This window comes from Sphingomonas ginsenosidimutans, from assembly GCF_002374835.1.
GTDB lineage: Bacteria > Pseudomonadota > Alphaproteobacteria > Sphingomonadales > Sphingomonadaceae > Sphingomonas > Sphingomonas ginsenosidimutans.
Genome location: NZ_NWVD01000014.1, coordinates 1 through 49,243, shown reverse-complemented (window position 1 = coordinate 49,243; position 49,243 = coordinate 1). Strand labels below are relative to the sequence as shown.

The following is a 49,243-nucleotide window of genomic DNA, read 5'->3' as shown; positions in this document are numbered from 1 at the left end:
TACACTACGAACGCCATCGAGGCCCTGAATTCGAAGGTTCGCCGTGCCGTCCGTACCCGCGGCCATTTCCCCGGTGACGATGCCGCGATGAAGCTGTTATATCTCGTGCTCAATCACGCGGCGGACGAATGGAAGCGCCCACCGCGCGAATGGGGTGAGGCCAAAAGTCAGTTCGCCGTAATCTTCGGTGAGCGCTTCGTCATCTAATGACGGTAACCGGCCTCCCGCACAAAATTCCTGACAGTCCCCGGGCGATCGGCAGTTCGACATCTCCGAGAGGGGTGCCACCACGGTCATTCAGCAGACCCAGTGCTGCCCAACCGGCGAAAGCACCCATCATGGCCGAGGTAAGCCAATAACCGATGCGGCCAATGGTAGACTGACGCCGCATCAGAGGAACATAAAAAGCCGCAGCCCCCAAGCCAGCTATCACGCCTAAGAGGCTACCCCAACCGAGAATACTGGTGAGGCCGGGTGTAACCGGCGCAAACGGACGTGAAAAGTAAACAACGGGCAGCGTGATGGATGCTAGAAGTGAAACCAGCCACAGCCCTTGGCGAAGGATGAAGTCGAAGCGGCGAGCACTACTCGCATCTTGTTGTTCGGTGAGATTCATGCCGCTGCCGCCGCTGTGGCAGCATGCCTGCCGAGCGTTCGATAAACGGTCGGCCGGGAAATCGAGAACAGCTCGGCGAGGTCGCTGATCGAGTAGTCGTCGGTATCGTACATGCGACGAAGCTCCTTCTGCTGCCGATCGGACAGCTTGGGCTTCTTCCCACGCAGCTTCCCCTTAGCGCGGGCGACCGCCATGCCCTCGCGGGTGCGGAGCTTGATGAGGTCCGCCTCGAACTCGGCAAAGGTGGCAAGGATGTTGAAGAACAGCTTACCCATCGGGTCAGCCGGATCGTGGACGCTGGCACCAAGCTGTAGCTTCACCCCACGGGCAGCAAGGCCGTCCCCGATCGCGCGCGCGTCCGGAACTGATCGCGCGAGCCGGTCAAGCTTGGGCACTACCAGCGTGTCGCCGCTTCGTACTGCGGCTAGTGCTTGGTCGAGGCCGGGGCGATCCCGGTTCGTGCCGGTGAGCCCCTTGTCGGTGTAGATGCGATCGGCCGCCACCCCGAGCTTGAGCAGCGCGTCATGCTGGGCGGCAAGGTCCTGTTTGTCGGTCGAGCAGCGGGCATAGCCGATCAGCGTGTGCGTCATAGCCGGAGTGTAACGTATAAGGCCCCATCACCGCAAAACATATGGTACCATCTATGTGAGACTCGGCTTTCGGCCGCTTTCCGTGCTGTTGGAGATCGACCGGCCGAGTCCGCTGAACGATCCTCTATCGGACAGGGGGCGATCACCATGGCGGATGGTCGAAGATCGGAGACAGGAGGCGCGGAGGTGGCGCGGCGAATGGCGGCACTTCGCGCCCATCTGCATGGTGGCGCGTCGCTGGCCAAAGTCGCGGCCGATGCCGGTGTTTCGCTGCGCACCGTCCAGCGATGGCTCGCTCGCTATACCGCCAACGGTCCAATGGGCCTCGCGCGGCCGCTTCGTCCGGAAGCTGGCACACGGACGTTCCCGGACGGTCTGGTCCAACTGATCCAGGGCATGGCGCTGACGAAGCCGCCGGCCTCGATCGCAACCATCCATCGTCGCGTTGTGCATGTCGCTAGCGAATATGGATGGCACACGCCGTCCTACGGCAGCGTTCGCGATATCGTGCGCCGGATCGATCCTGCGATGCTGACGCTCGCGCATGAGGGCGCTGCCGCTTTCCGCGACAAATACGAGATGGTCCATCGTCATCGCGCCGATCGCCCGAACGCGATCTGGCAGGCCGACCACACCGAACTCGACATCCTCATCCTCGATGCTCGTGGCAGGCCGACACGGCCGTGGCTGACGACGGTGGTGGACGATCATTCCCGCGTGATCGCAGGCTACATGGTGTTTCTCGGCGCGCCATCCGCGCTCAATACGTCGCTCGCGCTGCGCCAGGCCATCTGGCGCAAGGCCGATCCGGCATGGCCGGTGTGCGGCATTCCCGATGTGCTGCACGTCGATCACGGATCGGACTTCACCAGCCTCCACCTCGAACAGGCCGCGGCCGATCTGCGTATCAGGCTGATCTACTCAGCCGTCGCCCGTCCGCAGGGGCGTGGCAAGATCGAGCGGCTGTTCCGGACCATCAACACCGAACTGCTGGCCGAACTCCCCGGCAACCTGCGCGCCGGCAAGACGGTATCCCCACCGGCCCTTTCACTGGCCGAACTGGACGCGGCGATCGGCGCCTGGATCATCTCGACCTATAATGCGCGTCCCCACCGTTCGATCGGGGCGGCACCGATAGCCGCATGGCGGGGCGATGGCTGGTTGCCCCGGATGCCGGAGACGCTTGCCGAACTGGACATGCTGCTGGTCATGGTCGCCAAGCCCCGCACCGTTCACCGCGACGGCATCCGCTTCGAGGGATTGCGCTACTTCGATCCGACGCTGGCAGCCTACGTCGGCGAGCCGGTGACGATCCGCTACGACCCCCGCGACATGGGCGAAGTCCGCGTGTTCCATCGCAACGTGTTCCTGTGCCGGGCGATCGATGCGGATCATGCCGCGAACAGTGTCACCCTAAAGGACATCCAGGCGGCGCGGATCGCGCATCGGCGTCGCCTGCGGCAGGAGATCAGGGAGAAGCAATCGAGCGTTATAGACTATCTTCCAGCGATCCTGCGCACTCCGGCTCCGATCGCGAAACCGGCGCGATTGCCTGAATTGGCGCCGGTCTCCGCAGCGACTCCGGCGCCGCCACCAAGCCGGCCGAAGCTACGCACCTATTATGAGGGCGACTGATGACCGCCGGCAGTACGCGCGCGACCAGCTTCATCTCGACCCAAGAGCACCGCCGCTTCATCGAGTTCGCCGACGCCGTTCGGAAGCATCGCTACATCGGCCTGTGTCATGGCCCAGCGGGCGTCGGCAAAACGCTCTCGGCCTGCCGGTATGCCCGATGGCACAAGGCTGCGCCCCTGCTCACCGTTTGGGGACCACGCGATCCATCCGACCTGGAAATCTATGCCCACCTCGCTCAGGCACGTGCGGTTTTCTACACACCTTCGGTCGGCAGCACGTTGCGCGAACTGCGGCAGGATCTGCCCCGGCTGCTCGACCGAGTGGACCATTGCATCGACGAACACGTCCGGCCTCAGAAAGTCGGACAGGTCCGTTATGTCAGTCGTCATACCCGCTACGTCGAAATGGTGATCGTCGATGAAGCCGAGCGCCTGTCGACGACGGCGCTGGAATACATGCGTGACGTGTTCGATCGGCAGGGGATCGGGCTCATCCTGATCGGGATGCCCGGTATCGAAAAGCGCATGGCGCGCTATCCCCAGCTCTTCAGCCGGGTCGGCTTCGCCCACCAATATCGGCCGTTGCAGGATGCGGAGCTGACCTTCGTGCTGACCCGCCGCTGGCGCGACCTCGGCCTTGCCCTCGACGACGCCGATTTCACCGACGCGCAAGCGGTCGCGGCCATCGTTCGGATCACAGGTGGCAATTTCCGGCTACTGCACCGCCTGTTCGTGCAGATCGAGCGCGTGCTGAAGATCAACGGCCTCGCAACCATCAGCGAGGATGTCGTGGAAGCCGCCCGCAGCACCCTCGTCATCGGCGTCACCTAGTGCTGACATTCGTGACATTTACCGCTGAAAGCCACATCACGCCGCAAGAATTCCCACGCACATCGCTTTCCCAAAACCTGTTCCCGATCCCACTTTCCCGAAACCGATCGGTAGAGACGGGGAAACGGGAAGCCGCGTCTGTGCGAAAGCGCGCTTCGTCACGCGGGGTGTGCGCTCCGCTTACCGCACCAAACCCTGTCCTACACCGCCGCGATCCGGCATGATCGGCGGACGTTCCTTCTCACCGTCCAGCCTCGCCGTGAACCGACGCCGTCCGCCCGCGCTCGGTCGCGCCCGTGACGCGACACTCTGGCGACACGCACGCGCCCACATTCGCCGAAAAAACCGCGCGGCGTCTCAACATTCGCAACATTCGCGGGCGATGGTGACGCGGCTAGTCCTGCCGCGCCAGCCATTCCTCCAGCCACTTGATCGTATATTGCCCTTCGCGGAACTCGGGATCGTCCAGCAACGCCTGGTGCAGCGGGATGGTGGTCTTCATCCCCTCGATCACGAATTCCTCCAGCGCGCGGCGCAACCGGCGCAGCGCGCCTTCGCGCGTCGTGCCGTAGACGATCAGCTTGGCGATCATGCTGTCATAGTACGGCGGCACCTTGTACCCGGCGTACAGCCCCGAATCGACGCGCACGTGCATCCCGCCCGGCGCATGGTACTGCTTCACCAGCCCGGGGGAGGGCGCGAAGGTGCGCGGATCCTCGGCATTGATGCGGCATTCGATCGCATGGCCGCGGAAGATCACGTCCTCCTGCCGCAGCGTCAGCGGGTGCCCCTCCGCGACGCGGATCTGCTCGCGCACCAGGTCCAGCCCGGTGATCGCCTCGGTCACCGGATGCTCCACCTGCAAACGGGTGTTCATCTCGATGAAGTAGAATTCGCCGTCCTCCCAGAGAAACTCGATCGTTCCCGCGCCGCGATAGCCCATGTCGGCCATCGCCCTGGCGACGATCCCGCCCATCCGCTCGCGCTCGTCGGCGGAAATGACCGGGGAGGGCGCCTCCTCCAGCACCTTCTGGTGGCGGCGCTGGAGCGAACAGTCGCGCTCGCCCAGGTGGATGGCGTTGCCGTTGCCGTCGCCGAAGATCTGGAATTCGATGTGCCGCGGATTGCCGAGGTACTTTTCCATATAGACGGTGGCATCGCCGAACGCCGCCTTCGCCTCGGTCCCGGCCTGCTGCATCAGCGTTTCGAGCTGGTCGGCGGACTGGCACACCTTCATGCCGCGCCCGCCGCCGCCGCTGGCGGCCTTGATGATGACCGGATAGCCGATCCGTTCGGCCAGCGCCTTTGCCTCGGCCACGTCGCTGATCGCGCCGTCCGAGCCGGGCACCAGCGGCAGGCCCAGCGCGCCGGCGGTGCGCTTGGCCTCCACCTTGTCGCCCATCACCCGGATATGCTCGGGCTTCGGACCGACGAAGATCAGGTTGTGCAGCTCGACGATCTCGGCGAACTTGGCATTCTCGCTGAGGAAGCCGTAGCCGGGATGGATGGCGTCCGCGCCGGAGATTTCCGCCGCGGATATGATGTTCGGGATGTTCAGATAGCTGTCGGTCGCCGCCGGCGGGCCGATGCAGATCGCCTCGTCCGCCAGCCGCACGTGCATCGCATCGGCGTCGGCGGTGGAATGGACCGCGACGGTCTTGATCCCCATTTCGCGGCACGCACGGTGGATGCGCAGGGCGATTTCGCCGCGGTTGGCGATCAGCAGCTTCTTGATCTGCGCCACGCCGCTTACTCGACGACGACCAGCGGCTGGTCGAACTCGACCGGCTGGCCGTTCTCGACCAGCACCGCCTTCACCACGCCCGCGTTCGGCGCGACGATCGGGTTCATCACCTTCATCGCCTCGACGATCAGCAGCGTGTCGCCCGCCGCCACGCTCTGCCCGACGCTGGCGAACGGCTTGGCGCCTGGTTCGGCGGCCAGATAGACCGTGCCGACCATCGGCGAGCGGACAGCATTGGCATCCGACGGCGCCGACGGTCCGGCGACGTCGACCTGCGGCGCGCTGCCGCCGGCGGCCGGTGCGGGCGCGGCGGGTGCCGGCGCGTAATGGACCGGCGCGGTGACCGCGGCGGCCTTGCGCGCGACGCGGATCCTGCGATCTCCGTCCTCTACTTCGATTTCGGTCAGCTGCGTGGCGTCGAGCAGCTGGGCAAGCTGGCGGACCAGATCGACATCGACCTGCATCGCGCCCGGATTGTTGTTGTCGGTCATGCGACCCCATTCCCCTAGATTAGGGCGCGCCTCCTGTCAGAAGCGGGCCGCTGCTTCAAGCGCGAGCATATACGACAAAGCGCCGAACCCGGCGATACTGCCCTTTGCCGCGCGTCCCACGAACGAGGTGTGGCGGAATTCCTCCCGCGTGTGCGGGTTGGACAGATGCACCTCGATCACCGGGGTGCGGATCGATTTGATCGCGTCGTGCACCGCGATCGACGTGTGCGTGAAAGCGCCGGCGTTCAGGATCACGGCGCGTGCGTCATATGCCTGCGCCTCGTGCAGCCAGTCGACCAGATGCCCTTCGTGGTTGGACTGGCGCATGTCGATCGCCAGCCCCAGTTCGCGCGCCCGGTCCTCCAGCGCGCCGGCGATATCGTCCAGCGTGTCGTGGCCGTAGATCTCCGGCTCGCGCGTGCCGAGCAGGTTCAGGTTCGGGCCGTTGAGGACGAAGACGGTATCGCTCATGTGCGCAGCCATCGCACCGTCCGCGGCGCAGCGCAACGTTGCCCCGCCCGCCCGGCGACCCTAGATGACGCGCATGACCCACAGCGACGGCACCATCACCATCACCGTGAACGGCGAGCACAAGCGCGTGCACGCCGGCCTTTCCATCGCGGACCTGGCGCAGTCGCTGGGGCTGGTGCCCGAAAAGGTCGCGGTGGAACGCAATCTGGAGGTCGTGCCGCGCTCCACGCTAGCGCAGGTGATCGTCGAGGACGGCGACGAGCTGGAGATCGTCCACTTTGTCGGCGGCGGCGATCACGATGCGGACACCTGGACCGTCGCCGGGCGCACCTTCCGGTCGCGGCTGATCGTCGGCACCGGCAAGTACAGGGATTTCGCGCAGAACGCCGCCGCGCTGGAGGCGTCGGGCGCGGAGATCGTCACCGTCGCCGTGCGGCGCGTCAACGTCAGCGATCCGAACGCGCCGATGCTGACGGATTATATCGATCCGAAGAAGGTCACCTATCTGCCGAACACCGCCGGCTGCTTCACCGCCGACGACGCGATCCGTACCTTGCGGCTGGCGCGCGAGGCGGGGGGCTGGGACCTCGTCAAGCTGGAGGTGCTGGGCGAGGCGCGCACGCTCTATCCCGACATGCGCGAGACGCTGAAGGCGACCGAGGTGCTGGTGCGCGAAGGCTTCAAGCCGATGGTCTATTGCGTCGACGATCCGATCGCGGCGAAGCAGCTGGAGGAAGCCGGCGCGGTCGCGATCATGCCGCTGGGCGCGCCGATCGGTTCGGGGCTGGGCATCCAGAATCGCGTGACGATCCGCCTGATCGTGGAGGGCGCGAACGTGCCGGTGCTGGTCGACGCCGGCGTCGGCTGCGCCTCGGATGCGGCGGTGGCGATGGAGCTGGGCTGCGACGGGGTGCTGATGAACACCGCCATCGCCGAGGCGAAGGACCCGGTGCTGATGGCCGCGGCTATGAAGTCGGCGGTGGAGGCGGGGCGAATGAGCTATCGCGCGGGGCGCATGGGGCAGCGTCGCTATGCCGACCCGTCCAGCCCCTTGGCCGGTTTGATCTAGGTCATTTTGGCGGAACAACCCGCGTCGCCCGCCGTTCTGGCTGTATAGGTTCAACAGCCAGTAACGGAGTAAGGCGATGGGCGAGCTGGTCGACAAGATCAAGGGCAATGTCAACGAGATGGTCGGCAAGGCGAAGGAAGCCCTTGGCGATCACAACCATGACGAAAGCCTGAAGGCCGAGGGCCAGGCGCAGCAGGCGCAGGGCAAGGGCGAACAGTTCAAGGGCAAGGTCAAGGGCGCGCTCGGCGACGATATCTGACTTGTCGTTTTCCTTCGGGTCGCACCGGAAGGATGGGGCCGCTCCGTACCACGGGGCGGCCCTTTTGCTGTCGGTTGGTCAGCGGTTGAGGATCGCGGTCAGCGTGGTCCCGGCCGTGATCTGCTCGACATCGGTCTTGCAATGGAGCAGTCGCAGTCCGGCCTGCTCCATCGCGCGGTCCAGCGCGGGAGCGAAGGCGGCAGTCGTCTCAACCGTCTCCCCCCATCCGCCATAGGCGCGGGCGAGCGCGGCAAAGTCCGGATTGGCGAGCTGCGTGGCGCACGGGCGACCCGGAAACTCGCGCTCCTGATGCATGCGGATCGTGCCATAGGCGCCGTTGTCGACGACGATCACCAGCATGTCGGCGCGATGCTGGACCGCGGTGGCCAGTTCCTGTCCGTTCATCAGGAAATCGCCATCACCCGCGACCGCCACGACCATCCGCCCCGGCCGGCGCAGCGCCGCCGCGACCGCGGCGGGCACGCCATAGCCCATCGCCCCGGCGGTCGGCGCCAACTGGGTCCCAGGCCCGGCATAGCGCCAGTAACGATGCCACCAGCCGGAAAAATTGCCCGCGCCGTTGCAGATGATCGTGTCCGCCGGCAACCGCGCGCGCATCGCCGCGACGCACGGGCCAAGGTCGAGGGTCACGCCTTCGCGGGGGCGGGCGGTGGTCCATTCGCGATAGGCATCGTGCGCCGCGGCGGTATGCGACACCACCGGTCCGTCGATCGGCAGCAGCGCCTCGGCGAATTCCGCCATCCCGGCGCAGATTGCCAGATCGGTGGCATAGGTGCGGTAAAGCTCGTCCGGGTCGGGATGGACATGGACCAGCCGCTGGCCTGGGTGATCGGGCGTTACCAGCGTGTAGCCGTCGGTCGTCGCCTCCCCCAGTCGCGCGCCGACCACCAGCAACAGGTCCGCCTCCCGCACGTGCGCCAGCACCGCGGGGTTGGGGCCGTAGCCCAGGTTGCCGGCATAGGCGGGGCAGTCGTTGGGAACGGCGTCCTGCCTGCGGAATGCAGCGACCACGGGGACGCCGGCATGGGTGGCCCATACGGCAAAGGCGCCTGCGGCGGTCGCGTCCCAGCCGGCCCCGCCGACGATCGCGACGGGACGTTCGGCGGTGACCATCAGGTCGCGCAGGTGATCCAGCGCATCGGCGTCCACCGCCTGCGCGATGCGCTCGACGCGGGCGCGGTCGACCGCGGCCACCTCGTCCAGCAACATATCCTCGGGCAGCGCGAGCACCACCGGGCCGGGGCGGCCGTTCATTGCGGTGGCATAGGCGCGGGCGACATATTCCGGGATGCGCCGCGCATCGTCGATCCGCGCCGCCCATTTGGCGATCGGTGCGAACATCGCGGTAAAGTCGATCTCCTGAAACGCCTCGCGGTCGCGGGTGGCGCGGTCGACGTCGCCGATGAACAGGATCATCGGCTGCGAATCCTGCATCGCGACATGCACGCCGATCGCGGCGTTGGTCGCCCCCGGTCCGCGCGTGACGAAGGCGATGCCGGGACGGTGCGTCAACGTCCCGTCGGCGCAGGCCATGAAGGTGACGCCGCCTTCCTGGCGGCACGTCACCACGTCGATCGCGGGCGTATCGTGCAGGGCATCGAGCACCGCGAGGAAGCTTTCCCCCGGCACGGTGAAGATCCGGTCGCACCCTTGCGCGACGAGATTGTCGACCAGAACATGGCCGCCGGTGCGTTTGCTCTCCATGCGGCATGGTGTAGCCGCATCGACAAGCCTTGCGAAGGGGCGGCGGTTGGTCGATCGTGGTGCAAAGACAATAAGGTGAGGAGAGGGTGATGGCCGACTTCGAGCTGGTGGCGGACGGGTTGCGCTTCCCGGAAGGGCCGGTGGTGATGCCGGACGGCAGCATTATCCTGGTGGAGATCGCGTCTGGGAAACTCACCCGGATCCGCCCCGATGGCAGCAAACAGACCGTTGCGGAGCCGGGTGGCGGCCCCAATGGCCTCGCACTGGGGCCGGACGGAATGCTGTATTGCTGCAACAACGGCGGGTTCGACTGGGTCGAGAGCGGCGACATGCTGGCCCCGCACGGCATCGCGAAAGACTATTCGGGCGGACGGATCGAGCGGATCGACCCCGCAACCGGCGCGGTCGAGGTGCTGTACAGGAGCGGCGACCATGGCGTCACGCTGCGCGGCCCGAACGATATCGTGTTCGATGCGCATGGCGGGTTCTGGTTCACCGATCACGGCAAGGTCGATTACGCCGCGCGCTGCCACGACATCGTCGGCATCTTCTACGCGCACGCGGACGGCAGCTTCATCGAGGAAGTGGTGTTCCCGTCGAATAACCCCAATGGCGTCGGTCTGTCGCCGGACGGCAGCGTTCTGTACGCCGCGGAAACCTACACCTGCCGGCTGATGAAGTTCAACGTCACGGCGCCGGGCAAGGTCGCGCCCGATGCCGGTCCGGGCGGACCGGGCATCCCGCTGTACCGCCCCGCGGGCTACAAGTTCTTCGATTCGCTGGGGATGGAGGCGGGCGGCAACATCTGCGTCGCGACGATCGGGGAAAGCGGGATCAGCGTCATCTCGCCCGACGGAGAGCTGGTCGAGTTCGTCGCCACACCCGACATCTTCACCACCAATATCTGTTTCGGCGGGGACGACATGCGCGATGCCTACATTACGCTGTCCGGCAGCGGGAAACTGGTGAAGACGCGCTGGGCGCGGCCGGGCCTCACCCTGCGATACTGACCCTGCCGGGCAAACCGATCCTCAAGGAGTTTCAATGCGCGATACCGTGATCTTTGATTTCGGCGGCGTCATCACGTCGTCCCCGTTCGAGGCGTTCAACCGCATGGAGCGCGAACGCGGGCTGCCGCACGATCTGGTGCGGCGGATCAACGCGACCAATCCGGACGACAATGCCTGGGCCAGGTTCGAGCGGGCGGAGATCGACGCGGCTGGCTTCGACAGCGCCTTTGCCGAGGAGGCGCGCGCGCTGGGGCACGAATTGCGTGGGGAGGATGTGCTGGCGCTGCTGGCGGGGGATATCCGCCCGGGCATGGTCCATGCGCTCGACTGGCTGAAGCGCGAGGGATACCGGATCGGCTGCATCACCAACAACGTTCCTGCGGGCGAGGGGGCCGGAATGGCGCGGACGATCGAGAAGGCCGCGGCAGTGGCGGCGGTGCTGGAGCGGTTCGACCATGTGATCGAATCGAGCAAGGTCGGCATCCGCAAGCCGGACCCGCGCATCTACACGATGATGTGCCAGACGCTGGGCGTTGCGCCGGAGCGATGCGTGTACCTGGATGACCTGGGCATCAACTGCAAACCCGCCGCCGGACTGGGGATGATCGCGATTAAGGTGACGGGAGAAAGGCAGGCGCTGGACGCACTGTGCGCCGCGCTGGAGATCGCGCCGGGGCATTTCTGACGAAGTTGAAAGTCGGTTCAGCTTCGCTTGCGGCGGGCGCGGCGCGCGGCTAGTCGTGCCCCGCAGTTAGGGAGGGTGAGGCGCGTGAAGAAGCTCTATCCGGATGCCGCGGCGGCGCTCGACGGCCTGCTGTTCGACGGGATGACGATCTGCGCCGGCGGGTTTGGGCTGTGCGGCATCCCCGAACGGCTGATCGACGCGATCCAGGCGGCGGGCACCACGGGCCTGACGATTGCCAGCAACAACGCCGGGATCGACGGCGAGGGGCTGGGCAAGCTGCTGCGCACGCGGCAGGTGAAGAAGATGATCTCCAGCTACGTCGGCGAGAACAAGGAGTTCGAACGCCAGTATCTGTCGGGCGAGCTGGAGGTGGAATTCTGCCCGCAGGGCACGCTGGCGGAGCGGTGCCGCGCGGGCGGCGCGGGCATCCCGGGCTTCTACACCAAGACCGGCGTCGGCACGCTGGTGGCCGAGGGTAAGGAAGTGAAGACCTTCGACGGGGAGGAATATATCCTGGAGCGCGGCATCCGCGCCGATCTGTCGATCATCAAGGGCTGGAAGGCGGACGAGAGCGGGAACCTGATCTTCCGCAAGACCGCACGCAACTTCAACCAGCCGATGGCGACCGCGGGCAAGGTGTGCGTCGCGGAGGTGGAGGAGGTGGTGCCGGTCGGTAGCCTGGACCCCGATCACATCCATCTGCCCGGCATCTATGTGAAGCGGATGATCGTCGGCGCGCCGTACGACAAGAAGATCGAATTCCGCATGACGCGCCCGCGGCCCGAGGCGGCGTGATGCGGGCGGCCGCTGGTCTGATCGGTGTCGCGGCGCTGCTGGCAGGATGCGCGACGCGCGCGCTGCCGCCCGCCGATCCGCAGCCGCCATCGGTGACCATGCTGACACAGGCGCAGAAGCCGGGCGATCTGGTGCCGCCGGGCATGGCGTATCTGTACGGATCGGCCGAGGCGGCGGCGCTGTCGGAGCAGGCGTATAACGGCATGGTCGCTTACGTGCGCGGCGTGCTGGACAAGGCGCGAGATGCGCGCGGCCGCCTGCCCAGCCAGCGCGCGGCGGGAACGATGCCGCGCTGGCCGCGATCGGCGGTGCTGGCGCCGGGCGCGACCGCCGGGATGGTGGACATGCTGCCCTGCGGGACCCTGCCGCCCGCGGTGGTGCTGGACATGGACGAGACCGTCGTCCTGAACCTGGGCTACGAATATAACGACGCGCGCACCGGGCAGGGATACGACCCGAAGCGGTGGGATCGCTGGGAGCAAGGCGGCGCGGACAAGGTGTCGCCGCTGCCCGGTGCGGTCGCCGCGTTCCGGGCGCTGCGTGCGCTGGGCGTGACGATGGTCATCAACACCAACCGCTCCGCCGCCCACGCCGCCGATACCGCCCGCGCGCTGAAGAACGCCGGACTGGGCGACTTCACGCACGGCGAGACGCTGTTCCTGAAGGGCGATGTCGACGGCGCATCGGGCAAGGACGGGCGGCGGCAGGCGATCGCGGCGCGTTACTGCGTGCTGGCGATGGCTGGGGACCAACTGGGCGATTTCGCCGACCTGTTCAACCCGCCCGGCCCGGCGCCCGCGCTGGGACGCCGCGCGCTGGCCAGTGTCGATGCGATCAGGGCGAAATGGGGGGCGGGCTGGTTCGTGCTGCCCAATCCCGTCTACGGCACCGGGCTGGGCACCGGGTGGGACGAGACATTTCCGAAGGACAGGCGCTGGGACGATGGCGTTCCCGCCGGAGGAGCGAAGTGATGGGTTGGGATCGCAACGGCATGGCGGCACGCGCGGCGAAGGAACTGCGCGACGGCTATTACGTCAACCTGGGCATCGGTATCCCGACGCTGGTGGCGAACAACATTCCCGAGGGGATGACGGTCACGCTGCAGTCGGAGAACGGGATGCTGGGCATCGGCCCGTTCCCCTATGACGACGAGGTGGATGCCGACCTGATCAATGCGGGCAAGCAGACGATCAGCGAACTACCGCAAAGCGCCTATTTCGGATCGGAGCAGAGCTTCGCGATGATCCGCGGCGGCCACATCGACCTGACCGTGCTGGGCGCGATGGAAGTGGCGCAGAACGGCGACATCGCCAACTGGATGATCCCCGGCAAGATGATCAAGGGCATGGGCGGCGCGATGGACTTGGTCGCGGGGGTCAAGAAGATCATCGTCGTCATGGAACATAACGCCAAGGACGGCAGCCCGAAGTTCATCCCCGAATGCACGCTGCCGCTGACCGGGCGCAACGTGGTGGACATGATCGTCACCGACCTGGCGGTGTTCCAGCGGCCGGATCACCAGTCGCCGTTCCGCCTGATCGAACTGGCGCCGGGGGTCACCGCGGACGAAGTGCGCGCCAAGACGACGGCCGATTATCTGGCGTGATGGCGGGTCGGTCGATCGCCTTCGACCGTTCGTGAGAGGGGCGAACGGTCTGGCGTTCGGGTAAGTACCTCTCATCCGGCGTGATGCGACGCCTCTGGCCGTCATCTTCCCGTCATTCTACATGCGCGTCGCTGCCGGCGATTGCGGGCGCGTTTTTCGGGAAACTACAGATGCCGCAGGTTCTCGATCGTCGCCAGCTGCTGCGCCGGGGCGGTATGGCCGGGGGCGGGGCGGCACTGCTGGCAGGGTGGCCGGGCTGGGCGCAGAGCGTGTCGGAGGGGGTCGGTACCATCGCCACGTTACCGACGGTATCGGGCGAGGATATCCGGCTGCGTATCGCGCATCAGATGATGACCATAGACGGCCGCACCGGCCATGCGATCGGCATCAACGGCAGCGCCCCCGCGCCGCTGATCCGCCTGCGCGAAGGGCAGACGGTGCGGCTGCATGTCGAAAACGCGCTCGACGAGGAGACGTCGCTGCACTGGCACGGGCTGCTGGTGCCCTCGCACATGGATGGCGTGCCGGGCGTCTCCTTCCCTGGGATCGCGAAGCGGCGCACCTTCACCTACGAATTCCCGGTCGTTCAGGCCGGCACCTATTGGTATCACAGCCATTCCGGGCTTCAGGAGCAATCGGGCCTGTATGGGCCGCTCATCATCGACCCCAAGGGCGACGATCCGGTGCGCGCCGATCGCGAGCATGTCGTCATGCTGTCCGATCACACGCCGCTTCACCCGCACCGCCTGTTCGCGAAGCTGAAGCAGCAGGCCGGTTACTTCAACCGCCAGCAGCAGACGCTGGCCGGTTTGCTGGCGGGCCGCGACCAGAAGCTGGCGGACCGGCTGGCGTGGGGCGCGATGCGGATGGACCCGACCGACATCGCGGACGTGACCGGTTCCACCTACACCTATCTGGTCAATGGCCATGGCCCGCGCGACAATTGGACCGGGCTGTTTCGCGCCGGCGAGCGGGTGCGGCTGCGCGTCATCAACGCATCGGCGATGACGACCTTCAACGTGCGGATCCCGGGCCTTGCGCTGACGGTGGTGCAGGCGGACGGGATGAACGTGCGCCCGGTGGACGTCGACGAGCTGCAGATCGGCGTCGCCGAAACCTACGACCTGATCGTCACCCCCGACGCGGATCACGCCTATACGCTGGTGGGGGAAAGCGTCGACCGGTCGGGCATGGCGCGTGCCACGCTGGCGCCGCGCGTGGGGATGGTGGCCCCGGTGCCGGCGCTGAGGCGGCGACCGGTGGCGACGATGCGCGACATGGGAATGGACATGTCGGCGCACGGCGCGATGGCGGGGATGGGCCATGGCGCGATGTCGGGCATGCTTCATCGCGCGCCCCCGGCGGCGGGCGCGATGAAGCATGACATGCGCGAATTCGCGAACGCCCCGGGGGTGCGCAAGGGGCCGGGGGTACAGACCATCTCCCCCATGCCGGTCGACCGTACCGGCGATCCGGGACAGGGCCTGGAGGATGCGGGGCACCGCGTCCTCACTTATCGCGACCTGATCGCGCTGGAGCGCAACCCCGACGTGCGTGCGCCGTCGCGGTCGCTGGAAATCCACCTGACCGGCAACATGGAACGCTACATGTGGTCGTTCGACGGCCGCAAGCTGTCGGAAGTGACGGCGCCGATCCCCTTCCTGGCGGGCGAGCGGGTGCGCGTGACATTGGTCAACGACACAATGATGGGGCACCCGATCCACCTGCACGGTCATTTCTTCGAACTGGTCACCGGGCATGGCGCTTATGCGCCGCGCAAGCATACGGTGATCGTCCAGCCGGGCGGCACGGTGAGCTGGGACGTGACCGCCAACGAAGGTGACTGGGCGTTCCACTGCCACATGCTGTACCACATGCACGCGGGGATGATGCAGGTGGTGCAGGTTCGCGCGCCGGCGGGGGTGGGGGCGTGACGGCGCGCCGGGCGATCGGGGTCGTTCCCCTCGCGCTGGTGCTGGCGCTTCCAGCCGGCGCGCAGACGATGGACCATCGCATGATGCCGGGGATGACTATGCCCGGCATGACGATGCCGGCGCCGAAGGCGAAACCGGCAGCGAAGGCGAAGCCGCGCCGGCCGGCGCCGCAGCCCCGCCGCGCGTTGCCGACCCGCCCGGCCGCTGCGCCCGATCCGCATGTGGGGCACGATATGTCCGCGATGCCGGAAATCGCCCCTGCCGCCGACCCGCACCATGGGCATGACATGTCCGCGATGCCCGGCATGGCGATGGGGCGCGCTCCGCAGGGCGGTGATGCACCGGCGGCGGGAACCGACCTGCCGCCCGGCGATGCCGCCGCGCCGCCCGCGCAACCGGGGCTGCTGGCCGAGCGCGTCTATGGCGCCGCGGCGATGCGGGAGGCCGACCAGGCGATGCGCCGCGAACATGGCGGGATGACCTTCGCGCAGGTGATCGTGAACCTGGCCGAATATCAGGCGCGCCGCGGCCGGGACGGCTATCGCTGGGATGGCGAGGCATGGATCGGCGGCGATATCGACCGGCTGACGATCAAGACCGAGGGGGAGGGGGAGGCCGGCGGCGCGCTCGACACGGCTGAGGTGCAGGCGCTCTACAGCCGCGCGCTCGATCCCTATTGGAACCTGCAGGCGGGCATCCGCCACGATATCCGCCCCGGCCCGTCGCGCAGCTACGCCACCATCGGCGTCGAGGGGCTGGCGCCATATTGGTTCGACGTCGAGGCGGCGGTGTTCCTGTCCGACAAGGCGACGCGCTGGCCCGCGTCGCCGCCTGGTATGATCAGCGGATCACGCAATATTGGGTGCTACAGCCCCGGCTGGAAGCCAATGTCGCCGCGCAGGACATGCCCGCGCAAGGCATCGGATCTGGGTTGAGCGACATGGAGCTTGGGTTGCGGCTGCGCTACGAGCGGGTACGCGAATTCGCGCCCTATGTCGGCCTATCGTGGGACCGGCGGTTCGGCCAAACCGCCGATCTGGCGCGGGATCGGGAGGGCGGGATCGGCGGGATCAGCGTGGTGGCCGGGGTACGGACCTGGTTCTGAAGCGGCACATTGAGGCCCGCTATCCCGCCTCATCATCGTATGATGGACGGCCTTGGGGGCCGCGCGCGGGCGTCAGGTGACGGGGTAGGGAACCGGGGCGGCGGTGTTCTCGTCGATGGTCAGCGGCCGCCCGATCGGCGGAAACGCGCGTTGCGGGCAGGCGGGACGCTCGCATACCTTGCACCCGGCGCCGATCGGCGTCGCGAAGGAAGGATCGGTGAGATCGAGGCCGCGCGAATATACGAGTTGCCCCGCATGGCGCAGGTCGCAGCCTAGCCCGATCGCGAACACTTTCTCGGCCTCACCGAAGCCCGCCGAACCGCTCGTCACCGTTCGCGCGATCCATAGATAGCTGCGCCCGTCTGGCATCTGCGCAACCTGCCGCAGCACCCGCCTAGGCTGGGCAAACGCCTCATAGACATTCCACAGCGGGCAGGTTCCGCCGACGCGCGAGAAGTGAAAGTCGGTGGCCGATTGCCGCTTGGAGATGTTGCCCGCCCGATCCACGCGGACGAAGAAGAAGGGCACGCCGCGCGCACCCGGCCGCTGGAGCGTCGACAGGCGGTGGCACACCGTCTCGAACCCGACCCCGAAGCGCCGCCCCAGCCGTTCGATATCGTACCGTTCGGCTTCGGCCGCCGCGAGGAAGTCGGCATAGGGCAGGACCAGCGCCCCGGCGAAATAGTTGGCGAGGCCGATCCGACCGAGGCGGCGCGCCTCCGCATCGGCGAGGATCGGATCGTCGGCAAGGTCGTCGATCGCCTGGCTCAGTTCGAGGAAGGCGAGCTGGGTCGCCATCTGGAACACGCGCTGGCCCGGTGTCAGCGAGGCCGACAAGGTGAGCGCCCGTTCAACCGGGTCGAAGCGGCGCGGCGCGGTGGTGACGTCGGTCAGCACGGCGATCCCGTGCCGCGCCTTCAGCCATGCGCTCAGGCCGTCGTGAATCGTGCGCGGGCTGAGGCCCGCGTCGCGGTATAGGCGTTCGGCTGCTTCATCCAGCAACGCGACATGGTTGTGGCGCGCGTAGAAGAAGTCCCGCACCTGCTCGAAGGGCTGGCGGGCGCGGTCCCCGATGCTCCATTCGTCGCCCAGTTCGGCGGCCATCGCATCACCGCGTTCGATCGCATCGCGATACCGCCGATGCAGCGCGACCAGCGTGCGGCCCACCGCGGGCATGTTCGTCGCCAGCTCGCGCAGTTCGGCCACCGACACCGCGTCTTCCACATCGGCGATCGCGTCGCGGATGTCGGTCATCAGGCGCGCTTCCTCGTCCTCGGAGAACATCTGCACGTCGATCCCGAAGGCCGCGTTGAGCTTCAGCAGGATCGGGACGGTCAGCGGACGCTGGTTCTGTTCGAGCTGGTTGAGATAGCTGGGCGAGATGCCGAGCGCCTGCGCAAGCTCGATCTGTTTCAGCCGGCGCTCCTCGCGCAGCCGGCGCAGCCGGACGCCGATGAATGCCTTGCGCGCCGCCATATCTTCGCATCCTTCGCAGATTTGCTGAGCGTTCTTCACAGAATTTTACGCTTTCAACCCTGTGAAGCCGCGCCCATTTGCGGATTATGCGAATATGCTTGCTACCGCTCAGCCGCAAGGTGTCGACCTTCTCCAGCGCGTCGTTGCGGCGGCGACGGCACGCGCGCGGGAGATATTGGGAGCCAGCGTTTCCCTTTCGCGCTGCCACCACATCGAACTGCGCGCCGAGCTGGCCGAGATGGTGTTCGAGGCATCGTGCGTCAGCCGGAGCGACGACGATCTCGTCGTCGTCGTCTTCGCCAGCGGGTGCGACGCGGCGGGATGCGACTGCATGGTCGCCGCCGGCCGCTTCACCTTCTCGACCTTCACCCGTCCGAGCGCGTCGATCGCCACGCGGCTCGCCCAATGGAACCCGGCAACCCGATGAACACTGCCTATCAGAAGCCGCTCGACGGTACGGCGCTCACCTTTTTCGATGCGCGGGCCGCGATCGAGGCGATCCGCCCCGGCGCCTATGACACGCTGCCCTATGTGTCGCGCGTACTGGCCGAGCAACTGGTGCGCCGCTGCGACCCCGCGCTGTTGAGCGACGCACTGATCCAGATCGCCGATCGCCGGCGCGATCTGGACTTCCCCTGGTATCCGGCGCGCGTCGTCTGCCACGATATCCTTGGGCAGACGGCGCTGGTCGATCTGGCGGGCCTGCGCGACGCGATCGCGGATCAGGGCGGCGACCCCGCCAAGGTCAATCCCGTCGTGCCGACCCAGCTGATCGTCGACCACAGCCTGGCCGTGGAGCACGGCGGCTTCGATCCTGACGCCTTTACCAAGAACCGCGCGATCGAGGACCGGCGCAACGAGGACCGTTTCGACTTCATCGAATGGACCAGGCGCGCGTTCGACAATGTCGACGTGGTGCCCGCAGGCAACGGCATCATGCACCAGATCAATCTGGAGAAGATGTCGCCGGTGATCCAGGTGCGGGACGGCGTCGCCTTTCCCGATACGTGCGTGGGCACGGACAGTCATACGCCGCATGTCGACGCGCTGGGCGTGATCGCGGTGGGTGTCGGCGGGCTTGAGGCGGAAACGGTCATGCTCGGCCGCCCGTCGATGATGCGCCTCCCCGATATCGTCGGCGTGAAGCTGACCGGGCGACGGCCGCAGGGCATCACCGCAACCGACGTCGTCCTCGCGCTGACCGAGTTCCTGCGCAAGGAGCGCGTCGTGGGAGCGTGGCTGGAGTTCTTCGGTCCCGGTGCCGATAGCCTGCCGATCGGCGACCGCGCGACCATCTCTAATATGTGCCCCGAATATGGGGCGACCGCGGCGATGTTCTACATCGATCGCCAGACGCTCGACTATCTGCTGCTGACCAACCGTGCGCCCGAACAGGTCGCGCTGGTCGAAACCTATGCGCAGGCGACGGGGCTGTGGGGCGATGCGCTGGCGACCGCGAAGTATGAGCGGGTGCTGACGTTCGACCTGGACAGCGTCGAGCGCACCCTTGCCGGCCCGTCGAACCCGCATCGGCGCCTGCCGACCGCCGCGCTTCACGACCGTGGCGTGGCGAAGGATCTCGAAGGTGCCATCGCGCAGGAGCGCGAGGGGCTGATGCCGGACGGCGCGGTCATCATCGCGGCGATCACCAGCTGCACCAACACCTCGAACCCGCGCAACGTCGTCGCGGCCGGGCTGGTGGCGCAAAAGGCCAATGCGCTCGGCCTGACGCGCAAGCCGTGGGTCAAGACCAGCTTCGCGCCCGGCTCGCGCGTGCCCGCGCTGTATCTGGAAGAGGCCGGCCTGCTGCACGAGCTGGAACAGCTCGGCTTCGGCATCGTCGGCTTTGCTTGCACGACCTGCAACGGGATGTCGGGCGCGCTCGACCCGGTCATTCAGCGCGAGATCGTCGCGCGTGACCTGTACACGACCGCCGTCCTGTCGGGGAATCGCAACTTCGACGGGCGCATCCATCCCTATGCCAAACAGGCGTTCCTCGCCTCGCCGCCGCTGGTCGTCGCCTATGCGATCGCGGGCACGATCCGGCTGGATATCGAGAAGGACGTGCTGGGGATCGCTCCCGATGGCCGCGATGTCCGGCTGGCCGATCTGTGGCCGAGCGATGCCGAGATCGATGCGATCGTGCGCGATCATGTGACGGCGGAGCAGTTCCGCGACGTGTACGAGCCGATGTTCGCGCGCTCGGACCACGACAGCGCGCCGGTCAGCCCGCTGTATGATTGGCGCCCGCGATCGACCTATATCCGCCGGCCGCCCTATTGGGACACCGACGGCCTGGGCGCGCTGGCGGCCAGTCCGCGGACGCTGCAAGGGATGCGCCCGCTCGCGATCCTGCCCGACAACATCACCACCGACCATCTGTCGCCGTCGAACGCGATCCTGCCGACCAGCGCCGCAGGCGAGTATCTGACCGCGATGGGCGTGCCAGAGGAGGATTATAACTCCTATGCGACGCACCGCGGCGATCACCTGACCGCGATGCGCGCGACCTTCGCCAACCCCCAGCTGGTCAATGAGATGGCGGTGGTCGACGGTGCGGTGAGAAAGGGCAGCCTCGCCCGGATCGAGCCGGACGGCACCGTCGTCCGCATGTGGGAGGCGATCGAAACCTATCTCGGTCGCCGGCAACCGCTCATCATCGTCGCGGGTGCCGATTACGGGCAGGGATCGTCGCGCGACTGGGCCGCGAAGGGCGTCAGGCTCGCGGGGGTCGAGGCGATCGTCGCCGAGGGGTTCGAGCGTATCCACCGCACCAACCTGATCGGCATGGGCGTGCTGCCGCTGGAGTTCCTGCCCGGCACGACCCGGCTCAACCTGAAGCTGGATGGAACCGAGACCTTCGATGTGGAGGGCACGCCGGATGCGCGCGCCGAGCTGACGCTCACCATCCACCGCGCCAACGGGCTGAGCGCGGGGGTGCCGGTGCTGTGCCGCCTCGACACCGCCGACGAAGTGTCGATCTACGAGGCGGGCGGTGTCCTGCAACGCTTCGCGCAGGACTTCCTCGCCTCGAGTGCGGCGGCATGACGCCGCAGATCCGCATCCGGGCCACCTATATGCGTGGCGGCACCAGCAAGGGCGTGTTCTTCCGCCTGGAGGACCTGCCCGAGCGCGCGCGGACACCCGGCGAGGCGCGCGACCGGCTGTTCCGCCGCGTCATCGGCAGCCCCGATCCCTATGGCGCGCACATCGACGGCATGGGTGGTGCGACGTCCAGCACCTCCAAATGCGTGATCGTGTCACCGGCGACGCGCACGGGCCATGACGTCGATTACCTTTACGGGCAGATCGCGATCGACAGCGGCGCGCTCGACTGGTCGAGCAATTGCGGAAACCTGTCGACCGCGGTCGGGGCCTTTGCGATCGCGGCCGGTTATGTCGACGCCGCCCGCGCGGTCGACGGCGTCTGCACCGTGCGCATCTGGCAGGCGAACATCGGCAAGACGATCGTCGCATATGTGCCCGTCGCCGATGGGCGGGTCGTCGAGGCGGGCGATTTCGCGCTCGACGGCGTGGCCTTTCCGGCTGCCGAGATCGTGCTGGAGTTCGTCGATCCTGCCGATGCGTCGGACGCGCTGTTCCCGACCGGCAATCCGGTCGACATGCTGACCGTGGACGACGCGGTCGTGCCGGGCGGCATGATACCGGCGACCCTCATCAAGGCCGGCGTGCCGACCGTCTTCGTCGCGGCGGAGGATCTGGGATACACCGGCGCCGAGCTTCGCGACGCCATCAACGGTGACGCGGGGGCGCTCGCCCGGTTCGAGGCGCTGCGCACCGCCGGTGCGGCGGCGATGGGGATCGCCAGAACGACACGCGCACCGGCGATCGCCTTCGTCGCCTCGCCCGTCGATCACCGCACGTCGAGCGGACGGGAGGTGCTGGCCGGCGAGATCGACCTGCTGGTCCGCGCGCTGTCGATGGGCAAGCTTCACCACGCGATGATGGGCACCGCCTCTGTCGCGATCGCCGCCGCAGCGGCGGTCCCGGGCACTCTCGTCAACGAGGCCGCCGGGGGCGGCGAGCGGACATCGATCCGCTTCGGCCATCCCTCCGGCACGCTGCGGGTCGGTGCCGAGGCTCAGCGACGGGGCGGCCGGTGGATCATCACCAAGGCGGTCATGAGCCGCAGCGCGCGGGTGCTGATGGACGGTCACGTCCACGTCCCCGCCGACAGTTTCTGAGAGGAAAGCCAAGCCGATGAACGACGTTCCCACCTTCAAGCCGAAGAAATCCGTCGCGCTCTCGGGCGTGACCGCCGGCAACACCGCGCTGTGCACCGTCGGCCGCACCGGCAACGACCTCCATTATCGCGGCTATGACATCCTCGACTTCGCCGAGACGAGCGAGTTCGAGGAAATCGCCCATCTGCTTGTTCACGGAACGCTGCCGACCGACGCGCAGCTTGCGTCCTACAAGAAGAAGCTGCGGACGCTGCGCGGCCTGCCGCGTTCGGTGAAGGAGGCGCTGGAGGCGATCCCGGCCGCGGCACATCCGATGGACGTCATGCGCTCGGGCGTATCGGCGCTCGGCTGCGTCCTGCCCGAAACGCACGATCACAACGTCGCCGACGCGCGCGATATCGCCGACCGGCTGATGGCCTCGCTCGGATCGATCCTGCTCTACTGGTATCATTTCGCGCATCATGGTCGCCGGATCGAGGTGGAGACCGACGACGACAGTATCGGCGGCCATTTCCTCCATCTGCTGCACGGCGAGGCGCCGTCCGACAGCTTCGTGCGCGCGATGCACACCTCGCTCATCCTCTATGCCGAGCATGAGTTCAACGCCTCGACCTTCACCGCCCGGGTGATCGCGGGGACCGGATCGGACATGTATTCGGCCGTCGCGGGCGCGATCGGCGCGTTGCGGGGGCCCAAACATGGCGGCGCGAACGAGGTCGCCTATGAAATCCAGAAACGGTACGCGACCCCGGACGAGGCGGAAGCCGACATCCGTCGCCGCGTCGCGGCCAAGGAAGTCGTGATCGGCTTCGGCCACCCGGTCTATACCGTCGGCGATCCGCGCAACGTCGTCATCAAGCGCGTCGCAAAGGCGCTCGCCGACGAAGCCGGCGCCCGGCGCCAGTTCGCCGTCGCCGCCCGCATCGAGGAGGTGATGTGGGACGCCAAGGCGATGTTCCCGAACCTCGACTGGTTCTCGGCCGTTTCCTACAATCTGATGGGCGTGCCGACCGCGATGTTCACGCCGCTGTTCGTCATCGCGCGCACCAGCGGATGGGCGGCGCATGTCATCGAGCAGCGCCAGGACAACAAGATCATTCGTCCGTCCGCCAACTACACCGGCCCTGAAGACCTCGCCTGGGTGCCGCTCGCCGCCCGCGGCGACCACCTCGCTGCCTGAAGGAGTATCCCGCCTTGCCATATCTCGTTGCCGCCGGCCTTCCGACCGAATCCGCGGGCAGGCGCTTCCGTGCGGCGCTATCGCGCCCCGGCATCTACCGCCTGCCGGGCGCCCATAACGGCCAGTCCGCGATCCAGGCCCGCCACGCCGGGTTCGACGGACTTTACTTGTCGGGGGCGGCGATGACCGCCTCGATGGGGCTCCCCGACCTTGGCATCATCACCGTCGACGAGGTCGCTTTCTTCATCCGCCAGATTGCGCGCTCGGCCGGGCTGCCGCTGCTGGTTGATGGCGACACCGGCTATGGCGAGGCGCTGAACGTGATGCACATGGTCCGCACATTCGAGGATGCCGGAGCCGGTGCGGTCCATCTGGAAGATCAGATCCTTCCCAAGAAATGCGGGCACCTGAACGGCAAGAGCCTGGTCCCGACCATCGACATGGCCGCCAAGGTCGCCGCCGCCAAAAGGGCCGCGCGCGATCTGGTGATCGTCGCGCGCACCGATGCGGTCGGGGTCGATGGCTTCGATGCCGCGGTCGAGCGCGCGCGCGCCTATGTCGAGGCGGGGGCGGACGCGATATTCCCGGAAGGGCTGACCAGTCGACAGATGTTCGAGGCATTCGCCGCCGCAATGCCGGGCGTGCCGCTGCTCGCCAACATGACCGAGTTCGGCAAGACCCCGTTCTTCACCGCCGCGGAGTTCGAGGCGATGGGCTACAAGATGGTGATCTGGCCGGTGTCGTCCTTACGCGTCGCCAACAAGGCGCAGGCCGAGCTGTACGCCGCGATCCAGCGCGATGGCGGCACGCACAACATGGTCGAGCGGATGCAGACGCGGGCCGAACTCTACGACGTGATCGGGCTGCACGATTACGAGGCGCTCGATGCCTCGATCGTGAAGACGATCGTTCCCGAAGCGATGCCACAGGCGTGATCGATCGGGGATCGTGGACGTCGAAAGGCTGGCACGCGCGAAGCGAAAGCGTTGGGCGCCCGGATCATCGGGAACCGCCGTGTTAAAGACGACATGATCGCAGCCCGGTGGTCCTGATCGATGTCCAGACGCTATTGGAAGAATGCGGCCCGGATCGGCAGCATCGCGGCACCGATCGCGGCGGCATCGCTGCCGATGGTCGAGGCGACCAGACGCGGTTCGGGTCGGTGATGGCCGCGGCGCGCCGGATTGGTGAACCGGATCCGGTCGATCATCCGTTCGGCGAGCGGCGGGGGCAGGCGGCCGCCCAGCACGATCATCTCCGGATCGAGCGCGCCGAACACGGCCGACACCACGAGGTTGAGCGAGGGGGCACACAGGTCGAGCCATTCCTCCACCGCCGGCTCGATCGGATCGAGGTCGCGCAGCATGACGCGAAGACTGTCATACACAAGCCCCCGGGTCGCCAGATGGCGGCGCAGATTTTCGAGGTTGGGCTGGTGCCAGCCTTCGGGCAGGACCGAGCCGAACTCACCCGCATTGCCGCTGGCCCCGCGCAGCGGCGCCCCGCGAGCGACGACACCGCCGCCGAAGCCGGCCGCGAAGTAGAGATAGGCGAAATCGGGGCAGGTGCGTCCCGCGCCCAGTATCGCTTCGCCGACCGCCGCGACATTGCCGTCATTGTCGACCCACACCGGACCGCCCAGCGCCTCGGCCAGCAGCGTGTCGAGGGGGAGCAGCGCCCAGGAATCGAGCGGGGTGGGCGGATTGAGCCGCGCGCCGTCGCCGATGAAATAGCCGGTGACGCCGCAACCGATGCCCAGCCGGCGCGCCGGATCCAGACCGGCTTCGGTAATCGCGTCGGCGATCATCGCAGCGATCTGTCGCGCGCCCGCCGCGAAATCGGACTGCTCCAATGGTGCTGAAGCGCGTGCGCGGATCGCACCGGCGAAATCGACCAGCACCAGGGTCACGGCATCGGTCATCACCGATATCCCGACCGAGAAGGTGGCATCGGGGTTGAGACGCAGCGGTGCGCCGGGCTTGCCGCGACCGGCGATTTCCGGCGTGCCTTCCATCACCAGCCCGCGGTCGAGCAGCGGCTCGATCAGCCGCCCCACCGAATGGGGGGCCAGCATGGTGACACGGGCGAGTTCGGCGCGCGAGGCGGCGCCGCGCCGCGACAGCAGCGACAGGACGACGCGCTCATTGGCGGTTGCGGTTCGCAGACCGTCGGCGCGCAGGAAACAGGAAGGGAAGGTGCCGGCGAAGCGATCGGTCATCGGCCTGTTGCGCCGTGCGTCAGCCGACTTGTCAAGGCGGCTACCAGCAGCAGCAGTGCGGCGAAGAGGCACCCGGCGGCCGTCCCGCCAGAGAGGATCATAAGCCCCGTGACCGTGAAACTGCTCTGCCCGGCAAGGGCCGCGGTCATCGCCAGTCCGGCAGCGCCCAGTGCCAGTTTGCTGACCATGGTGTAGCGGGCATAACCGCCGGCGCCCCGCGCCAGTCGCGGCAGGAGCGCCCAGCCGACGAGGTTGGTCACGCCCAGCATCGTGCCTAGCAGGAACGGCAGTGCCATTCCGCCGACCGCCAGCAGCGCCGGCCCGGCCAGCGCCGCGCCCGCATAGAGACCGGCGAGCAGCCGCAGTCCCTGTCGGGGGTCCGGCATCGCGAGCGGCACCAATGCGGTCACCGTGCGTCCGGCGGTGAGCAGGACCAGCATCGTCCCCGCGTCGGGGCTGACGGTCGTTGGCGGGAGATGCATGACGCCCTTGCCCAGTGCGGCCAGCGCAACGATCCCGGCGACGCTTCCGGCCAGGAACCGCCACGGCAATCCCGGCGCATCCTCCGCGTCGCCTCGCCCCGGGGGCGCCGGCATCCGGATCAGCAGCGGCAGCACCGCCGCGCCGCCGATTAGCGCCGCGACCGCGAGGCCACCCAGTAGCCAAGGGATCGACGCCCGATCGCCCAGCAGGTGCAACCCCGTCCCGACCAGTGCCGCCGCCGCGCCGCTGCCCAGCGTCCGCCCGCGCGACAGGCGCGTGGCCGCCGGCAGATCGGCGGCCAGCCGTGACAGGAGCGCATTGTGCGGCACGTCATAGGCGGCATAGCCGAGCCGAAACGCCAGCGTCGCGGTCAGCAGCGCGCTCCACCCGAACGGCGCGGCCAGCACGGTCAACGGAAAGGCGAGCGCCGCCACCAGCATGCCGCCGGCGGCAAGGCGCGGCGTGCCGCCGGGACGCCGGTCCAGCCACGCACCGACCGCGAAGTCCGCGCCGGCATTGGCGGCCAGCCCGATCAGGAACAGCCAGCCTGCCAGCGCCGGATCGACGCCATACAGGCTGACCAGTGCGTAGATGGTGACCAGATCGCTGGCCGTCCACAACAGGCTCTTGGCGACATGCGCGGCATAATAGGCGCCGTGCGCCCGCGCCGGTCTCATCGGACCCAGCGCACCTTGTAGAGATGGATGCCGTCCAGCGCGATCCGCCGCTGGTCGCTGCCATCGGCCGCCATCACGGTGAAGCCGCTCGCCCACCATTTCTCCTCGGCCTGAACCCAGGCGACGCGTCCGCCGGTCATGCTCACCGCCTTGACCCGCAGGGCCGGGTTGAGCGGCGCATAGGGGATGAAGCTGCCGTCATCAGGATCGAACCGCCATGCGCCGTCGTCGGTGGTCACATAATAGCGACCACCGCCCGCCGATGACAGGTCGTGTCCGTCGCGTCGCCCCGGCAGCGTCCAGCGCGCGGTTTCGATCAGCCGGGCGGCACGCCCTTTGCCGGTCAGGCGAAATGCCTGCACCAGGTCGTGCGACAGCGCGAACAACTGGTGCCGCTGCGCATCCCACACCACCCCATGTCCCGATGGCAGCGGCAGGGTCTGCACCACCTGCTCGCTGCGTTGCCGGTCGAATAGCTGCAGTCGGTCGCCCCGCGGCGCGATCGACAGCGCGACGGCGATTCGTCCGCCCGGCAACAAATCCGCCGAATGCGCCATTGGCACGCGCGCCCGGAACGTGACGCGCCCGCTCGCGCGATCGATCAGCACCGCGCCGCCGGTCGAGGCGGTGACGAGGATCGCGCGACCATCGTCGACGGGCTTGCACTCGTCGATATGGGCCATAAGCCGCGTGCGATAGTCGGCGGGCAAATCCTGCGCATCGCGGGCGGTCCATCGCCAGACCTCCACTGGCCCGTCGGGCGCGAGTCGCAGTTCGCGGACTTGATCGTCACCGCAGGCATAGGCCGCCGGATCGGAAACAGCGGCCAGAAAAAGTATCACCGATATCAACATCTTATCGCTCCCCGCACAGTCCTGCGCCCCGAAGCGGGCCGCCGCGTCACCTTTATGTCACTTATAGTCAATAAATGGCTTGTGCGTTTCAGGTCATCGGGGGTTCGACAATGAGGTGTTTTCGCAAGACATGGCGCATTACGCTGCTGGCCGGCGCGGTGCTGCCGGTTTCCGCCGTGGCGCAGCAGGCGCCGGCCGGCGGCGGCGACGGGGACGACATCGTCGTCACCGGCTATGCGCGGCAGAACGCGCAGGCCATCGCCGCCAAGCGCGACAACGACCGGATCGGCGAGTTCCTCGCCAGCGACGAGATCGGGCAGCAGCCCGACTACAACATCTCCGACAGCTTCCGCCGGCTGCCCGGCGTCACCACGGTCTTTGATGAGGACGAGGGCCGCTATGTCGGCATCCGCGGCATGAACCCCAACTTCACCGTCGGCACGCTCGATGGCGCGGTTCTGGCGACCGCCGAGCGGCAGAACCGGCAGCTCAACATGGAGGCGATCCCGACCACCGCGGTGGCGGGACTCGAAGTCATCAAGTCGCGCACTCCGGACGTGGAGGGCAATGCGATCGGCGGCATCGTCAACCTGCGCAGCCGCTCGGCGTTCGATCGCGGTATCCGCACCTTCGTCGGCAATGCCTTCATCGGCATGTCGGACAGCCGTGCGGTGCCCGGCAAGGGCTTCAACCGGCCGACCGACGACGGCCTCAACTATCGCGCCGACGCGACGCTCGCGACGCGGTTCGGAGTGGATGACAGCTGGGGTTTCGTGCTGACCGGCGCCTATAGCCGCAAGCGCCGCGACCAGGAGCGGCTGAACCCGACCGGCTACAGCCAAGTCAACGGCGTCACCGTCGCCAGCGGCATCATCTCGGCCGGCTATCCCAATACGGTCGACCGCTATGGCGGCACCGCCAAGCTCGAATGGCGGCCCGATCCGCGCGTGCAGGCGGAGGTATCGGGCACCTACTTCCAGCAGTCGGACAATGAACTGCGCCACCAGCAGCAGCTGACGCGCGGCACCGTCGACACGACCCGCACGACCGGTGGCACGGCACGGGTCGGCACCGCCGGCGGCTTCCTGCGGTTCAACGACTTCCCGCTGGAAAAGCCGCTCTACGTCGCGCAGGGCAAGGTGAAATGGACCGGCGAGGATGGCCACCACGCCGCCCTGCGCGGCAGCTGGTCGCGTGCGATCTTCCTCGAAGCGTCGAACCAGCTGCAGTTCAACCTGCCCACCAGCGCTGCCAACGCCTATACCCAGACGATGGCGAACGGCGTGCCGATCGCGGTACTCGACAATGTCGCGACCTTCACCAACCCGGCCAACTATACCTTCGCCTCCTACACGCCCTATCGCGACCGTTCGCTCGACCTGGTGCGTGAGGCGCAGTTCGACTGGGGCTATCGCGATACCGCACGGGATCGCGGCCTCGGCATCGGCGCCGGGCTGAAGTATCGCGCCGCTACGCGCGATTTCGACACGCGGCAGGCGGTGTGGGGGCTGGCCAGCGGCACGACGCTGAACGCCGCCAATCTCGTGCTGCCCGACCGCTGGTCGCCGCTCTACACCGGTGGGCAGAGCCGGCCGCAGCCGCTGCTCGATTTCGATGCGTTCAAGCGATACTTCGATCAGAATGCGGCGAGCTTCACGCTGAACGCCGCACAGACCGCGCTCAACGAGCGGCGCTCGGACTATATTGTCGGCGAAAAGGTGATGGCCGGCTATGTCCTGCTCCGCCACACAGGCGACCGCCACAGCCTGATTACCGGCATCCGCTACGAGGATACGGAGACGACGATCGACGGCTTCCGCGTCGCCGGCAGCACGCTGACCCCGCTAACGCGCGGTGCGAGCTATGGCAGCTGGCTGCCCTCCGCGACGTTCAACTACAACCTGTCCGATCCGCTGCGGCTACGGCTCGCCTATTACAAGGCGATCGGGCGCCCCAGCCCCAGCGACCTCGGCACCAACGAGACGCTGAACCAGACGACGCTGGTCCTGACGCGCGGCAACCCGGACCTGCGCCCGCGCGTCGCGCAGAATTTCGATGCGAGCCTCGAATATTACATGCCGGGGGATAGCGGGCTGATCTCGCTGGCAACCTTCTACAAGGACATTCGCGACGACATCTATTCGCAGGCGGCCGGCACGACGGTGATCGACGGCACCATCTATCAGGTCACGCAACCGCAGAACCTCGCCGGGTCGCGCGTGTTCGGCATCGAAGGTGCGCTGGTCGTCAACAAGCTGCGTTTCCTGCCCAGTCCGCTCGCCGATTTCGGCGTATCGCTCAACGCGACCTATCTAAACGGCAAGGCGCGCTTCCCGGGCGGCGGCAGCTTCGACCGCTTGACCCAGCAGCCCGTGTTTCAGGGCAATGCCGCCCTGTTCTACCAGCGCGACTGGCTGCAGGCGCGTGTCAGCTACGCCCATATCGGCCGGCAATATACCTCGATCAGCCCGACCACGCCGACCAGCAACCGCTATGATCAGCCGTTCGATCAGGTCGATCTGCAGACGCGCATGACGTTCGGCCCGATCCAGATCATCGGCGAGGTCCGCAACGCCACCGATGCGCATCGCGAGAATTTCGATGGGTTCGGCACCCGCGACCAGAATTTCTTCGGACGCCAGTTCTGGCTGGGCGCGGCGGTGAAGCTGTGAGTGCGCGGCTCGCGCTGCTCGCCCTGGCGGCGGCGTGGCAGGCACAAGCCGTCACGCCCGCGGACCGACCGCTGTTCGACGGCGTCACCTATCGACAGGAACGGCGCGGCGATCCCGCCGCCGACCCGATGGTGATCCATATCGTCACCCTCGACCTGACGCGTCCCGGCCTGCGGCTGGGCGTGACTCCGCCGGACCGGTCGCGGGGTATGGAATATGTCGCGCATACGGTGCGCGACGCGCTGATCGCCAACCATGCGCAGGTCGCGGTCAACGCCAGCTATTTCCTGCCGTTCTTCGGCGGATCGCCCAAGGGCGACGATTACTATCCGCACGCCGGCGAACCGGTGTCGGTGTCCGGCGCGGCGATGGGCGGCGGGCGGGTGGCGTCGCCGGTCGAAATCGACCAGGATCTGCGCGTCTCGGCGATCCTGTGCATCGGCCGCCGCACGGACATCCGCGCCGGACAGCGGTGCCCTGCCGGCACGCGCGATGCCATCGCCGCCGGCCCGCATCTGCTACAGGGCGGGCAGCCCGTCCCGCTCCACCGCGCGCTGATCGCGGAGGGCGGAAAGGGGCCGCGCACGGCGTTCGGACTGTCCACCGACCGGCGACGCGCCTGGATCCTCGTCGTCGACGGCCGCCAGAAGGGGTATAGCATGGGCGCGGACAACGGCACGCTGGTCGCGCTGTTCCGCGAACTGGGCGCGAGCGACGCCATGAGCTTCGATGGCGGCGGTTCATCGACCCTCGCCGTCGCCGAAGCGACCGGTCCCGTCGTCCTTAACCGGCCGATCCATACGGGCGTGCCGGGGCGAGAGCGACCGGTCGCCAACGAGTTGCTGGTCTTCGCCGCACCGCTTTCCGCAACGAAAAAATGATACGGTTCCCGAAAGGATCGCGGTTCGGAATACGATAGCCCCCGAGCACGCGTTCTCCAATCAGAGGCGCAAGGCTGTTCCCATACCGGTTACGCGCGGCACATTGACGAACGCGGTCAGGTTATTGCAGTCGATCGCGCCGATCACGTTCGAGGCCCGGGTTACGTTGTGCGCGGAGCCGAACAGGTCGACGTGAAACTCGACCGAATCATAGAGGAACAGGCTGAAGTCTGAGGTCCCGACCCACTCGGTCCGGGGCGTAGGGATGGTCGCCGCTGCCCATCGTCTTCCGACCGGACGATGCAGCGCGTTCAGTCAAACGCCGTGGTGCTCAACGAAAGTTGCCGCACCGCATCCGGCAGATCGGCTACCGAATCGATCACGACGTGGGCGCCCGCCGCTCGCAACGTCTCGGCCGAATTCCTGATGCGTCGGGCGCGTTCGGCCGTCGGTAACGCCGCCAGTTCCGCGGCGGCCAGTCCGACGCCGTTGCCGCTGGCGGCGATCCCGATGGTCCAGACCCCCGCCGCGCGACCCTCGGCGATACCGACCGGGGCATCGTCGACCTTGAGACAGGCTTCGACGGGCCACGCGCCCAGCTCGACCAGGTTCTTCCAGAGCATCAGCGGGGAGGGGCGTCCCTCTGTCGTTTCCCCGGCACAGACGACGCGGTCGGGACGATAGCCCTGTGCGGCGGCGAGCGGCAGGATGTCGGCCATCATCGGGCGGGTATAGCCGGTGCAGGATCCCACCGCGACGCCGGCTGCCTGCAGCCGGCACGCAATATCCGCCGCGCCTGGGATCAGCGTGGCGCAGTCACGCGCGGCCTCGCGCATCATCGGATCGATCGCCGCGAACACGCGGTCGCCATCGGCATCGCCCGGCGCGGTGCCGTGCCGGACCGCCCAAGCGCGCGCGATGCGCGGCTGGCGGAGCAACGCGGCGATATGATCGCGCTTCGCCCGGCCCATGTCGGCGCGCGCCTCGGCTTCGTCGATCGGCACGCCGACGGCGGCGAAGGCGCGGCACAGCGCGACGACCGGCGCGCGGCTGCCGAAATCGATCATCGTGCCGGCCCAGTCGAACACCACGGCTTTCAGTTGCATCATGCGATTCCTATCCATTCGTCGATCACACGTTCGGCAAGCGCGAAGGCGGTCGAGGCACCGGTTCCGCTGGTCACGACCACCAGCCTGACATCGGGGGCAGGCGCGGCGATCAGATGATGGCGGGCGCCCCACGCATAGGTTCCGGTCCAGCGCTCGATCACCGGCGGCGGCGTGCCCAGGCACTCGGCATAGGCGGCGAGGATGCGCGCCTCCACGGCGGCGGGGGCGAAGGGCGGGGGTGTCGCGGCATAATGATGGCTGTCCCCGACGATCAATGAGCCATCCGCGCTCTGGACGACGATGAGGTGCACGCCATCGGCCAGCATCTCCGCCGCCTCCACCTCCAGCCGCGCGCGCAGCGCCGCCGCTTCGGGCAGGTCGGCATAGCCGGCATAGCGGACCATGCTGAGATCGCCCATCACCGGCGCGGCGATCCGCCAGCCGGGCGGTGCCAGCCGCAGCATCTGCAACGTGCAGCGCGTGATGCCGGCCGCCGCATAGACATCGGGAAACAGCGTCGCCCAGTCGTCGCCCGGACAAAGGACGATGCGGTCCGCCGCGACCGCGCCTTCGGCGGTGTCTAGCCGTCCCTGCGCCACCGCATGGACGGCGGTGCCATAGGCGAAGGTCACGCCATGCGCTTCCCGCAGCCAGGCGGCGAGGCGGGGGATCGCCAGGCGCGATTCGATCCGCAGGTCGTGCGGACTCCAAAGGGCGGCGCGCATGTCGGCGACCATCGGCCAGTCGCGCGCGAGATCGCGGGGTGACAGGCGACGGCATCCGCTGCCCATGTCGGTGGCGAGGAAGGCGTCGAGGACCGCTTCCGCCTCCGGTCGGCGTGCGGTGAGCAGCAGCCCGCGTTGCTCGATCGGGATCGCTGCCGCTTCGGCGACCTCCGCCCAGACCGTGGCGCTGCGGCGCGCCAGTTGCCAGACGTCGCCCGCCGCCTGCCCCGTGACCGTGACGAAGCCGAAGTTGCGGATCGACGCGCCATTGGCGGCGGCATCGCGATCGATCACGACGACCCGCTGACCGCGCCGGGCAGCGGCCAGTGCATGTGCCAGCCCGACGATGCCCGCACCGACGACCGCCAGATCATATCGTTGCATGGCGTCGTCCTTCCAGCGGCGCGGAGAGGAAGCGCAGCGCCGACAATCCGGTCAGTACCAGCACGATGAACGCGGTCGCATAGCTGCAGCGTTCGAAGAAGCCGAGCCATTCGAGATGCGGCGCGGCGATGCTGCGCGCGAGCAGCAGCGCGACGCTGCCCGCATAGCCCGACGAATCGGCGATGTAGATCAGGAAGCCTGCATTGGCCGCCGTGCCGATCGCCGCGATCATCCGGTCGAAGAGCATCGCGTTGAACGGGGTGTAGGCGAGATACAGCCCCGCGCCCGTCAGGGTCATCCATGCCAGTGGCGACAGCATCCCGGCCTGGAAGGCTAGCGTCGCCGTGCCGAGGATCACCGCGCCGGCGGCGATCAGCGCGTGCATCGCCAGCAGCGCGCGGCGATTGTCGCGCACCAGCATCAGTGCCCCCAGCACCCCCAGCGTCACCACCGCCACCGGCAGCTCGCTGAGCGTGAACAAGGTCGCCTGCCCGCCGCGTCCCAGCGCGGCCCAGATCTCCGCGGAAAAATTGTCCCGCACGTCGCGCATCGCGGTCAGCAGCGTATAGGCGAGCACCAGCATCGTCAGCGTCCCGCCGTGCGCCCGCCAGAAGGCCGCCCGTCCCGCCGCCGGCATCGGCACGCGCTCCACCCGTTCGGCGCGGTCGCGCGCATCGGGCGGCGGCAGCCGCTCCAGCTGCCAGAGCGCGATCAGCAGCAGCGGGGTGAAGGCCAGACCGGTCGCCGCCGGCATCCACCATTCGGACACGCCGGCCGCCATCAGCAGGGTCGCGGCCGATTTGACCACCCCCGACGACAGGATGAAGCTGGCGCACAGCATCGCGCCGAGCAATTCGGAGGCGCGTCGCCCCTCGACATAGCCGAACACCAGTCCCCAGATCAGTCCCAGCGGCAGGCCGTTTAGGAACAGGCACACGACGTTCCAGGGGGCCGGGATCAGGGCGAACAGGACGAGCGCGATCCACGAGGCGGCGATCAGCGCGAGGATCAGCCGCGCCCGCGCCTCCCGCCCCGCCTCTGCGATCACGCGCACGCCAATCAGCTTCGACAGGGCGTAGCCCAAAACCTGCGCGATGAGCAGCGCGGTCTTGTAGTCGATCGCGCCATGCCAGCCCGCGACGTCGATATAGGTCGCCGCCGCAAAGGGTTTGCGAAAGGCGTACATCGCGAAATAGACCGCGAACGCCGCCAGTCCGCCCAGCGCCAGCGACAGGCGCGAGGTCTGGCTATCGTCGCCGGGGCGGCTCACCACGGACGCTCCGCCAGGGCGGACGTTTGCGCCGCGCATATCGCGGGGTCGGGTGGGGCGGCCCGTCGGCGCAGGCGGGCGAGTTCGGCCCGCGCCAGCGCCATGTCGCGGCGGAATGCGGCGCTCGCATGGAGCGCGGCATAGGCCGTGGCACCGGCGAGATAGCCTGCCTGTACGGCGCTCAGCGAATGCGATCCGCACACGGCGCGGCTTTCGCCGTAGGCGCGTCCCCGCGCCAGGATCGCGCCGGCGCGATCGGGCAGCAGTTCGGCGAGGATCAGCGCCTCCAGCCAGCCCGCCGCCGTGTGACCGGAAGGGTAATCGCCGTTGCCGGCCAGATGCGCGGTCTTCGCCTCACAGATCGGTGCATCCGGTTCGTCGAGATACGGCCGGCGCACCTGATAGGTGCGCTTGACCGGGTCGACGACCGGCGCGGCGCTCGCGCGGTCGAGCAGGCGAGCGGTGACGGGCGCGGTGCGCGCATCGACCCGCAGGCTCATCGCGCAGCCATAACGATCCAGCGGTTCGTTGGTCACGTCGTCGGTCGCGATCCGCCAGCGCGGCGAACCGGCCAGCGACCGCGTCTCGCGGAAGATCTGCCGATCGAGCTGCGCGGCCGGGCTGCCTGAAGCCGGCGGGGGCGGCAGGACCGCCATGCCATCGGGGAATTGGTCCCTGTCGAGATAGCGTCCCGGCTGGGGCGGCGCGGCACTGGCGGTCAGCAACGCCAGCGTGGCGAGCGACGCCCGCCGGATCATGCCGTCACCTGCATCGCACCGATGCCGGGATCGGTGCGCCCCGTGCGGCCGGTCTCGACCTTGCCCGCAACGCGGTACAGATAGCCGGTATCGCCGTCGCGCGTCAGGGTCAGGTCGTACCAGTGGTCGCTGGCGGTCAGCGGCCAGACGATGCGCCGTTCGGCGCCGGGCGGCACGATGATCGCGCGCTTTCGTGCACCGGTGACGGGATAACGCGCGTCCATCGCGACCTGCATCGCGGCCGGTGCGGCGTCGGGATTGCGGATGGTCAGCGCGAGTCCGTCACGGTGCGGCGCGACGTCGACGATCGGTGACGCGGCGGCCTCCACCCCCGCCGCGATCCGGCGCCAGAAGCCGTTCGGCCCGCGCACGGTCAGGTCATAGCCGGTCGCGACGGTGCCGAATCCCGTCGTCGCGTGGCGGGCGCCCGCGCCGATGGTGAAATGCCATGGCTCCTCGCGATCGTGATTGTCGTGGACGGTGAAGGTCGCGCCGACGGAGCCTCTGTTCACGAACTCCAACCGAACTTCCCCCTGCGGTGTGGCGGCGGCGATCAGATCGACGGCATAGGGCAGCGGGCGATGGCTGCGCTGGCCCGGCAGCGGGGTAGCGGCGATCTGTCGCGCCGGGATCGTGTTGGCGGTGCCGGCCAGCGAACGCGCGATCCGTTCCTGCACGTCGCCGGTCGGCGGCAGCGGACGGGGCGGTGGTCCGGCCGGCGCGGCGAAGTCGAACGCGCTGGTCAGGTCGCCGCAGACCGATCGGCGCCACGCGCTGATGTTCGGCTCGGCGACACCGAACCGCCGCTCCATGAAGCGCAGGATCGACGTGTGATCGAACAGCTGCGAACAGACGTGCCCGCCGCTCGTCCAGGGCGATACGATGATCGTGGGCACGCGGATGCCCAGCCCGATCGGATGCGCCTCGCCCCCGGCGAGATCGGTGCCACGATAATCCTTCGCCTCGCCGACGGTGGAGACGGTCGAATGGCCGCGATAACGCCCGATCGGCGGCACCGGCGGCGGCATGTGATCGAACAGCCCGCCGGCCTCGTCGTAGGTAAGGATAAAGACGGTCTTCGCGAACGTCTCGGGGTGATCGATTAGCGCCTCGATCAGCCGGGCTGTCAGATGCTCGCCGCGCGCCGGCTCGGCGGTGGGATGTTCGGATAAGGCGGCGGCGGACACGATCCACGAGATCTGCGGCAGCGCCCCCGCTGCCACGTCGCGCCGGAACGCCGCGACCAGCTGATCGCCGTCCGAGCGTGTGCGATCGGGGCCGCTCTCATGCTCGCTGACCCAGGTCCGCCCGCGCCGGTACAGCTCGGACCGGGGATCGCACGGGCGGAACGCGGGGAAGACCGACAGCAGGTTGTCGCCGAAATTGTCGTATTCCTGATAGACTTTCCAGCCGATCCCCGCCGCCTGCAGCCGCTCCGCATAGCTGGTCCAGCGATAGGCGTCGGCGCGCAGCGGCTTGTCGGTCGCCATGTCGGCGCTGGGCGTTTCGTCCTCGCCGTAATTGTGCATCTCCGGGTCGCCACCCACCGTCCCGCCGCCGTTGCACCCGCTGAACAGGTGCAGCCGGTTCGGATAAGTCTGCGTCATCGTCGAACAATGATAGGCGTCGCAGACCGTGAAGGCGTCGGCGAGCGCGTAATAGAAAGGGAGATCGCCCGGCCCGTAATGCAGCATCCGGTTGTGGAGTTCACCGCTGTGTCCCCAACGGCCGAAGCGCCCGCGATCGAAGATGTGCATATTCTCGACATGTGACTGGTCGGCGCCGTCGACCGCGAACGAGCGCGTGGTACGCGAATCGCCATGATAGGGCAGGACATGGCCGTCGGGATGTTCGGCCGAGGGTTGCGCGAAGACGCTGCGCCCGCCCGCCAGCCGCAGCGGACGCGGATCGCCGAATCCGCGCACGCCGTTCAGCATGCCCAGATAATGATCGAACGCCCGGTTCTCCTGCATATGCACGACGATGTGCTGCACGTCCTCGATCGTGCCGGTACGGCGTGCCGCCGGGATATCGCGCGCGCGTGCCACCAGCGAGGGCCACAGGCTCGCCATGCCCAGGCCGCCGGCCCATTTCAGAAGATCGCGCCGGTCGGTCGCGCCCATCATTCAGACTCCCAGAAAACGCCTGTGCTTTTTGGTATAGTCCAGTTATGACGTTTTGACGACGGCTGGGTCGGGGAGGCGATCATTCCGCCAGATGGCCCTCAGACATCGGCGCATGACGGAGGCAGAATGTTATACCCCGATTCGATGGTGGCGGAGATCTTCGCCACGTTCGCCCGGCACGGCGCAGAGAGTTACGGCGAAAACGTCACGCAGATCGACCACGCGCTGCAATGCGCGCAATTGGCGGTGGACCACGACTGCGCCGACACGTTGGTCGCCGCCGCCCTGCTCCACGATATCGGGCGACTGCTGGAACCCGCCGGAAACGACGGCGAACATTACGGCATCGACGCCCGGCACGAAGATATCGGCGCACGGGCCTTGGCGACCTGCTTCCCCCCGACCGTCACAGAGCCGATCCGGCTGCATGTTGCCGCCAAGCGCTATCTGTGTGCGGTCGACGCCGGTTATCGCGCGACGCTCAGCGACGCCTCGCTGTCGAGCCTCGCGGTACAGGGCGGCGCCATGACCGATGAGGAAGTCGTGCGATTTCGCGCCGAACCCTTCTTCGCGGAGGCGATCCTGCTGCGCCGCTTCGACGATTGGGGGAAGCGTACCGGCTGCCCTGTCGCCGCCCTCGAATCCTATCGCCCGCTACTCGACGCCCTGATTTCGACAAAAGTCCGACATGAATAAAGAGGGTTGCTCGGAATCATCTCCAGAAGGTGCGACTGTCGCCAACCTGTAATCATAATTGGACTATACCAGTTTTCAGCGAGGGCATGTCGCTGCTGTTCTTGCTGCGGGTATGATCAGCCATGACGCATTCAACGTCGGCGGCAGCTGCACCGGCTGTCATCGGCGCGCGTCCCCGCTCGTCCCAGCGACAGGATCGGAGCGCCGCCGTGACGGCGTGGGGGAAGTCATGCAGCAATTCACACGTTTGAAGCGGATGCGCGTCGTGGTTCTGGGCGGCACGATATTGGCGATGCTGGCACCGGCCATCGCCCATGCCGAGGATACCGAAGGTCAAGACATCGTCGTCAACGGCCAGCGGCTCAGCGCCCAGAGGGCACTGGAGGCGAAGAAATCCGCGGTGTCCGTGGTCGAGGTCATCAGCGCCGACGATCTCGGCAAGATTCCCGATGCCACCGTCGCCGACGCGCTGGCCCGCGTCCCGGGCGTCAGCGTGATCGTGAATCAGGAAACCGGCGAAGGCCAGTATGTCACGGTTCGCGGCCTTTCCGGCACCTATAACGCAACCTTCATCAACGGCGTTCGCGTGGCGCAGACCGATCCGGGCAGCCGCGACGTGTCGCTGAACCTGCTGCCGCCCTACGGTCTCGCCGAAATCCGCGTTACCAAGACGCTGACCCCCGATCAGGATGGCGATGCGATCGGGGGCACGATCAACTTCCGCACGCCGACCGCGTTCGACTTCAAGGATGCCAAGGTGATGCGTGCCTGGCTGAGCGGCGGGTTCAACAGCAATGCGCGGAGCGCCGGCGAGAAGGCCGCGCTGTACCAGGGCCAGTTCGATATCGGCGGGCGCTTCGCCGACGATCGCTTCGGCATTTTCCTGTCGGCCAATTACGGTGTTTCAAACGGCAACAGCCAGGAAACCGAGAATGACGGCGAGTGGGAGCCGTATATCTGGCGCAAGAATTCCACGGAGACGATCTCGCAGGACAATATGCACCTGCCGGGCATCGACCTTGACTATCGACGCTTCGAGCAGACCCGCTGGGGCGGGAACCTGTCGTTCGACTATCATGGCGAGACGACACAGCTCTATCTGCGCGGCCAATACGCCCGCGCGGACAAGGTCGGGACGAACGATTACACCGACTATCGCAACCGCAAGAGCGCGCGGCTGACCCAGGTGGACCCCGAAAATACCAGCTTACGCCAGCCCGAGGACATGATTACCGGGCACGATGCCAAACTTGGCAACATCTATGGCTATACGACGGGGCAGATCGTCGATGCCGATGGCGATGGCCGGATCACCGACGCCGATCGCAAGTCGCAGCAATATTGGTCGCTCAACGGGCGGTCGGGCGTGTGGGATCCGAAGATCTTCCAGTTCGCGCGCAGCTTCGAAACGCAGGACGTGCGTCAGCAACTGGCGACCGTCCAGATCGGCGGCAACAGCGCGTTCGGCCGGCTGAAGCTCACCTACGACCTCAGCTACAGCTTCGGCGATCAGATACAGCCCGGCTCGTACAGCGTCGGCTACAATTGCGACGCCTGCACCTATCCGCTGAACGCCACGGGTCTCGACTGGGTGTCGCACGATCCGCGCTTCCCGCATCCGGGAATGCCGGCCTATGCGGTCAACGTCGAACGCGACCCCTCGCTGCTCCCCTTCGACAGCGCGAGCCTGAGCCGCTGGAAGCAGAGCGACGACCGCTGGGCCGGGAAGGTCGACGCGCGTTACGATCTCGGCGGGCTGATCGATCATCTCCAGGTCGGCGCGAAGTGGATGCGTTCGTCGCGCAGCTACGATTCGACGCCGGTCTGGGAAGGTGATTTCTCCGGTACTCCGCTCGACGGCAAGTCGCTGGCGGCGTCGGGGCTGATCCAGAAGGAGGTGCGCAGCATTCTCCACGGCGAATATTATTACGGTGCGGTGATGGGCCGTCAGGCGGTCATTTCCGCGATTACCGCCGCCATCGCCGCGCAGCCCGGCAATCGCGTTACGGGGACCGCGCTGCTGCGTGACGACAAGAACGCGCGCGAGACCATCTATGCCGGCTATGCGCTGGCCAATTTGAAGATCGGCGACATCGGGGTCGTCGCCGGCGCGCGCGTCGAGCACCGCGACACCTACAATCGCTTCTGGTCCGACGATGGCGCGGCCAGCGGCTTCGACAGCACGTCGCGCGGCTATACGCTGCTGTTGCCCAGCGTCACCGCCAATTGGCGCCCCGACGGGCAGCATGTCGTCCGCGCCGCCGTATGGACCGGCTATTCGCCGCCCGAATATGGCAACCTGTCGTCAGGCCAGTCGATCACGCGCGACCCCGCGACGCGGGAGGTGGTGTCGATCAGCCGCGGCAATCCGGACCTGAAGCCGGCCCGCTCGACCAATCTGGACCTGTCGGCGGAATGGTATCCCGATGCGGCGAGCATGGTATCGGCCGCCACCTTCTACAAGCATATCGATCATTTCATCTTCACCAACGGCAACCAGATCAACGCCGACACCCGACAGGGCACGATCGAGGTCACCCAGCCGCAGAACGGCAAGACCGCCGATCTCTATGGTATCGAACTGAACGTCATCAAGCAGTTGCGCGGACTGGCCCCGCCGTTCGACGGCTTCGGGCTGGAGGGCAATGTCACGGTGCAGCACAGCGCCGCCGACAGCGGCCAGGCGTATCGCGAAGGGCGCAAGATGCGCTTCGTGAACACGCCGCACCTGCTCTACAATGCGGCGATCACCTATCAGAACGACGTCGTACAGATGAAGCTGTCGTATAATTATCGCGGGAAATATATCGAGGATCTGCGCGACAACGCCGTAGACAAATGGGTCCAGCACAATCGCAGCGTCGATTTCCACTCCCGCGTCACGCTGTCGTCGCGGGTCGCGGTCGATTTCGATGTGGCGAACCTGCTCAACGACTGGCGCTATTACACGACCAAGGGCGACAATCCGAGCTATCAGAAGGATTATATGGAGCCGGGCCGCACCTTCCTGTTGCGGACCAGCGTGGTCTTTTGATCCCGACCGCCCGTTCGGGGCGGAGGGTTGAGCATCGCCGCAATGCGGCCTAGCAGCGGTGCCATCGTTCGCAGAGGTCGCACATCGTCGATGCCATCGGGACTGACATTGCCGGGCGGCCGTGGGGGGGAAGACGGCCGCCCGCATTACCTCGCGCTGCGCGACCAGATCGCCAGCGCGATCGCGATGGGAAAGCTGGCCGCCGGCGCCCGCCTGCCGTCGGAACGCCAGTTGCAGACCGACACCGGAACCGCACGCGGCACGATCCGCGAGGCGCTGTTCCAGCTTGAGGCGGAGGGGCTGATCTACCGCCGCGACCGCAGCGGCTGGTACGTCTCGCCGCCAGCGATCACTTATGATCCGACGCGCTGGACCGGTTTCATGTCCTATGTCATCGACCAGCAGCGCACACCCTCGACCGAATTGCTATCGATCGAGAGTGTGGCGGCACCGATGGGCGTGGCGGACGTCTTTCGTGTCGTTCCCGGTACGCCGCTACATCATCTCACCCGCCGACGCTCGATCGACGGTCGAGCTGTCCTGATCGAACGAATCGTCGTCGATCCGGCGCTTGCCCCGGGACTGGAGCAGCATGATCTCGGCGGCTCGCTCACTCGCATTCTCGGCACGGAATATGCGCTGAAAGTGGTGCGCAACCGCGTCGATATGCGTCCATGTGCGCTCACGACGTCCATCGCCGACATGCTGAACGTCAAGCCGGGCACCCCCGGATTGCTGGTCGTGCGGACCAGCTTTGATGCCGAGGGACGTGTCATCGAATACGATCACGAATATTGGCGTCACGACGCGATCAGGGTTCATGTCGATCTCGACATTCGATCCTGATGCCGCGGAATTCCCCGCCGCGCGCCATCCACGAAGACGACGCTCCCGGACGCAGCTATTGTCGGCCTGATTGCCTGACAAGGCCGACCGAGGCGAGACTGCCCACGTCGTTACCTTCGGGTTGAAAATGGCGCGCCGCGCCGAGTGATGATGAGAACTATGTCTACGCCATAGCCCTCCCCTAAGCAATTCGCCAACGCTTCGCGTTCCGCCGCCGACCGAGCTCTTGCGCGACTATTTTTTGCTCGGATCGGTGGCGGCCTTCGCGGCCTGAGCTCCTGGCTCCGCCGGCGCAGCCGAAACGGAACCTTGGATTTCTGGTTTAGGCGATGAAGTCGATTTTTCAGCTTCTCCAGCGGAGTCGAGCCCTGGAGACATAAAGTCCAGGTCAAACGCCTGCCGGCTCATGACGCTGGTATAAAGATCCAATAGCGCAGCGGCATAAGGCATGCGGACGCGTCCGCAACGCCGGAGCCGCCATGTTGCCCGCTTGGGCCTGTTGATCGACTCCCCGTTGATCTTCTGCTTGGACGCATCCTCGAAAACTGGGGAGTGAATATATTTGAAGGCATCGGCCGTCGCAAAGGTGAGCTGTAAACCAACCGAGACTTGCCCGACTGCCGGCCTCACGCTTGCATCACCAAGCGCATCGGTCGCGAGCTTAGTGCGATCTTCGTAGAATTTCTGCTGAGCGACAAGGAGACCTGCGGGAGCTATATGGCCGTCATCAATCCGCACTCGCCCGTCTGATCGGAAGGATGCGAGATCGAGTATCGACAGGCGGGCGATGCTCGCGTTTCGGAAATCGCAAGCCCATTGCTCGCCGCCGAGGGTGAAGGGCAGTAGCGGCTCTTTGGCGCTAGGCTCCCCCTTCACAGGCATTGCTTTGGTCTTTAGCGGGATGAGAAAAGCAGTATCTTGGGCGCGTCGCTTTTCTTCAGGACGGAGTGAAATGTCACAGGGTTGTCCGAGTAAGACGAATTTCTGCTTGCTGCCTTTTGTTGACGCCTCGTCGCTGTCAACTTCAAACACGTCCCCGCACGCGATGGGAGTCAACGCCTTGTTGAGGAAAACGTCGGATTCCCAAACCTCAGCCTCACGGAATGCGGCCAGGTGTGGCTCGGGCTCGGAAGCGCGCTTCTGAAGGGGGATGGCACGCAAGGCACGAAGGCGTTGGACGTTGATCTGGACTTGCTCGTCTCCACCGAAGAAGGCACGAGCTTCTTTGCCGATATGCGCCGCGATCGCCCGCTCTACAACATGCAGTTCCGACACGCCTTCCTTGTAACCGCGCTCGAAAACGTGGGCCTCAAGTTGTTCAGGCGGAATAGTGAGCAAGCTCAAGGCGGCGCTATCGATCGCCGATTGCAAGGTCTCCCTTGCTCGATGCAAGACTTGGTGCATGCTCCGTCGGAGGCCGGCCCGCTTCACCCCAACCTTTAGCGCCTCCGCCATCCCTTCGTCATCTTCCGCTTTGTCGGAGAGACGTTCCTTCGCGATGACGCAGACAGGTAAGCCGAGACCACCAAGGTCCTGGAGTTGCGCGCGCAATTCTTCCTCGGTCTTTGCTTCTCCGCTCACGTCAGTTTCGTGAGTGAGGATGAAGGCGGTCCCCTGCGAGTTTTCGGCCCATAGGACCTTTAGCATATCTAAACCGCGCGTGGGCGATCCGCCGGACTCGTTTAGGTCGACGACGTAGCTGGTTTCGGCATCGCCTGCCGCACATAGACCCGGTAAATCTTGGTCCGCCTTTTCAAACGTCCATTTGTCGTTTTCCGTCACACCCATTAACTGGCAGGCTTTGGCAATAGCATCGGCCGAGAGTTCGTTGGTCGGAAAATCCTTCTCTGCCTTCTCCTTTGCAAAGAAGGTGGCGCGAATCTCTTCCATTCGCTCGCCACCAAGGTCCGTCAAGATTTGGGTGATCGTTTGCACCGCGCCGGCTGCGTCGAACTCGTAACCGGCGAGTGCGTCCTCCAACTCGGCTATTTCGCAAGCCTGCGCGATTTCGAGACTGTTAGTCAGCAAGACAGCAAGCTGAGCAGGCGTCGTATTGAAGCGGTCATCAATCCAAATGACCCGCTTCGCGCCCAGGATTTCCAGTGCTTGAGAGACCTGCATCGTCATGCGCGTACCACCAGAGGGCGAAGGTTTACAGCAAAGCGATAGAGCCGTCCGTCCTCGTTTCGGTCAGGAAGGAGCGAGATTTCACAGCCATCGGCGCGGAGTAGCTCGGTCACGATGAAAAGCCCTAATCCCTGGCCAGTGTCGCGCTCCGGCTTGGCGGTGACGAAGATTTCGAACAGTGACGACTCATAGTCTGGATCGACGCCTGGTCCGCTATCCGCGACGATGAAGCCGCCGGCCGTCAAGTGCACCATGATTTCTTTTGGACGCTTAACTTGACCTGTTACCTCGCCCCGACGTAGCCAATAAGCGCTGTTTCGGACGAGATTGTCGAACACCTGCGTGAGGCGCGGGCGGTTCGCTCTGACTGTCGTCCCAGTTCCCGTGATCCGAATAGCGATGCCGGCACGCTCATATATAGAGCTGCGACCCTTGAAAAAGTCCTCGACGAAAGCTCGTAGGGCTATCGTCTCCTTTACGGATCGCGAGCGCGGCAGCATGGGATCGATCAGTGCCGCAGCACTTGAAATTGCAGTGCATGAAGCGCGGATCGCCCGCAGATGGGGCAGGAATGCGCTTGCCCCTGCCTTGGAAGCTTGTTCGATAGCTGAGGTCCGCTGACGAATTTCGGTCAGGTGGGTTCGGAGTTCGTGAGCGAGACCGCGAGCGCTCAAGCCCACTGCGGCGCTTTCGAATAGAGCAATGGTTTGCTCGTCCTTTTCATCGAACTCTTGGCGCAAGCGGACGAGGTTTGCACCGGCACGGGCACCATCAGTGAGTTTAATTTGCACGCTGTGCATGGCCGCAACTGCCCGATTGGCCACAATTAGCGCCCGGCCGGCCGCCTCAGCGTTTGCGCCCCCCACAGCCGCTTCTCGCTCGAGGCGATCTAGATCGGCTTGGAGTTCAGCAGCAATTCGTCCCGCGTCGTCGCGCGCATGCTCAGTGGATTTTATTCCACTTTCTAGTGCGTCAAAGGTGTTGACTGGCGACCCATCATTGCCCGTTACCTCTCCCGAACTCAAAAGGCGCTTATAATAGTCATCGAGTGCTCGTCGCACTTGTTCGAGGCTTTCGTTCGCGAAACTTCGGCAGTATTTCGCTACTTGCATAAAGCCTCGATAGGCAGCATCCTCGACGAAGCCTTCTCGGTCTGATTTCTCAACCAGCTTGTAGTTCTGCTCGCCGGTTAGCGCGAAGTAGCCAACGGTATTGTCGACGCGCATCCCGTAGGTGCTGCCGGAGGTCATCGACTGGGATAGGCCGAGCCAGTCTCCCTGCGATCGAACACGGAAGCCGTCGCGAAGGATGGAAATTCCAGTCATATCTTTGAGCAATTGGCGGTCGATGCCGATGCCCGCAGCAGCCGGCGCATCGATGTCAGCAATGTCGCCGTCCTCGGGTCCTAATTTGTCCAGATGGAAAAAGTAGAACGCACCTGAAAACGGGCCGGGGTCTACGAGCGCGGCGCCCGTGTCGAGCTGCATGTCCGACCATTGATATGTGCGCTTGAGTTCCACGAACCATGCGCCGTCAAGATCAATATGTTTCTCACGGTAGGGTTTGAGCCGCCCATAGGACTTCAAAGCTTCGGCGAAGCCGGCACCGCGATCCCGGCCAAATACCGCAGCAGTGCGCTCCCGGTTCTTGCGGCTGCGCTCTGAGGTAAAAAGGCTCTTTCTGAAACGGGCTGTCGCTACGAGGATGCGCTTTGCGGAGTCAGCTTCGTCGTCCTTCCACTCAAATATGAACTCGGCCACTGCCCGCTTCAGAAGCTCATCTGTGACTGAAATTAGCGATTGATCATGACCATCCAACGTAATGCCGACTGGAAAAGTCGACGTGGCTTCGAACGGTGAAATTAGTCGCGCCAGGCTGCGGGTAATTTCGACAATACGATCTTTGCGGCGCCACTCTGGAAGGTCTCGTAGACCAAAGACCGAAACTCTAGTGCCCTTGAAACGCTCATCGTTCGGCAGAGAGTCCATAAACACCGGAATCTGATCGACCGTTCGCGCTGCTTCGCAGTCAGCCCACCGAAACTCGGCGACCGCCAACGGTGCGGCCGTTGAAGTCGCAGTCTCAATTCGGAGAATATCCCCAAGTTTCATAGAGCCAAGACGGCCGAGGCCCTTGTCGCCAAGCGGGGTGCGGCCTTTCTTAGTTTTGCTTTTCTGGCTCCCGGCAGCGCTACGCTTGCTGGAGCGGCTGATGACAAGCCAAGAACTCCGTAGTTGTGCCGGATCAAGGCCGTCGCCCTTGTCCTCGATAGTAATGCGCCCCGTATAGTTCAACCTCCGGATGATCTCGGCATCGCCAGTGTCGGGACGAGCTGCGAGCAGTTGGCCATCCTTGCCGAGCATCTCGACCGTAACAGTCTCGCTGGGGCTATTGAAGCCCCAATACTTGTCGACTGTACCAATCTCTAGTTTTGATCCGGCTTCGCGCGTGTCAATGTCGATCTTGCATCCTGGGGCGTCCGCGTCGTAGGCGTTCTTGACGCATTCGAGGATTGCCTGCTCGACGTCCGTGACCAACTCGCTGCCGAGTTGGACCAAAACGTGAGCGCCGACCTTCAGTTCGGCTTCCTGATCGGGCTCTACAGCCATCAACTGAACTCGACGACTGTGGTAGTTTCGGTAGTGATCATAACACCCTGAGAATTGCGAGACGGCATGCGCTTACTTGGAAGCTCACGACGCAGGGCTGCAATTGGCTTACCGCCCAGTCCGGCGACTATATCCTTGCAAATCGCGTCAAACGGCACGGTCAGGCCGGCCGCCGTTCGATTCCCTGTGGTTAACACCCAATGCGCCGTTCCAGATGAACTCGCTCGCATATGGGTCAGGGCATCGGTGAAGTCACTTATAAAGCTCGACACTTTGCGAACGGCGCGCTTGCGGTCTGTGCGCTCGGCTTCCCGAACGAATGCGTCGAAGTGTGGGGATGCGGCTCTCACACAGGCCTCCTTTTCTTCGGCACCGCGAACGGTCCCGCCGAGGCTAACGGAATCGAGTGCGTTTGTATTGGCCATCAACTTGTAAGTGCCAGCGCCAGGCAGGTCTTCTTGAGGAATCCACCGCATAGCTAGGTAGGAAAACTGGCCATAAGGGATCGTCGTCTGGTTATCGCCATAGGGCGGCGACGTAACTAGCAACTGATGGTCTGTTTCTGGCCAATCAAGAGCGGCCTTCCTTGCATCGTCGCATATGATCCGAACCGAAGGTCGTTTATCCCCCCGCGCATCAATCAACGCTCGATATTCTCTAACCCGCATGAGAGATTGACGCAGATTGGTCTCAAACGTCTGGAGCACACGATCAGCACCAACTCGATCACCCAGAGCGCGGATGTGAAGTTTGTAAGTGCTAGTCCGGCTATTTGAGCAAAGTCGCACGGTCTCGGCAAAGACCGTCCACATGACCTTCCGCGCTCCTTTGTCCCCCACTTGGATAATTGCCCGGCGCAACGTAGAGAACTTTACTGCGCTCTCGTCGTCAAACCATTTTGCTCTTCCAGGAAATTCAACTTCGATCGACTCGCACACGTCGCGCCGGAGCGTCGATAGGACGATCTGTGCGGCACCCTCAACGTCTGCACCTGCATCAATCGCTGCCTTAGCTTCACAAACAAGCGCGGCGAGCGGATTTATATCCACTCCAGTAAAATCCAGATCGCGCACCAAGGCTTCTGTCATAACCGTGCCGGACCCGACGAACGGGTCCAGAACTCTACAAGCTCCTGGCTTGTGATCGAGGATGACATCGATGATGTCGCCTTGCATGCAAGGAACCATCATTGCCGGATAGCGAAGGAGTCCATGCAAATTGGGCCGGGCGTGGGCACCCGTCACACGCCAAGCCTTCGGAGGCTCCGCTTCAAGTGCAAGTAGCCGTTGCCGTAACGTTGTTATGGTCATCGCTTCTTCGCTCCCCGACGTCCAGCAATTTCGTCGTCGGTGACGGGAACCCCAACCTCTCGCAAAGCCTCAAGCACGAGCGCGCGGCGAGTGCGTCCTGTTTCCACGGATTTTAGGTCGAGCGCATGTTTGACACGCTTTGGCACAGTGACCTGCAACGGCACTTCAGGTTCACCGTCAGACATGGCGTCCTGTACCTTGCCAGGTCTTTTAGACATCCCAAAGCCCCTCCCGCCAAGGCTTTGCGCCTAATGAATTCATCAAATCAATAAGACATTAAATCATGATTGTCAATTTGACTATGGGTTGGGCGTTGTTCGGGCGCTCAGGTCGAGAATCAGGATGGGCGGCCTTCGGGCTTGGTGGACTTGGGCATCGTGCTCCTGCTTCACTGCCGGCAATCACCTTCACTCATGCCACACCGATTGCTTGGGGGCGCTGCCCCCGGGCGCGGCGCAAGGGGTCGCTGACGCTCGGGCGGGACGGTATCCCCGGCCTTCCTACACGTCGTTCCTCCGTTCCGTGCAGGCCGGGTGATCCCCCTCCGTCCCGCCCGCCCTTGCGCCTTACACCCCCCGGTCTCGCCGACGGGCAGGGGTTCAGGAGCGGCGCTTCGCTGCTCTGAACCCCAAGCTCCGAGGAACAGAGAGATGACCGACGCAGCCGAAAGCAACCCCCGCATCTACGTTGCCTGCCTTGCCGCCTACAACAACGGCTATCTGCATGGTGCCTGGATCGACGCGGATCAGGATACCGACGAGATCAGGGCCGAGGTTGCCGCCATGCTCTTGAGCTGCCCCCTTCTGAGTGGTCCATCGACTATGACAGTCTGGACCAAGGAAGGGACAACGAATGCCAGCGAAGAAGCACAAGCCGGAGGAGATCATCGGCAAGCTGCGTGAGGCGGAGATCATGCTGGGCCAGGGCGGCACGACTGCTGAGGCATGCCGGCGCATCGCAGTCAGCGAGCAGACGTATTACCGCTGGCGCAAGGAATATGGCGGCCTGAAGACGGATCAGGCGCGTCGGATGAAGGAT

At 65.9% G+C, this 49,243-nt stretch carries 41 protein-coding genes and 1 pseudogene; 24 read left to right on the top strand and 18 right to left on the bottom strand.

The features are described from left to right. The coding region (locus COA17_RS17360) for a transposase (protein WP_176484950.1) at positions 1–207 on the top strand (207 nt) is incomplete at its 5' end. On the opposite strand, the gene COA17_RS19150 is transcribed toward COA17_RS17360, so the two are convergent. Both COA17_RS19150 and COA17_RS17355 read right to left on the bottom strand, forming a co-directional pair. Then, a complete protein-coding gene (locus COA17_RS19150; protein ID WP_141397127.1) occupies positions 200–616 on the bottom strand; it encodes a hypothetical protein in 417 nt (138 codons plus the stop codon). The genes COA17_RS17360 and COA17_RS19150 overlap by 8 nt on opposite strands. Next, the gene (locus COA17_RS17355) at positions 613–1,206 is read right to left on the bottom strand and encodes a recombinase family protein (RefSeq protein ID WP_007406866.1); all 594 of its coding nucleotides are present in this window, start codon (positions 1,204–1,206) and stop codon (positions 613–615) included. The genes COA17_RS19150 and COA17_RS17355 overlap by 4 nt, the downstream gene beginning before the upstream one ends. Positions 1,207–1,353: 147 nt before the next feature. On the opposite strand from COA17_RS17355, the gene COA17_RS17350 reads away from it, so the two are divergent. Both COA17_RS17350 and COA17_RS17345 read left to right on the top strand, forming a co-directional pair. After that, positions 1,354–2,841 (top strand): Mu transposase C-terminal domain-containing protein, encoded by a 1,488-nt coding sequence (locus tag COA17_RS17350; protein ID WP_052811639.1) that lies wholly within the window; start codon positions 1,354–1,356, stop codon positions 2,839–2,841. Next, positions 2,841–3,671, top strand: coding sequence for an AAA family ATPase (locus COA17_RS17345; RefSeq protein WP_007406871.1), 831 nt, complete (start codon positions 2,841–2,843; stop codon positions 3,669–3,671). Before COA17_RS17350 ends, COA17_RS17345 begins: the two co-directional genes overlap by 1 nt. A 394-nt stretch (positions 3,672–4,065) precedes the next feature. Here COA17_RS17345 and accC read toward each other — a convergent pair whose 3' ends face one another. The 3 genes from accC to aroQ are packed head-to-tail and all read right to left on the bottom strand — an operon-like array spanning position 4,066 to position 6,377. Beyond that, positions 4,066–5,415 (bottom strand): acetyl-CoA carboxylase biotin carboxylase subunit, encoded by a 1,350-nt coding sequence (accC, locus tag COA17_RS17340; protein ID WP_096614081.1) that lies wholly within the window; start codon positions 5,413–5,415, stop codon positions 4,066–4,068. A gap of 5 nt (positions 5,416–5,420) precedes the next feature. After that, positions 5,421–5,906 (bottom strand): acetyl-CoA carboxylase biotin carboxyl carrier protein, encoded by a 486-nt coding sequence (accB, locus tag COA17_RS17335; RefSeq protein WP_096614079.1) that lies wholly within the window; start codon positions 5,904–5,906, stop codon positions 5,421–5,423. A 36-nt stretch (positions 5,907–5,942) separates the two neighbouring features. Continuing rightward, entirely contained in the window at positions 5,943–6,377 is a 435-nt protein-coding gene (gene aroQ, locus COA17_RS17330) for a type II 3-dehydroquinate dehydratase (protein WP_066491061.1), read from the bottom strand. A 73-nt stretch (positions 6,378–6,450) separates the two neighbouring features. Between aroQ and thiS the strand changes: the two genes are divergently transcribed. Both thiS and COA17_RS17320 read left to right on the top strand, forming a co-directional pair. Then, positions 6,451–7,446 carry a sulfur carrier protein ThiS gene (gene thiS / locus COA17_RS17325; protein WP_082741073.1) on the top strand — a complete coding sequence of 332 codons (996 nt, stop codon included), beginning with the start codon at positions 6,451–6,453 and terminating at the stop codon, positions 7,444–7,446. A gap of 76 nt (positions 7,447–7,522) precedes the next feature. After that, positions 7,523–7,705, top strand: coding sequence for a CsbD family protein (locus tag COA17_RS17320; RefSeq protein ID WP_066491063.1), 183 nt, complete (start codon positions 7,523–7,525; stop codon positions 7,703–7,705). A gap of 78 nt (positions 7,706–7,783) precedes the next feature. Here the strand turns inward: COA17_RS17320 and COA17_RS17315 are convergent, their stop codons facing one another. Then, positions 7,784–9,430, bottom strand: coding sequence for a thiamine pyrophosphate-binding protein (locus COA17_RS17315; protein ID WP_096614077.1), 1,647 nt, complete (start codon positions 9,428–9,430; stop codon positions 7,784–7,786). Positions 9,431–9,519: 89 nt separating this feature from the next. Here COA17_RS17315 and COA17_RS17310 point away from each other — a divergent pair, with 89 nt between their 5' ends. The 7 genes and pseudogenes from COA17_RS17310 (at position 9,520) to COA17_RS17280 (ending at position 16,565) form a co-directional block, all read left to right on the top strand. Further along, positions 9,520–10,440, top strand: a complete 921-nt coding sequence (locus tag COA17_RS17310) for an SMP-30/gluconolactonase/LRE family protein (RefSeq protein WP_096614075.1) — start codon at positions 9,520–9,522, stop codon at positions 10,438–10,440. A 34-nt stretch (positions 10,441–10,474) separates the two neighbouring features. Beyond that, a complete protein-coding gene (locus tag COA17_RS17305; protein ID WP_066488827.1) occupies positions 10,475–11,125 on the top strand; it encodes an HAD-IA family hydrolase in 651 nt (216 codons plus the stop codon). 84 nt (positions 11,126–11,209) lie between these two features. Further along, entirely contained in the window at positions 11,210–11,920 is a 711-nt protein-coding gene (locus COA17_RS17300; RefSeq protein ID WP_096614073.1) for a CoA transferase subunit A, read from the top strand. Further along, entirely contained in the window at positions 11,920–12,891 is a 972-nt protein-coding gene (locus COA17_RS17295) for a 5'-nucleotidase, lipoprotein e(P4) family (RefSeq protein ID WP_096614071.1), read from the top strand. Before COA17_RS17300 ends, COA17_RS17295 begins: the two co-directional genes overlap by 1 nt. Further along, positions 12,891–13,526 carry a CoA transferase subunit B gene (locus COA17_RS17290; protein WP_096614069.1) on the top strand — a complete coding sequence of 212 codons (636 nt, stop codon included), beginning with the start codon at positions 12,891–12,893 and terminating at the stop codon, positions 13,524–13,526. Before COA17_RS17295 ends, COA17_RS17290 begins: the two co-directional genes overlap by 1 nt. 170 nt (positions 13,527–13,696) lie before the next feature. Beyond that, the gene (locus COA17_RS17285; RefSeq protein ID WP_096614067.1) at positions 13,697–15,460 is read left to right on the top strand and encodes a copper resistance system multicopper oxidase; all 1,764 of its coding nucleotides are present in this window, start codon (positions 13,697–13,699) and stop codon (positions 15,458–15,460) included. A gap of 68 nt (positions 15,461–15,528) precedes the next feature. Beyond that, positions 15,529–16,565, top strand: a pseudogene (locus COA17_RS17280) (copper resistance protein B). 72 nt (positions 16,566–16,637) lie between these two features. Here the strand turns inward: COA17_RS17280 and COA17_RS17275 are convergent. After that, positions 16,638–18,041, bottom strand: coding sequence for a short-chain fatty acyl-CoA regulator family protein (locus COA17_RS17275; RefSeq protein ID WP_096614065.1), 1,404 nt, complete (start codon positions 18,039–18,041; stop codon positions 16,638–16,640). 94 nt (positions 18,042–18,135) lie between these two features. Between COA17_RS17275 and COA17_RS17270 the strand changes: the two genes are divergently transcribed. From COA17_RS17270 to prpB, 5 genes are read left to right on the top strand one after another with little or no spacing between them, the layout of a single operon-like run. Then, positions 18,136–18,468 carry a hypothetical protein gene (locus tag COA17_RS17270; RefSeq protein ID WP_245857921.1) on the top strand — a complete coding sequence of 111 codons (333 nt, stop codon included), beginning with the start codon at positions 18,136–18,138 and terminating at the stop codon, positions 18,466–18,468. Then, positions 18,465–21,089, top strand: coding sequence for a Fe/S-dependent 2-methylisocitrate dehydratase AcnD (gene acnD, locus COA17_RS17265; RefSeq protein ID WP_096614085.1), 2,625 nt, complete (start codon positions 18,465–18,467; stop codon positions 21,087–21,089). Before COA17_RS17270 ends, acnD begins: the two co-directional genes overlap by 4 nt. Then, a complete protein-coding gene (prpF, locus tag COA17_RS17260) occupies positions 21,086–22,246 on the top strand; it encodes a 2-methylaconitate cis-trans isomerase PrpF (RefSeq protein WP_096614061.1) in 1,161 nt (386 codons plus the stop codon). Before acnD ends, prpF begins: the two co-directional genes overlap by 4 nt. Positions 22,247–22,262: 16 nt before the next feature. Next, complete coding sequence (gene prpC, locus COA17_RS17255) at positions 22,263–23,426, top strand: bifunctional 2-methylcitrate synthase/citrate synthase (RefSeq protein WP_066490698.1); 1,164 nt, start codon at positions 22,263–22,265, stop codon at positions 23,424–23,426. A gap of 14 nt (positions 23,427–23,440) precedes the next feature. Then, positions 23,441–24,361 (top strand): methylisocitrate lyase, encoded by a 921-nt coding sequence (gene prpB / locus COA17_RS17250; protein WP_096614059.1) that lies wholly within the window; start codon positions 23,441–23,443, stop codon positions 24,359–24,361. Between the two features lie 131 nt (positions 24,362–24,492). On the opposite strand, the gene COA17_RS17245 is transcribed toward prpB, so the two are convergent. Genes COA17_RS17245 through COA17_RS17235 form a run of 3 tightly spaced genes read right to left on the bottom strand, consistent with a single transcriptional unit; the run spans position 24,493 to position 27,658 of the window. Beyond that, a complete protein-coding gene (locus COA17_RS17245; RefSeq protein WP_096614057.1) occupies positions 24,493–25,644 on the bottom strand; it encodes an ROK family transcriptional regulator in 1,152 nt (383 codons plus the stop codon). Further along, complete coding sequence (locus COA17_RS17240) at positions 25,641–26,804, bottom strand: MFS transporter (RefSeq protein WP_096614055.1); 1,164 nt, start codon at positions 26,802–26,804, stop codon at positions 25,641–25,643. The genes COA17_RS17245 and COA17_RS17240 overlap by 4 nt, the downstream gene beginning before the upstream one ends. Beyond that, positions 26,801–27,658, bottom strand: a complete 858-nt coding sequence (locus COA17_RS17235) for a DUF6528 family protein (protein WP_096614053.1) — start codon at positions 27,656–27,658, stop codon at positions 26,801–26,803. Before COA17_RS17235 ends, COA17_RS17240 begins: the two co-directional genes overlap by 4 nt. Before the next feature lie 110 nt (positions 27,659–27,768). Here COA17_RS17235 and COA17_RS17230 point away from each other — a divergent pair, with 110 nt between their 5' ends. Continuing rightward, a complete protein-coding gene (locus tag COA17_RS17230; RefSeq protein ID WP_176484949.1) occupies positions 27,769–30,330 on the top strand; it encodes a TonB-dependent receptor in 2,562 nt (853 codons plus the stop codon). Continuing rightward, positions 30,327–31,211 carry a phosphodiester glycosidase family protein gene (locus COA17_RS17225; protein ID WP_096614049.1) on the top strand — a complete coding sequence of 295 codons (885 nt, stop codon included), beginning with the start codon at positions 30,327–30,329 and terminating at the stop codon, positions 31,209–31,211. Before COA17_RS17230 ends, COA17_RS17225 begins: the two co-directional genes overlap by 4 nt. Before the next feature lie 311 nt (positions 31,212–31,522). On the opposite strand, the gene phnX is transcribed toward COA17_RS17225, so the two are convergent. The 5 genes from phnX to COA17_RS17200 are packed head-to-tail and all read right to left on the bottom strand — an operon-like array spanning position 31,523 to position 37,583. After that, the gene (phnX, locus tag COA17_RS17220) at positions 31,523–32,317 is read right to left on the bottom strand and encodes a phosphonoacetaldehyde hydrolase (protein ID WP_245857920.1); all 795 of its coding nucleotides are present in this window, start codon (positions 32,315–32,317) and stop codon (positions 31,523–31,525) included. Beyond that, on the bottom strand, positions 32,317–33,429 hold the full coding sequence (locus COA17_RS17215) for a TIGR03364 family FAD-dependent oxidoreductase (RefSeq protein ID WP_096614045.1): 1,113 nt from the start codon (positions 33,427–33,429) through the stop codon (positions 32,317–32,319). Before COA17_RS17215 ends, phnX begins: the two co-directional genes overlap by 1 nt. Next, a complete protein-coding gene (locus tag COA17_RS17210) occupies positions 33,416–34,699 on the bottom strand; it encodes a DUF5690 family protein (RefSeq protein WP_217991022.1) in 1,284 nt (427 codons plus the stop codon). The genes COA17_RS17215 and COA17_RS17210 overlap by 14 nt, the downstream gene beginning before the upstream one ends. After that, positions 34,696–35,457: a phosphatase PAP2 family protein gene (locus COA17_RS17205; RefSeq protein ID WP_096614041.1), complete on the bottom strand. Its 762-nt coding sequence runs from the start codon at positions 35,455–35,457 to the stop codon at positions 34,696–34,698. The genes COA17_RS17210 and COA17_RS17205 overlap by 4 nt, the downstream gene beginning before the upstream one ends. Further along, on the bottom strand, positions 35,454–37,583 hold the full coding sequence (locus COA17_RS17200; protein ID WP_245857919.1) for a phosphocholine-specific phospholipase C: 2,130 nt from the start codon (positions 37,581–37,583) through the stop codon (positions 35,454–35,456). Before COA17_RS17200 ends, COA17_RS17205 begins: the two co-directional genes overlap by 4 nt. Before the next feature lie 144 nt (positions 37,584–37,727). Here COA17_RS17200 and COA17_RS17195 point away from each other — a divergent pair, with 144 nt between their 5' ends. The 3 genes from COA17_RS17195 to COA17_RS17185 all read left to right on the top strand — a co-directional run bounded on the left by COA17_RS17195 (position 37,728) and on the right by COA17_RS17185 (position 42,159). Next, positions 37,728–38,279, top strand: coding sequence for an HD domain-containing protein (locus COA17_RS17195; RefSeq protein ID WP_245857918.1), 552 nt, complete (start codon positions 37,728–37,730; stop codon positions 38,277–38,279). Between the two features lie 229 nt (positions 38,280–38,508). Then, complete coding sequence (locus COA17_RS17190) at positions 38,509–41,313, top strand: TonB-dependent receptor (protein WP_096614036.1); 2,805 nt, start codon at positions 38,509–38,511, stop codon at positions 41,311–41,313. Positions 41,314–41,340: 27 nt separating this feature from the next. Then, the gene (locus COA17_RS17185; protein ID WP_245857916.1) at positions 41,341–42,159 is read left to right on the top strand and encodes a UTRA domain-containing protein; all 819 of its coding nucleotides are present in this window, start codon (positions 41,341–41,343) and stop codon (positions 42,157–42,159) included. A 234-nt stretch (positions 42,160–42,393) separates the two neighbouring features. On the opposite strand, the gene COA17_RS17180 is transcribed toward COA17_RS17185, so the two are convergent. From COA17_RS17180 to COA17_RS19145, 3 genes are read right to left on the bottom strand one after another with little or no spacing between them, the layout of a single operon-like run. Next, the gene (locus COA17_RS17180) at positions 42,394–44,286 is read right to left on the bottom strand and encodes a hypothetical protein (protein WP_096614032.1); all 1,893 of its coding nucleotides are present in this window, start codon (positions 44,284–44,286) and stop codon (positions 42,394–42,396) included. Beyond that, on the bottom strand, positions 44,283–46,895 hold the full coding sequence (locus COA17_RS17175; RefSeq protein ID WP_096614030.1) for a sensor histidine kinase: 2,613 nt from the start codon (positions 46,893–46,895) through the stop codon (positions 44,283–44,285). Before COA17_RS17175 ends, COA17_RS17180 begins: the two co-directional genes overlap by 4 nt. Then, on the bottom strand, positions 46,895–48,070 hold the full coding sequence (locus COA17_RS19145) for a TRM11 family methyltransferase (protein ID WP_141397126.1): 1,176 nt from the start codon (positions 48,068–48,070) through the stop codon (positions 46,895–46,897). The genes COA17_RS17175 and COA17_RS19145 overlap by 1 nt, the downstream gene beginning before the upstream one ends. Positions 48,071–48,855: 785 nt before the next feature. Between COA17_RS19145 and COA17_RS19965 the strand changes: the two genes are divergently transcribed. Continuing rightward, the gene (locus tag COA17_RS19965; protein WP_096614028.1) at positions 48,856–49,107 is read left to right on the top strand and encodes an antirestriction protein ArdA; all 252 of its coding nucleotides are present in this window, start codon (positions 48,856–48,858) and stop codon (positions 49,105–49,107) included. Next, the coding region (locus COA17_RS17165; RefSeq protein ID WP_141397088.1) for a transposase at positions 49,058–49,243 on the top strand (186 nt) is incomplete at its 3' end. The genes COA17_RS19965 and COA17_RS17165, both read left to right, overlap by 50 nt.

Coding starts and splice junctions, on each gene's coding strand:
- COA17_RS17270 (WP_245857921.1), top strand. CDS start 18,136: ATGCTTGCTACCGCTCAGCCGCAAGGTGTCGACCTTCTCCAGCGCGTC.
- COA17_RS17320 (WP_066491063.1), top strand. CDS start 7,523: ATGGGCGAGCTGGTCGACAAGATCAAGGGCAATGTCAACGAGATGGTC.
- COA17_RS17200 (WP_245857919.1), bottom strand. CDS start 37,583: ATGATGGGCGCGACCGACCGGCGCGATCTTCTGAAATGGGCCGGCGGC.
- COA17_RS17205 (WP_096614041.1), bottom strand. CDS start 35,457: ATGATCCGGCGGGCGTCGCTCGCCACGCTGGCGTTGCTGACCGCCAGT.
- COA17_RS17175 (WP_096614030.1), bottom strand. CDS start 46,895: ATGGCTGTAGAGCCCGATCAGGAAGCCGAACTGAAGGTCGGCGCTCAC.
- COA17_RS19150 (WP_141397127.1), bottom strand. CDS start 616: ATGAATCTCACCGAACAACAAGATGCGAGTAGTGCTCGCCGCTTCGAC.
- COA17_RS17290 (WP_096614069.1), top strand. CDS start 12,891: ATGGGTTGGGATCGCAACGGCATGGCGGCACGCGCGGCGAAGGAACTG.
- COA17_RS17240 (WP_096614055.1), bottom strand. CDS start 26,804: ATGAGACCGGCGCGGGCGCACGGCGCCTATTATGCCGCGCATGTCGCC.
- acnD (WP_096614085.1), top strand. CDS start 18,465: ATGAACACTGCCTATCAGAAGCCGCTCGACGGTACGGCGCTCACCTTT.
- COA17_RS17310 (WP_096614075.1), top strand. CDS start 9,520: ATGGCCGACTTCGAGCTGGTGGCGGACGGGTTGCGCTTCCCGGAAGGG.
- phnX (WP_245857920.1), bottom strand. CDS start 32,317: ATGCAACTGAAAGCCGTGGTGTTCGACTGGGCCGGCACGATGATCGAT.
- COA17_RS17350 (WP_052811639.1), top strand. CDS start 1,354: ATGGCGGATGGTCGAAGATCGGAGACAGGAGGCGCGGAGGTGGCGCGG.
- COA17_RS19145 (WP_141397126.1), bottom strand. CDS start 48,070: ATGCAAGGCGACATCATCGATGTCATCCTCGATCACAAGCCAGGAGCT.
- COA17_RS17245 (WP_096614057.1), bottom strand. CDS start 25,644: ATGACCGATCGCTTCGCCGGCACCTTCCCTTCCTGTTTCCTGCGCGCC.
- COA17_RS17315 (WP_096614077.1), bottom strand. CDS start 9,430: ATGGAGAGCAAACGCACCGGCGGCCATGTTCTGGTCGACAATCTCGTC.
- thiS (WP_082741073.1), top strand. CDS start 6,451: ATGACCCACAGCGACGGCACCATCACCATCACCGTGAACGGCGAGCAC.
- COA17_RS17230 (WP_176484949.1), top strand. CDS start 27,769: ATGAGGTGTTTTCGCAAGACATGGCGCATTACGCTGCTGGCCGGCGCG.
- COA17_RS17295 (WP_096614071.1), top strand. CDS start 11,920: ATGCGGGCGGCCGCTGGTCTGATCGGTGTCGCGGCGCTGCTGGCAGGA.
- COA17_RS19965 (WP_096614028.1), top strand. CDS start 48,856: ATGACCGACGCAGCCGAAAGCAACCCCCGCATCTACGTTGCCTGCCTT.
- COA17_RS17345 (WP_007406871.1), top strand. CDS start 2,841: ATGACCGCCGGCAGTACGCGCGCGACCAGCTTCATCTCGACCCAAGAG.
- prpF (WP_096614061.1), top strand. CDS start 21,086: ATGACGCCGCAGATCCGCATCCGGGCCACCTATATGCGTGGCGGCACC.
- accB (WP_096614079.1), bottom strand. CDS start 5,906: ATGACCGACAACAACAATCCGGGCGCGATGCAGGTCGATGTCGATCTG.
- COA17_RS17180 (WP_096614032.1), bottom strand. CDS start 44,286: ATGACGATGCAGGTCTCTCAAGCACTGGAAATCCTGGGCGCGAAGCGG.
- COA17_RS17190 (WP_096614036.1), top strand. CDS start 38,509: ATGCAGCAATTCACACGTTTGAAGCGGATGCGCGTCGTGGTTCTGGGC.
- COA17_RS17215 (WP_096614045.1), bottom strand. CDS start 33,429: ATGCAACGATATGATCTGGCGGTCGTCGGTGCGGGCATCGTCGGGCTG.
- COA17_RS17275 (WP_096614065.1), bottom strand. CDS start 18,041: ATGGCGGCGCGCAAGGCATTCATCGGCGTCCGGCTGCGCCGGCTGCGC.
- COA17_RS17355 (WP_007406866.1), bottom strand. CDS start 1,206: ATGACGCACACGCTGATCGGCTATGCCCGCTGCTCGACCGACAAACAG.
- aroQ (WP_066491061.1), bottom strand. CDS start 6,377: ATGAGCGATACCGTCTTCGTCCTCAACGGCCCGAACCTGAACCTGCTC.
- COA17_RS17195 (WP_245857918.1), top strand. CDS start 37,728: ATGGTGGCGGAGATCTTCGCCACGTTCGCCCGGCACGGCGCAGAGAGT.
- COA17_RS17305 (WP_066488827.1), top strand. CDS start 10,475: ATGCGCGATACCGTGATCTTTGATTTCGGCGGCGTCATCACGTCGTCC.
- prpC (WP_066490698.1), top strand. CDS start 22,263: ATGAACGACGTTCCCACCTTCAAGCCGAAGAAATCCGTCGCGCTCTCG.
- COA17_RS17285 (WP_096614067.1), top strand. CDS start 13,697: ATGCCGCAGGTTCTCGATCGTCGCCAGCTGCTGCGCCGGGGCGGTATG.
- COA17_RS17235 (WP_096614053.1), bottom strand. CDS start 27,658: ATGTTGATATCGGTGATACTTTTTCTGGCCGCTGTTTCCGATCCGGCG.